A 43,256-nucleotide genomic window follows, 5' to 3' on the forward strand; every position below is an offset into this window, starting at 1 on the left:
CCAGGCCCAGGCCGCCCACCAGGCTCACGAAACACCCACCGCGCTGTCGTATGCCACGTCGGAAAGAACCCCAAAACGGACACAAGAGCCACAAACGCAACGAACCAAACAGGTTAAACAACAAGCTAAGGCGGGACCCGCTGTTCGTTTCCGGCTGACCACCGGTGGCCCTTGACAACCTCCCCCTTGGCGCGTTCTGCTTACTCCTGCGCGATTAACGGCAGTAATGATCAGATTCTCGCACTTTCGGAGGCTCATGTGCACTTCCGGCCAGCCCGACTCCCTCGCCCGCTGTTGTGCGCGGCCGCGGGGCTGATGCTCACCGGCACCTTCGCGGCGCCCGCGTCCGCCACCCCATCGGGGTTGATCCAGACGTCCACCGCCGCGTCGCTCTCGGTCCCCCGCAGCGGCGACGCCCCCGGCTACCAGCTGCGCATCGACACCACGAAGCTCGGCGTGAGTGCTTCGCGCGGCGGTGAACCGCTGCTGCGCACCGCGCCCGACGCGTTCACCTTCGGCGGTGGCGTGGCCACCCGGGTCCGGTCCGTTTCGCTGCGGAACGGCACGCTGGTCGCCGAGGCGGACAGCACCACGGGCAAGCCGGTGACCCTGCGGCTGACCCCGCGGGCGGACCGGTTCGAGCTGAACTGGTCGGTCGCGGGCGAACCGGCGGGCGAGCGCGCGACCCACTTCGAACTGGCCGCGTCCGGGCACTGGTACGGCGGCGGCGAGACCAGCGAGGGCAAGGCGCAGCCGTACCCGCTCTCGGCGGGAGCGGTGGACGAGCCGGGGTTCTCCCCGGCCAGCTACATGATGCAGGAGCCGTACTTCTACACCTCGAAGTCGATCGGGGTGTACGTGCGCACCGCGCAGCCGATGAAGGTCGCGCTGGCGAACGGGCGCGCGGACCTCACGGTGACCGGCGCGACCGAGTACGCGAGCACGGTGTTCGTCGAGTCCAGCCGCCGCGGGGTGTACGACGACTACCTCGGCGAGGTCGGCAAGGTGGAGAAGAGCGACGCCACCGACGCCGAGTACGCCAGTCCACTGTGGAATTCGTGGGCGCAGTACTACCGGAACATCGACCAGGACAAGGTCCTGCAGTGGGCGCGGGAGCTGAAGACCGCGAACGTCGCGGGTCACACCGTGCAGCTCGACGACAAGTGGGAGTCGAACTACGGGAACATGACCTTCGACGCGAAGACGTTCCCGGACCCGAAGAAGATGGTCGACACCATCCACGGGATGGGCCAGCGGTTCGGGCTGTGGACGACGTTCTGGGTGAACCTCGACTCCGCCAACTACGCCTACGCCCGCGACCAGGGATACCTGTTGCGCGCCAAGGGAAACACCGCGCAGCCCTGCACGGTGAAGTGGTGGAACGGCACCGCGGGCATCATCGACCTCGGCAACGCCAAGGCCCGTGACTGGTACACAGCGAACCTGCGCGCGCTGATGGCGAAGTACGGCGTCGACGGGTTCAAGTTCGACACCCGGTTCTTCGACGACAGCTGCGCCACCTCGAACGGCCTCACCCCGCGCGACTACCAGAAACTCGGCGCCGACATGGTCGACGCGTTCGACCAGCAGGGCGTGGGCATCCGCACGCACTGGGGGAACCAGCGCTACGGCTTCGTCACCAGGGCGGTCGACGCGGACACGAGCTGGGACGGGCTGCGCACCTCCCTGCGCCGCTCGACGGCCATCTCCGCCAACGGCTACCCGTTCGTCGAGACCGACATGATCGGCGGCTCGAACAGCGAACCGCCGCCTTCGCGCGAGCTGCTGGTGCGCTGGGCGCAGGCGGCCTCGCTGATGCCGCTGATGTACTCGTCGACCTCGCCGGTGCGGACGATCGACACCACCAGCGGCAAGACGGTGACCTACCCGGCGGACACGGCGAAGCTGTACTCCGGCGCGGTGGCGACCCACGCGAAACTGGCCGGGTACCTCAAAACCCAGGTGCGCCAAGCGGTCGCGGACGGTTCGCCGATCATGCGCCCGGTGTTCTTCGACTTCCCCCGCGACCACCGGTTCGACACGATCGACGACGAGTGGTTGCTCGGCCCCGCTCTGCTGGCCGCCCCGGTGATCACCGAGGGCACCGCCCGCGACGTCGTCCTGCCCGAGGGCCTCTGGTTCGACGCGCACACCAAGCGTGTCCTGCCCGGCGGCCGCACACTGCACGACTACCCGGCGCCGCTCGACACGACGCCGATGTTCGTCCGGCTCGGCGCGCCGGGCTCGGCCGGGCTGATCGCCGACCTGACCAGGTGAGCCGAACGGGCTGGTGGACGCTCCCGGCGTCCACCAGCCCGGGTTTCAGTCGGGTTTTCAGTCGGGCAGGGTCGCCAGTTCCAGCTCGCCGAGCCGAGCGGGATCGGTGATGACGGTGATCCCGGTGACCTTTCCTCGTTCGGTCTTGAACAACAGCGCCCCGAACAGCCGTCCACGCGGGGCCGTGATGAGCCCGGCCTCGCCGTCGATGAGCGCAACCCTGGTGAACCGGGACCGCGCGGAGAAAGCCCGAGCCTGACCGGCGACGGCCTTCGCCCCGCGCACCACCCGCGGCCCGCTCCCCGGCTCGGCCCCGCTGTCCGCCCGGAGCACCACGTCCGGATCGAGCACGGCGACCAGCGCGTCGAAGTCACCACCGCGCGACGCGGCGAGAAACGCCTCGACCACCTCACGCTGCCTGGTCAGATCGGCATTCGGAACGGCCGACCCCCGCACCCGCCGCCGCGCCCGGCTCGCGAGCTGCCGCGACGCGTCGGCCGAGCGCCGCGATCTCGCCGTAGGGCACGGCGAACATGTCGTGCAGCACGAACGCGAGCCGCTCGGCGGGATCCAGCGTGTCGAGCACCACGAGCAACGCCAGCCCGACGGAGTCGGCCAGCAGCGCCTCATGTTCGGGATCGACCCCGTCCGCCCGCCCCGTGAGCGGCTCCGGCAGCTGCGCGCCCACCGGCTCCTCCCGCCGCGAAACTCGTGCCCCTGAAGGCCACCATCACGGCGTCTAACGCCGTGATGGTGGCCTTCAGGGGCAGTTGTCCGATTCGGGTCAGAACCGCTCGGAACCCTTCTGTTTCAGCGAAGAGCCTCCTTATCCTGCAAGATCCAGGACTGTAAGGAGCCCTCGTGAGGACGTCGCTCATCCTGATCCTCCTGACCGCACTCCTCCTCCCCGCGGCTCCGCCGGTCGCGTCGGCCGCTGAGGCTGTGTGCTCGCTGTCCTGCGATCGCCTCGATCCGTCCCGTGCCGCGGGGGAGACGTTCCCGGTGGCGGACCAGCTGATCAACGGCAGGCGGATGCGGCTGCACGTCTCGGATCCGGACGGGATGGGCTGGGCGAGCATCGACGCGGGGGCCGCCGGGGACGCCGTGTGGCTCGACCGGTCCTGGGATGGCGGGAAGACCTGGGAACCCTTGCTGGGTAAGGCAAGCATCCCCGCGACCTGGACCGGAACCCGGACGCTGATGTACAACCTGACCGACCCCGCGCACCACCGGCGCGGTCTGCTGCGGGCTTGCGGGGACGCGCAAGCGGTGGCCTGCACCAACTGGGTTTACCCGTCGGTGTGTGACGTGAACTGTGACGGTGCTGACCCGGGACGGGCGGTCGGTGAGGTGCAGCCGGTCGCGCCGACGACGCTGTTCGGCCGGACGATCCGGCTGCACGTGGAGGGGAACTCCATGGCCTGGGCCAGTGTCGACGGGGCCGGGCCCGGGGACGAGGTGTGGCTGGACCGTTCGTGGGACGCGGGGGTGAGCTGGCCCGATGGCTCCTCGCTCGGGCGGACCGCTCAGGCCACCCGGACGGCGATGTTCGCCACCCGGGATCCCCGCGGGAAGCTTTATGGCGGGGCGGTGCGGGCGTGCGGGCGGGAAGCCACCCACGCGCAGGGGAGCTGCACGGCTTGGGCGCGGCCGGTGCCGTCGAGGGCGAAAGCGGCGGCGGACACACTGATGTGGTCCTACGATCCGGCGCCGGGCTGGTGGCCGAGCAGCTGGTGGAACTCGGCGGCGACGCTCACCGCCGTGATCGACTTCGCTGATCGGACCGGCACCCGGGACTACGACTGGGTGATCGCCCGCACCTTCGACGCCAACCGCGGCGTGTTCCCGGCGGGTGGCCGTTCGGGTGATCCGATCGAGGGGCACTTCATCAGCCGGGCGATCGATGACACCGCTTGGTGGGGGCTCGCCTGGCTGGCGGCCTACGACCACACCCGCGATCCGCGTTACCTCGCCGAAGCCACCACCATCGCGGACTACGTCGGCGGGTTCTGGGACACCGGGACCTGTGGTGGCGGGGTCTGGTGGGACCGCGAGCGGACTTACAAGAACGCCGTCACCAGTGGTCTCTACCTGAGGCTGGCGGCCGGGCTGCACTTGCGCACCACCGGCGACACCGCCTGGGGGCAGCGGGCGCGCGCGGCGGGCGACTGGTACCTCGGCAGCGGGCTGGTCAACGCCTCCGGGCTGGTCAACGACGGGCTCACCGGCGACTGCCGGAACAACGGCCAGACCGTGTGGACGTACAACCAGGGCCTCGCCGTCGGCGGGCTGGTCGAGCTGTGGCGCGGCACCTCGGACCCGCGGTACCTGGACTCGGCGCGCCGCCTGGCCGACGCCGCCATCGCGAGTCCGGTGCTCACCGGCGCCGGGGTGCTGACCGAATCCTGCGACACCGGCACGCGCAGCTGCGACGACAACCAGAAACAGTTCAAGGGTGTGTTCCTGCGCTATCTGGGTGACCTCGCCCAGGTGACGGGAGCCGCTTCGTACCAGCAGTTCGCGCACAAGCAGGCCGACACGCTGTGGGTGGCCGACCGTGATCCGCTCAACCGGATCGGCGAGCGCTGGGCGGGCACGAGCCCCGGCCAGGTCGACTGGCGGACCCAGGGGAGCGCTCTCGGCGCGCTCACCGCGGCGAGCTGAGAAGGCCGGTGAACCCGTTTGCCGTAAGGAACTTCCTGCCGGGAAAAGATCTCCGCCGCCAGGCTGCGCGCCGCTGGTCCCTGCCCGTAGGGTCGTGCCATGAAGGTCGGCCTGCTCACCCGGGAGTACCCGCCGGACGTCTACGGCGGCGCCGGGGTCCACGTCGAGTTCCTCGCCCGAGAACTCCGCCCACTCGTCGAACTCGACGTCCACTGCTGGGGCCCGGACCGTGAAGACGCGCGCGGGCACACCGACGCGCACGGCTACGACCAGCCCGCTTTCGCCACGATGGACATCGCCGTGTCCATGGCGGCGGCGCTCGAAGGGCACGACCTCGCGCACAGCCACACCTGGTACGCGAACCTGGCCGGGCACCTCGCGAAGCTGCACCACGCCGTCCCGCACGTGGTCACCGCGCATTCGCTCGAACCGCTGCGGCCCTGGAAGGCCGAGCAGCTCGGCGGCGGCTACCGGATCTCGTCGTGGATCGAGCGCGAGGCCTACGAAACCGCCGACGCGATCATCGCGGTCAGCGGCGGGATGCGGCGTGACGTCCTCGAGGCCTACCCGGCGGTGTCGCCCGATCGCGTCCACGTGGTGCACAACGGCATCGACACCGAGCTCTACCGGCCCGATCCCGGCAAGGACGTGCTCGCGCGCCACGGCATCGACCCGGACCGGCCGTACGTGCTGTTCGTCGGCCGCATCACCCGGCAGAAGGGCGTGCCGCACCTCGTGCGCGCCGCCGCCGCGCTCGACGAGGGCACCCAGCTGATCCTGTGCGCGGGCGGCGCGGACACCCCCGAGCTCGACGCCGAGTTCCGCGGCCTGGTCGCCCAGCTCGAGAAGACCCGCACCGGCGTCCACTGGATCCCGGAGATGCTGCCCCGGCCCGAGGTCGTCCAGCTGCTGACCCACGCGGCGGTCTTCGCCTGCCCCTCGGTGTACGAGCCGCTCGGCATCGTCAACCTGGAAGCGATGGCCTGCGGCACGGCCGTCGTCGCGAGCGACGTCGGGGGCATCCCGGAGGTCGTCGAAGACGGCAAGACCGGACTGCTCGTCCACTACGACGAGAAGGACACCGCCGCCTTCGAGGCGGATCTCGCGGCGCGGATCAACGAACTGGTCGGCGACCCGGACCGGGCCGCCGCGCTGGGACTCGCCGGGCGGGAACGCGCCGTCGGTGAGTTCGGCTGGGCGGCGATCGCCGAGCGGACGGTCGCGATCTACGAAGCTTGCGGGAGGACCCAGTGACCGACGGATCCGATGTGCTGGGCATCGTCCTGGCCGGTGGCGAGGGCAAACGGCTGATGCCGCTGACCGCCGACCGCGCGAAACCGGCGGTCCCGTTCGGCGGGGTGCACCGGCTGCTCGACTTCGTGCTGTCGAACCTGGTGCACGGCGGCGTCCGGCGGATCTGCGTGCTCACGCAGTACAAGTCGCACTCGCTCGACAGGCACATCAGCACGACCTGGCGGCTGTCCTCGCTCACCGGCGAGTACGTGACGCCGGTGCCCGCGCAGCAGCGGCTGGGCCCGCGGTGGTTCCAGGGCAGCGCCGACGCGATCCACCAGAGCCTCAACCTGGTCTACGACGAGTCGCCCGCGTACATCGCGGTGTTCGGCGCGGACAACATCTACCGGATGGACCCCCGGCAGATGATCGACGCGCACATCGCGTCCGGCGCGGGCGTGACCGTGGCCGGGATCCGCGTCAAGCGTGACGAAGCGAGCTCGTTCGGGGTCATCCAGACGAGCGACGGCGTGAAGATCGACGCCTTCCTGGAAAAACCCGCCGACCCGCCCGGCCTGCCCGACTCGCCGGAAGAGTCCTACGTGTCCATGGGCAACTACGTGTTCACCACCCAGGTGATGCTGGACGCGCTGCACGCGGACTCCACCAACCCCGGCTCGCACCACGACATGGGCCGCGACATCATCCCGGCGCTGGTCAACTCCGGCGAGGCCGCGGTGTACGACTTCACCACCAACGTCGTGCCGGGCGAGACCGAGCGCGACCACGGGTACTGGCGCGACGTCGGCACCATCGACAGTTACTACGACGCGCACACCGACCTGATCTCGACGTATCCGATCTTCAACCTGTACAACCGGAAATGGCCGATCCTCGCCCATCCCGGCCAGCGCGCGGCGGCGAAGTTCGTCGAGGGCGGCACGGCGACGCAGTCGATCATCAGCCCCGGCTGCATCATCTCGGGCGCGCAGGTCGTGGACACGGTGCTGTCGCCGGACGTCATCGTCGAGAACGGCGCCGTGGTGCAGGGTTCCGTCCTGCTCGACGGCGCGAGGGTCGGCGCGGGAGCCGTCGTGCGCCGCGCGATCCTGGACAAGAACGTCGTGGTGCCCCCTGGCGCGCACATCGGCGTCGACCTCGCGCGCGACCGGCAGCACTACCACGTGAGCGACGCCGGGATCGTCGTGCTCGGCAAGGGCGAACGCGCGATCTGACTGCCCCTGAAGGCCACCTTCAGGGACCTGGACGCCCCGAATGTTCCCTTCGCGGCGCAGTCGCCCAAAGCCCGCTCGTCCCTCGTGCGGGGGACGAGCCCGGAGATCCGGGGACAGGGCTTTTCCTGGATGGCAAGACGACCGCGGGCCGACAGGCTCTCGGCATGAGAAAAACAGCCATCGCCTTCCTCGCCGCCGCAGCACTGACGCTCGCCGCGGTCCCGGCCACCGCCTCCGCCGCTTGCCCGCCACTGGACCCCGCCACCTGCCCGGTCGCCCCGCCGTCGGGCGCCACCGAATGCCCCAAGCTCCCGCCGCCGAACGTCGCGGCGCTGACCGAGGCGATCTCCGAACTGCCCGACAAGGACACGACCGGCGCGCTGGTCCGCGTCACCGGTTCGGCGGGTGACTGGAGCGGGACCGCCGGGTACTCCGACATCACCACCCACGCGCCGGTCGACCCCGACAGCTACGTCCGGATCGGCAGCACGACCAAGGCGTTCACCGCCGTGGTCGTGCTCCAGCTCGCGCAGGAACACCGGCTCGACCTCGACCAGCCCGTGCAGCGGTACCTGCCGGGCGTCCTGCCCGCGAGCTACCCGCCGATCCCCGTCCGCACCCTGCTCGACCACACCTCAGGCCTGCCGAGTGTCGACCTCCCCTGGCTCGCCGATCCGGACCAGGTGATCGAACACCGCTACGAGCACTGGAGCCCGGCCCAGGTGCTGGCCACGGCGACCGCCCACCCGATGGACTACCCGCCGGGCACCGCCCAGAAGTACACCAACACCAGCTACGTCCTCGCCGGGTTGCTCATCGAGAAGGTCACCGGCGACTCGTACGGCCACGCCGTGCGCGACCGGATCGCCCGGCCGCTCGGGATGTCGCGGACCTACGAGCCGGGCGACGACACGCACCTGCCGAACCCCCACTCGAACGGGTACATCACCAAAACGAACGGCGTACTGGCCGATGTCACCGAGATGAACCAGTCGATCCCGTGGTCCGCGGGCAGTCTCGTCTCGACCGCGGCCGACCTCGACCGGTTCATCACCGGCCTGTTCCGCGGCAGGCTGCTCGGCCCGGCGATGATGAAGCGGCTGTTCACCATCCCGGAGGTCTCGATGTTCGGCGGCAGCGGCAAGGCCTACTACAGCCAGGGCCTGATGCGGATCGAGGTCGGCGGCGTCACGGTCTGGGGCAAGACCGGCAGCCGCTACGGCTACTCCAGCGGCGTCTTCGCGACCCGCGACCTGCAGCGCAAACTCGCCTACTCCGTCAACGCCACCACCAAGAGCAGCGAAGGCCAGCCGGTGATCGTCCAGCGGATCGCCGCGGCCGCCGCGGCTGCTCCGAAGAACCCGCCCGTCGGCTGACGTAGGCTGGTTTCCGTGCGGACACGACCGACGCTCACCTGGACGTCGACCGGGGAGCCCGCCCCGAGGACGACCAGCCTCGCCGACGTCGTCCGCGTCGTCGGCGAGCGCCGGGTCGTGGTGCTGAGCGGGGCCGGGCTGTCGACCGAGTCCGGCATCCCCGACTACCGCGGCGAGGCGGGCAGCCTGCGGCGGCACACGCCGATGACGTACGCCGAGTTCACCGGCAGCGAGGACGGCCGCCGCCGGTACTGGGCCCGCAGCCATCTCGGCTGGCGGACGATCGCCCGCGCCACCCCGAACGACGGCCACCGGGCGGTGGCCGAGCTGCACGCCAGGGGCTACCTCTCCGGGGTCATCACCCAGAACGTCGACGGGCTGCACCAGGCCGCGGGCACCTCCGACGCCGTCGAACTGCACGGCAGCCTCGACCGGGTCGTCTGCCTTGACTGCCGCCGGACCAGCGCTCGGGAGGAGCTGGACCGGCGGCTGCGGTCGGCGAACCCCGATTTCGGGGGTGAGGCCACCCGGATCAACCCCGACGGCGACGTCGAGCTCGCCGAGGAGGTCGTGCGCGGCTTCCACCTCGTGGCGTGCGCCGACTGCGCCGGTGTGCTGAAACCGGACGTCGTGTTCTTCGGCGAGAACGTGCCCCGGGCGCGGGTCGACCAGTGTTACGGGCTGGTCGACGCCGCCGCCGCGCTGCTGGTCCTCGGCTCCTCGCTGACGGTCATGTCCGGCCTTCGCTTCGTGCGGCACGCCGCGAAAGCCGGGCAGCCGGTCCTCATCGTCAACCACGGTGAGACCCGCGGCGATCAGTACGCGGCCACGTGCGTGGACCTCCCGCTCGGCCAAGCCCTCACGGACCTCATCGCGCTGCTGCCGGGCGAGTTATGATCCACAAATGTCCGAGACGAGCGAACTGCTCGCCGAAGAGTCGCTGGTAGCGGCACGAAGGCGGAGCAGAGCCCCGGTTCTGACTGCCGCCGTCTGCGCCGCGGGATTCCTCGCCGTCTACTTGCTGTTCGTCCGGACACGCGGCGGTCAGGCGTTCGAATTCGACGTCCTCCAGGGCGCTCCCGCCGTGCTCGACACCCCGCCCGTGCTCCGCGCCAGGTCCTGGCTGGCCTACGTCACCGAGTACGCCATGGCCGCCGTGGTCGTCCTCATCCTGGCCGTCGGCCTGCTACGCCGACGTCCGGCGCTCGCGGTCGTCGGCGCGGGGACGCTCGTGGTGACGGCGTTGCTCGACCGCCTGCTGGTGAACTGGGTGTTCACCCGGCCGACGCTCGTCGACGACCCGGCGAACCCGGACAATAGCTTCCCGAGCGGCCACGTCGCGATGGTGATGGCGGCGCTGCTCGGGCTGCTGATCGTCGTCCCGCACGCGTGGCGCGGCGGCGTCGCGCTCGCCGGTTCCGTGCTCGTCGTCGGTGTCGCCGAGATGACCATGACCGTCGGCTGGCACCGGCTCAGCGACACCCTCGGCGGGAACCTGCTCGCTCTGGGCGTCGCCAGTTCGGGGCTGATGCTCGTCCGGCGCGCTGATCCCGGGGCCGCTCCTCGGTGGCTGCTTTCCGTCTGGCTCGCGCTCGCCCCACTGCTCGGCTACGGGCTCTGGACGGTGGCGAACGCCGTGGGCCCGGCCGTCGCCTCGATGACGCACGACGCGGGCCGGACGCGGCACGAGTACGAGTTCGCGCTGTTCCAGGCCGCGGGCGCGATCGCGACCACGGTCAGCACGCTGGCCGTGGTCGCGTTCGTCACCCTGCTCGCCCCGGCGACTTGTCGACAGGTTGTGCGCCCGGCCGCGTGATAGCGTCGCGACGACGTGGCAGGAGCGAAGTCCGGTGCGAATCCGGCGCTGTGCCGCAACTGTGAGGCCCGGCTCCGGCTGTGCCGAGCCAGATCGTCTTTGCCGCGTCGACGCCATCCGCCTCCGGTGCAGGGGTAGCGCGTCCCGGGAGCCTCACGGCGCGATGGGCGTCGTCCTCCCTGCGCCGGGTGAGAAGACCAGAGGTCCACGATGTCCCGCGCTCGCGTCCGGTTCGCCCTGCCGGTGCTGTTGCTCTCGCTCTCCGTCCTCACCGGCTGTGCCGGCCGGGCGCCGGAGCAGGCCCCGTCGTCCAGCGCCACCAGCGGGTTTCCCGTGCGGGTGGACGTGCCGGGCGGCGCGCCGCTGACGCTGGACCACCAGCCGGGCCGGATCATCTCGCTGAGCCCGACCAGCACCGAGACGCTGTTCGCGATCGGCGCGGGCAAGCAGGTGGTCGCGGTCGACGACCAGTCCACCTATCCGCAGGCCGCGCCGCACACGACCCTGTCGGGCCTGACGCCGAACGTGGAGGCGATCGCGGCGTACAAACCCGATCTGGTGGTGGCGTCGGCCGACACCGGAAACCTCGTCGCCGGACTCGGGAAGCTGCGGATCCAGACCTTGGTGCTGCCCTCGGCGAAGACGCTGGACGACGCCTACGGGCAGATGACCGCGCTGGGCAAGGCGACCGGGCAGGCCGATTCCTCCACGAAACTGGTCACCGGACTCAAGGACGAGCTGGGCAAACTGGCCGCGGGCACACCCAAGCCCGCCACCCCGCTGACCTACTACCACGAGCTCAGCCAGGACTACTACTCCGCGAACTCGAAGACGTTCGTCGGCCAGGTGTACGGCCTGTTCGGGCTGGCCAACGTCGCCGACAGTGCGCCCTCGCCCAGCGGTTACCCGCAGCTGTCCGCCGAAGCGGTGGTCAAGGCGGACCCCAAGCTCGTCTTCCTGGCCGACACCAAGTGCTGCGCGCAGGACCCGGCCGTCGCGGCCAAGCGGCCCGGGTGGGTGGCGATCAGCGCGGTCAAGACGGGCAACGTCGTGGCGCTGGACGACGACGTCGCGTCGCGGTGGGGCCCGCGCCTGCTCGACTTCGCCAAGGTGGTCGCCGCAGCGGTGACCAAGGCGGCCGCACCCAGTGGCAGCTGACAAGCACGCGCGAACCGGTACCACCCGGCTCACGCCGGGAAGGCTCGCCGTTGCCACGGGGGTGCTGGCGGTCGTGCTCGTCGCGGCCGTCTGCGTCGGCGCGGCCGACCTCGGCTGGACCAACGTGCTCGGCGAACTCTGGGCACAGCTGAGCGGCGCCACCTCCCCGCTCGACCAGCGAGACGCCGACATCCTGTGGCAGCTGCGGGTCCCGCGGGTGGTGCTCGCCTGCCTCGTCGGCGCGGCGCTCGCCTCCTCGGGCGCCGCCTACCAGGGCGTTTTCCGCAACCCGCTCGCCGACCCGTACCTACTGGGCGCGGCGGCGGGCGCGGGGCTCGGCGCGACGCTCGCCGTCGTGTTCGCACCGGACACCCGGGACTGGCTCATCGGCCCGATCCCGCTCGCCGCCTTCGCCGGCGCCCTGTTGGGCGTGAGCCTGACCTGGGCGCTCGGCCGCTCCGCGAGCGGCGCCGGAACCGCGATCCTGCTGCTGGCAGGGGTCGCCGTCGCGGCGTTCCTCACCTCGGTGCAGACCTTCGTGCAGCAGCTCGACACCGAGAGCATCAAACAGGTCTACACCTGGATGCTGGGCGGCCTGAACACGTCGGGCTGGCAGGACGTGCTGATCACGCTGCCCTACATCGTGCCCGCGTCGATCGTGCTCTGCCTGTGTTCCCGGCTGCTGGACGTGCTCGCGCTGGGCGATGACGAGGCGGGCTCGCTGGGCATCCGGCCGGGCCGGGTACGGCTGCTGGTGCTGGGCGCGGCCTCGCTGGCGACGGCCGCCGCGGTGTCGGTCAGCGGGCTGATCGGGTTCGTCGGGATCGTCGTCCCGCACGTCGTGCGGCTGCTGGCGGGGGCGAGCTATCGGGTGGTGGTGCCGCTTTCGCTGATCGGCGGCGCGGTCTTCCTGGTGATCGCCGACCAGATCGCGCGGACCGTGATCGCACCGGCTGAGTTGCCGCTGGGCGTGATCACCGCGTTCACCGGCGCGCCGTTCTTCGTGCTGGTGCTGCGCCGCAACCGCGGCAAGCTGCGATGACCGGGCTGGTGCTGCGCGGGGTCGGCGCGGGTTATCCGGGCGCGTTCGCCGTTCGCGGGGTGGACGTCGCCGCGCCGGAAGGCGGCTGGCTGAGCATCATCGGCCCCAACGGCGCGGGCAAGTCGACGTTGCTGAAGGCGATGGCCGGGATCCTGCCGCACGAGGGCGAGATCCTGCTCGGCGGCCGCGCGACCCGGAGCCTGCCCGCTCGCGAGCGGGCACGGTTGATCGGCTACGCCCCCCAGGTCCCGCAGGTGCCCGAAGGGCTTTCGGTCACCGACTACGTACTGCTGGGCCGGACGCCGCACCTTGGCCTGCTGGCCAGGGAAGGCCGCCGTGACCTGCGGATCGTCGCGCGGGTGCTCGACCGGCTGGATCTCGGCGCGCTGGCAGGGAGGCGGCTGTACACGCTTTCGGGCGGCGAGCGTCAGCGCGCGGTGCTCGCGCGGGTGCTGGCCCAGGAGTCGGGACTGCTGCTGCTCGACGAACCGACCACCGGGCTCGACATTGGGCACGCGCAGGTGCTGCTGGAGCTGGTGGACCGCCTGCGCAAGGAGGACGGCACCACGGTGGTCGCCACCCTGCACGACCTGACGTTCGCCGCGCAGTACGCGGACCGGTTGCTGCTGCTGGACGGCGGCAGGGTGGCGGCGTCCGGGACCCCCGCGCAGGTGCTCACCCGCGAACTCGTGCACCAGCACTACGCCGCCGAGGTGGACGTGGTGTCCACCTCGCGCGGCGAGATCGTGGTCGCGCCGACGAGGCCGGACCCCGCTCATTGAGCCGGGTGCGGGCCTACTCGACGTTGCGGGCCACGATGCCGAGGGTCGCGCGCAGACCGGCCTCGGGGATGACCGGGAAGATGCCCGACTCGCGGTAGCGCTGCTCGATCTGGCTCCAGTCGTAGTAACTGGTGAGCAGCGTGCCCGTTTCGCTCGGCTCGAGCCGGTAGCCGTAGAGGTGCTTGATCGGCGGCTGGACCGTGCCGGAGATCGTCCATTCGAGCAGGGCGTCCTGCTCGAATCGGCTGATGATCACCGTGACGTCGTACTTGCCCATCGGGATGTCGTTGAGCGACTCCCGGTCCATGTGCACGACGAACTCGTCGCCCACCTTGGTCACCGGTGCGCCCTCGGCGGACTGCAGCATGCCGGAGCTGTCGATCGTCACGTGTCCCTGAGGATCGCACAGCAGCGCGAAAACCTTGGCGGGCGGCGCCGCGATCTCGCGCTGTACCTCGAAACGTTCAGTCGTCATGATGGCCAGCCTGCCACGACCGGGTGACGGGCACCCCGGCGCGGTCAGGGATAGGTGATCTGCGGAAAGTCGCGCCTGGCCTGCTGGAACTGAGTGTCCCAAGTGGACGGCCAGCCGAAGGCAGTGGTCGCCAATCCCCGCAGGTTCACGCCCGCGGCGCCGCTCATGAAGTGAACGAACTCGCCCCAGTTCATCGACCGGGCGAAATCCTGGCCGCTGGCCGGGAAGTACTGGCCCAGCAGGGCGAAGAACCGCACCATCACCTGGGCGTGGCCGTGATCGCGCCACAGCGGGTAGAACCAGTCCCGGAACCAGTGGGTGCCGGCCCGCGGGAAGCTGTCGACGTGGTCGGCGGCCATCATGCGGTCGTAGAAGGACTCGGCCTCGGTGGTCATGCCCAGCGAGGTGTAGACGTCGTAGATGTAGAACTCCATCCACTTGCTGTCACCCCACAGGCCGAACGCGGGGGAGCCGTGCTTGCCCGCCGCGATGGACTCGACGATGTGCCCGGTCTCGTGGGTGGCGACCTCGTACTGCGGCGTGTTCCAGCCCTGGCCGCCGACGTCGCTGACGTTGCGGTAATCGTGCGAAGCGTCGTAGACCGTCGACGGGTGGCCGCCGAAGTACTTGCCCTCGTGGTGGATCGAGTAGAGCCGGTCCGAGGTCATCCGGTTGCCGGAATTGCCGTAGGTGCGCTGCGCGTACTGCCACATGCTGGTCAGGTACGGCAGCGCCCAGCTCTGCGCGTTCGGGTCGACATCGTTGTCGAAGTACAGCGCGACGGTGTCGTTGTAGGCGATCCGCCGGAGGTTCTGGTTGTGCTCGAACCAGTGCTCCTGCCAGTTCGCCGGTGGGGGAGTGAGTGCCGTGCCGCTCGCCGACGCCGTGTCCGCGGCGCCGGGGACCGTCATCGTGAGCAGTATCGCGGCGGCAAGAGACAGCAGTTTCCGCATGATCGCCCCACCTTTGTCCCGGCTCGTGGTGCCGACCGGAACGACGTTAACGCGCGGTGCCCGGACAGTCACTGACAGAACAGGACAAGCCGGGCACCGGCGTCAGCGGCGGCGCTTCAGGGTGCGTTCGTAGTCCTGGAAACGCGCCTTCGCGATCGTCGCGCGATCAGGCGTGCGCAGGACGATGCCCTCGGCCCGCCCGCCCGCCGCGCCGTCGAGCGCGCTGAGCGTGCGGGGCAGCCGTTCGGTGAGGAACTCGCTCATCTCCTGGATGGCACTCGGCAGGACGCCGGGCTCGAGCGTGAACAGCTTCGGGGTCAGCTCCAAGCCGTCCCGTTCGGCGGTTTCCCGCAGTTCCGGCTCGGTGAGGTAGCGCTGGCCGCCGTCCTCCCGCCAGGTCGAAACCTTGACCGGCGGCCAGGTCAGCTTCTCGGCGTAGTCGGACAGCACCGCGACGTCGAACAACCGCAGGCCCACGGCGCGCTCGCCGGTGTACTGCTTCGCCGCGGCGGTGATCTTGCCGCCGTAGACCTCGAAGTAGTGCACCCGGACGACGTCGTGGCCGACCGGGGCAAGCGCTTCCGCCACCGGGCGCAGCGCCGAGACGATGCCCTGCGCCGGATTGCCGATGAGATCGCCCTTGGCGTACAGCAGTTCTTCGCGGCTGCCGAGCAGGAAGGTGCCGTCCGGCAGGGAGATGATCCGCGCGTTGGTGCCGTCGACCTTCTCGGTGCCGATGACCGGGCCGTCGAACCCGGCGCATTCCTCCAGCAGCCCGCCGTTCGTGGCGTCGAGGGCGTGGTAGGTCGGGATCGACGGATACTTGGTCAGGGAGTTCAGCACACCCAGATCCACGGTGCGCACGTCGAAGGTCATCTCAGCCATCCTCGGTTCGGGCGGTGGGCCGATTCTCGAAGATCGGCCGGGCCGGGTCAACGGGGTTTCGCCGCGAACACGATTCGGCAAGGCATGTCACCGATATACGAACATTCGCGTTGAATCTGGCGGCCGGATGAGCGTCCGCCGGCTTTCGGGGGTGACTCGCTGACGTGTGAACGTTCCGGGTGAGTGCTTGCCCACTGCTCGATTTCACACTGTTTCGGCAGTTCACGGCCTCGCCGGTGGCCAGGTGGCCGTCGTGAACGATCACGGAAACGTTCGTGAACCTACTATCGGCCGTGGTCGGGTAATAACTCTCTGCGGCACGGTTTGCGGGTCGGGAATGGCGGATCTGCAGGTCCGGGCAATTCCGGGACACCCCTGTCTTGCACGTACGAAGGAGCCATCCGTGAATCGTCAAACCAGCAGGACCGCGCTTCGCGCCGGCATCATCTGTGGTGCCGCGCTGTTCGCGTCCGCCGTCGCGGCCCCGATGGCCGGCGCGCAGACCACGCAAGACCCGGGCGCCACGCCCGGCGGCCTGGTGGTGACGCATCAGGTGCGGGACAACTCCGGCCAGCGGGTCGGCGCCGTCTCGGCGGGGATCGGCGGCGCGAAGGAGCTGAACTACACCCAGCAGGTGCAGCAGAACGATGAGTGGTGCTGGGCGGCAGACGGTTCCAGCATCGAGCAGTTTCACGGCGCGGGGACCACACAGGACGAGTTCTGCGGCGCGGGCAAGGGCGTCCAGGCAGGTGACTGCCCGAACCAGCCGGCGGAGATCGACGAGATCGTCCGTGGCTTCCAGGGCACGGGGTTCAACGCCACCAGTGCGAACGGTTCCATTTCCTGGCAGGCCGTGCAGAGTCAGATCGACAACGGCAACCCGGCGCTGACCGGCATCTACTGGACCTCCGGCGGCGGTCACGCCGAGGTCATCTACGGCTACGACAGCTCGAACTCGACGCTGAAGCTGGGCGACCCGTGGCCGACCTACCAGCGCTACCAGACGTCGACGTACAACAACTACCTGCGTAACAGCAGGTTCACTTGGGCGGACACCGTCGTCGACATCAGCCAGGGATGAGTATTTTCTGATGATCAAGTCCGGAAGTCGAACGGTCTTCACCGTCCTGGCGGCGGCGTTTCTCTCCATGTTTTTCTCCATGTTCCTCTCCACACCCGCCATGGCGACGGCTGACACCCCCGCGCAGGTTCAGCCGCTGCCACCCGCCGAGCTGACGAAAGCCGTGGCCGCCGCACACGCCCCCGGTGCTCTCAGCTACGCGAAGACCAACTTCCGGCAGAACGGACAGCCTGACCCGGCGACGCTCGCCGTCGCCGGGTCGGGTGTTGTCGCCTACGTCCTCAACCCCGACTTCGTTCGCGGCGTCCCCGGCGTCCCGGCTGGGATCGTCGACTACGTCGCCGTGCCGGTCACCGCTCCGGACGGCCGCGTCGCCACGATGCAGGCCACTCTCGACCCGGCCGATCCCACGCGGACGTGGACCGTCAGCAGCGTGCTTTCCGACAACTACGAACAGACCCTCGCCGGAAAGCTTTCGCCCGGCGCCGTGCTGCTGGGCGAACCGCAGATCAACGGCTGGTACGAGCTCACCGGCCAGGGTGTGCGCCTGCTGCAGGCCAGCCTCCCGCAGACCCCCGTCGGCCAGTTCCTCCCGCTCGCGGACTACCAGCGTGAGGTCCACGACCGGTACGCCGACAAGCTGCCGGGCTCGGCCTACCAGAAGAACGGCTCGCTCGGCTTCGCCCAGAAACCGCCCCCGGTGGCCGCTGCTGCCGACCACACCGGCGCCTACCTCGGGATCGGCGCCGCGACGCTGGCGGTACTGGCCGGGATCGTTATCCTGGTGGCGCGCAACAGAAGGCGGCTCCGTCCGGCAGTGGGCGATCCCGCTGTTTGACGGCCTGTTCGACCGGCTGTGTGACGGGCCGTGTGACCGGCTCAGTCCCACTCGATGTCGACACCGGCGATGCCCGGGCCGACACTCGAGAAGTACGCGTTGATCACTCCGCCCGCTCCACAGTGGAGGGTCTCGCTTTCCAGTGTCTCCCCGTTCTCGCGTTTGCGCAGGCGCCGGGTGCAGCGCACCGGCAGCCGGGCGGGATCGAAGACCAGCTGTAGCAGGTACACGTGCACCGGTTCGCGGAGTGTCCGCAGGTAGCCGGGGCTGTTCCCCGACGCCCCGCCGCTCGAATTGAACGTCATCACGTGTGTCTCGCCCTCGGCGAGCCGGTGGTCGAACAGCAACTCGAAGACGACCCCGGCGGACGACTGCTGCCTGCGCACCCGGCCGATGCGGCAGCCGTCCAGCGCTGTCACCGCCACCGCGTCCATGTCGCTGCCCGGGTCGGCCTGGTGCACGGCGATGAACCGCTCCGCCCCGAACGCCCTCGCCCGCACCACCGTCCGCGCGGTGATGCTCGCCAGCTCGCCGTCCAGTCCGATGTGGACTGTGTCGAGCACCGACAGCATTTCGAGGTCGCGATTGCAGCGGCTCTCGGGATACGCGTCGAACTCGGACAGCAGGGCCGTCGTCGCCAGCCAGGTGTCCGTGAGCTCGGCGAACGTGACGCGGCCAGGGGGCTGCTCGGCCGAGCTCCGCCGGGGCCCGATCAGGACCACGAGCGAATCCTTCGGCAGGCGGAGCACCTGTTCCAGGGCGTGCACGGTGGCCACCGCCCGCGGCAGCTCCGGATGACGCAGCCCACGCTGCCAGTAGCTCAGGGTCGACTGCCCGATCGCGATGCCCTGCGAGGCGAGATGCGCCCGCAGCCGGGACAACGACAGGCCACGGCACTTGATCGCCTCGGACAACGCGTAGTGGAAGGGACCGAAGCGGACCGCGTGTGCCAGCTCGCTGGACAGGTCGTTCCCGGACACGCTGACCACCTCCTGCCGCCTCGACGCCGGCGCGGAGCCGGGTCCGGCAGCGCGCGCTGATCCTGAGAATAGAGCGAGCGCCAGAAATCAGCAGGCCTGCTGTCCAGCTTGATCCGGCGCTGTTCATCGCCGAGGCAGGAGAAACCGGGAAATCCGGTGACCGGAATGGACAGTGCCGCATCACTTTCGCTTCGGTGCTCACGATCATGCCGACTCCTTCGACGATGGACGGGCCGCGCGGGCCGGGCGGTGGGTTACCGTTGACCCTGAAACTCGGATAATACGAGGAGCATATCATATGGATTCCGTACCAGTCGGCGAGCCGGGCGACGGGCGGCTCCGGGCACGGTCGGCCGCGGCCGTGAAGGAGGGGCTGCGCGAGTTGCGCATCTCGTTTTCACTGCTCAATCGCCAGGTGGGCGCGCATCTTCAGGTGAAGGACATCGACCTGGACTGCCTCGAGCTGATCTCCCGGCACGGTCCGCTCAGCCCGAGTGGGCTGGCCCGGCTGGCCGACCTGCATCCCGCCACCGTGACCGGCATCCTCGACCGGCTCCAGCAGGGTGGCTGGGTGGTCCGGGAGCGCCATCCGGAGGCGACGGACCGGCGGGCGATCACCGTCCGGGCCGTGAGCGACCGCAATGCCGAGCTGTTCCGGATCTACTCCGGCATGAACTCCGCGATGGACCGGATCTGCGACGGCTACACCAGGGAGGAGCTGAATCTCATCGCCGCTTTCCTGCGCCTGACGGCCGACGCGGGCCAGCACGCCACCGACGAGCTGGCGGGCGACTAGCCGGGGTCGGCATCGCCAACGTAAAGCGGGAAGGGCTCCCGGATGCCCGAGATCGCTGTCCCGTGCGGCCGGGCCGCGGGCGTGCTGGTTGAGTGACCACGCGGACGTGAACGATTCGACAGGAGACCCCGGACATGGCAGGTTCGCCTGATCCTCACCATCGAGGCCGACAGCATCAGCGCCACGGGCTAGCTCGTGTTGCCAGGTCCCTGAAGGCCACCTTCACGGCGTAAAACGCTGTGAAGGTGGCCTTCAGGGGCAGTCGAGCACGAGGTGCGGGTGCGGTGTGAGGCGCGTCAGCCGAGGAGGCCCAGCGCGATGATCGCGAGCAGGGTGACGGCGGTGGCCAGTGCGGTGACCATGGCGCGCTGGGTGGCGGTGAGGCTGGCGACGGGCATGTTGTTCATGAGGGGTTCCCAAGGGGCCGAAGCGATACTTCCGCAAGAAACAGCGCCCGCGACCACCTCGTCGTTAGCATGGTCGCGCCAGTGTGAGTGAACTCACACTGATACTAGTCTGACCAGGTGAAACGCGTTAGTCAACTCGAGTGACGGCGCCCGCGCACGGTGAACCACAGCACCGCGCCCCCGGCCGTGATCATCCCTGCGAAAGCCGTGCCGCCGACCACGATGGCCTGAGTCATTTTGTGCCTCTTCCGATTGTCTTCCTGATCGGAAGACGTCCGGTGAGCGCGTTGGTGTGGCCAGGGTTGTGGCCGTCACAACCCTGACCACCTGCGGTGATCGGTCAGCGCGCCGCGCTGAGCACCTCGTCGATCCGCGCGGCCAGCTGGAAGTCCTTCGGGGTGAGGCCGCCTGCCGAGTGGGTGCTCAGCCGGAAGGTCAAGGTCCGCCAGCGGATGTCGATGTCCGGATGGTGGTCGGCCGCCTCGGCCAGTTCCGCGACCTTGCCGACCACCTCGATCGCTTTCGGGAAGCTCGGCAGCTCCGCTGTCCGTTCGATCTCCTTGCCGCCCCGGGTCCATCCGGACAGCTTCGCCACTGCTTCGTCCGCCTGTGAGTCACTCAAGAGTTCCGCCATCACTCCATGGTGATCCTTCGTCGGCTACGCTGCACGGTTGCCACGGGAGTCCGGTGCGCTGGGCTGAGAGGCGGGGTAGGTCCCGCGACCGTTCGCACCTGATCCCGGATCATGCCGGCGCAGGGAGGCTTCATCCCCTCCCTGTTCCGTGAGAGCAGGAGGGTAAATGAAACGCAGCGCTCTGCGTGACGTACGCACGGCGGCGGCGTTGGGCCTGGCAGGCGTCCTGGCCGCGAGTTGCTCGCTCGGTGGCGCCTCGGGTGGTGACACGCAGGCAGGCAAGGCCGTCACGCTGGTGACGCACGACTCGTGGGCCGCGCCGCAAGAGGTGCTCGACGCGTTCGAGAAGCAGTCCGGGATCAAGATCACCGTGCTCAAGCAGGGTGACGCCGGTGCGCTGACCAACAAGCTGGTGCTCACCAAGGCCAACCCGATCGGGGACGTCGCTTACGGCGTCGACTCGACGTTCGCCTCCCGTGCGCTCACCGAAGGCGTGTTCGAGTCCTACACCAGCCCGGAGGCCGATCGCGGGCCCCAGCGTTACTCCATCGATCCCGAGCACCGGCTGTCCGCGGTCGACCTCGGCGACGTGTGTGTCAACGTCGACACCGGCTACTTCGCCACGAAGGGGCTCGCCGCTCCGGCGTCCTACGACGACCTGGCCGACCCGAAGTACAAGGACCTGACGGTCGTGGAGAGCCCGGCGACGTCCTCGCCGGGGCTCGCGTTCCTGCTCGGGACGGTCGCGAAGTACGGCGAACAGGGCTGGCAGGGCTACTGGACCAAGCTCAAGGCCAACGGCGTCAAGACGGTCAGCGGCTGGGAAGAGGCCTACACCAAGGACTTCTCCGGTTCCTCCGGCAAGGGGACGAAGCCGATCGTCGTTTCGTACGCGTCTTCGCCCGCCGCCGAGATCGGTGACGACGGCAAGCCGCGGACGAAGGCGATCGCGAGCACCTGCTACCGCCAGGTCGAGTACGCCGGGGTGCTGGCGGGCGGCAAGCAGGCCGAGAACGCCCGCAAGGTGGTGGACTTCCTGCTCTCGCAGCAGTTCCAGGTCACCGTGCCGTCGAACATGTACGTGTACCCGGCTCGCCAGGGTGTCGAGCTGCCCGCGGGCTGGGCCGCCGCGGCGCCCCTGCCCCCGCAGCCCGCGTCGCTGGCGGCGGACAAGGTGCAGGCAGGCCGTGAACAGTGGATCGGCCAGTGGCGTTCACTGCTGGAAGGCTGAACACCCGGGGAACCGGCTTGGCGCTGCTCGCGCTGCTCCCGGTCGGTTTCCTGGCCGTGTTCTTCGCCTGGCCCGTGGTCGCGATCGTCGGCCGCGGGTTTTCGGCGGGCGGCGTCGGCACGGCCGTGGCCGACCCGGAGACCTGGCGGCTGGCCTGGTTCACCGTCGCGACCGCGGCTGGCTCGACGCTGATCGCTGTGCTCGCCGGGATCCCGGTGGCGTTCCTGCTGGCCAGGGTGCGCCTGCCCGGCGTCGGCCTGGTCCGCACGCTGGTGCTGGTGCCGTTCGTGCTGCCCACGGTGGTGGTCGGGCTGGCGTTCCGGGCGCTCTGGCCGGACGGCGGGATCTTCCCGCTGATCCTCGCCAACGCTTTCTTCAACGTCGCCGTCGTCGCGCGGACCGTGTCCGGGCTGTGGTCGCACCTCGACCCCCGGGCAGCGGAGGCCGCGCGGGCGCTGGGTGCTTCGCCGTGGCGGGCGTTCCGTTCGGTGACGCTGCCCGCTCTGGCGCCCGCGATCGCTTCGGCCGCCGCGGTGGTCTTTCTGTTCTGCGCCACGAGTTTCGGGGTGGTGCTGATCCTCGGCGGCTCGCGGTTCCGGACGTTGGAGACCGAGATCTACCTGCGTACGGTCGATCTGCTCGACCTGTCCGGGGCGGCCGCGCTCTCACTGGTCCAGTTCGCGGCGGTGCTGGGCGCGCTCGCGGTCGGGGCGCTGGCCAGGCGACGCCGGGAGAACGCTGTGCGGCTACGTTCGCACCACGAGACCGCGCGGCGCCCGAAGGGTGGCGAGTGGTGGGTCGCCTCCGCCGGATATGCCGTGCTGGCGCTGCTGATGACGCCAATCGTCGCGCTGCTGCTCGAGTCAGTGTCCACTGAGGACGGTTGGAGTTTCGCGGGCTACCGGGCGCTCGCCGGGCATGGCACGCGCGGTGCGCTGCAGGTTTCCGGCTGGGACGCGGCGATGATCTCGCTGCGCACCGCGACCGACGCCACGTTGCTCGCGATGGTCGTCGGCGTGCTCGCTTCCGTGGTGCTGGTCGCGTTGCGGCGCACGCCGGGGCGGCTCGCGCGGGGGATGGGCGAGACGATGGACGTCGCGCTGATGCTGCCGCTCGGGGTCTCCGCGGTGACCGTCGGCTTCGGTTACCTGGTGACGCTCGACGCGCTGCCCGGCGACCTGCGGACGTCGCCGCTGCTGGTGCCGCTGGCGCAGGCGCTGGTGATCATCCCGCTGGTGGTGCGGATGGTGCTGCCGGTGCTGCGCTCGGTCGACGTCCGGCTGCGGCAGGCCGCGTCGACGCTCGGGGCCGGTCCCGCGCGGGTGTGGCGGGAGATCGACCTGCCGCTCACAGCGCGTTCGCTGGTGGCCGCCGCCGGGTTCGGGTACGTGGTCGCGCTCGGCGAGTTCGGCGCGACGAGTTTCCTGGCCAGGCCGGACACGCCGACGTTGCCGGTGGCCGTCGCGACGCTGATTTCCCGGCCGGGTGCGCTCAACAACCAGATGGCCTACGCGGCCTGCGCGATGCTGATGATCGTCACCGTGGTGGCCGTCGCGCTGATCGACCGGTTCGGGTCCGTGCGCGGGCACAGCTCGGTAGGGGAGTTCTAGTGTCGTTGTCGGTGCGGGATCTGTCCGTCCACTATGGATCGTTCGCGGCGGTGCGCGACGCGAGCCTGGACATCGCCGACGGCGAGGTGCTGGCGCTGCTCGGCCCGTCCGGCTCGGGTAAGTCGACGCTGTTGCGCGCGATCACCGGCCTGGAGCCGACGACCGGTGGCACGGTCCGCTGGGACGGCGAGGACCTCGCCGGGACGGCGGTGCACCGCCGCGGGTTCGGGCTCGTGTTCCAGGACGGGCAGCTGTTCCCGCATCGCGACGTCGCCGCGAACATCGCTTTCGGGCTCCGGATGCACGGGGTGCCCCGCGCCGAGCACGCCGAGCGGGTCGAGCGGCTGCTCGACCTGGTCGGGCTGGCGGGCTACGAGCGTCGCCGGGTGACCGAGCTGTCCGGCGGGCAGGCGCAGCGGGTCGCGCTGGCTCGCGCGCTGGCTCCGGAGCCGCGCCTGCTGCTACTCGACGAGCCACTGTCCGGTTTGGACGCCGGGCTGCGCGAACAGCTCGCCATCGACCTCGCGGAGTTGTTGCGGCGCAGCAAGATCACCGCACTGCTGGTGACGCACGATCAGGAGGAGGCGTTCACCCTCGCCGACCGGGTCGCGGTGCTGGACGCCGGGGAGATCCGGCAGGAGGGCGCCGTGCGGCGGGTGTGGCGGCATCCGGCGGACGAGGACGTCGCCCGGTTCCTCGGTGTGACGACGCTCGTCGACGGCGTCGCTTCCGGCGGGGTGGTGTCGACCGCGCTGGGGGAGGTCCGGCTGGCGGAGGTCGGCGACGGGCCGGTGCGGCTCGGGCTGCGGCCGCACGCCGTGTGCGTGGCGGCGTCCGGGATCGCGGGCGAGGTCACCGCCGTGGTGCACCGGCGCGACCACCTGCGGCTCGTGGTCTCCCTGGACGGCGCCGTATCCACAGTGTCCGCTATGTCCATTGTGGATGCTGTGGCGCCGGTCGCGGCCGACGTCCGGCCCGGCGACGTGGTCCGCCTCACGCTGGACCCCGACGGCGTCGCCGTGGTCGGCTGACGCCGTCGAGGCCGCGTTTGTGGCGTCTAACGCCGTCATGGTGGCCTTCAGAGGCGCTTAGCCGTCTCGGGTGGTGAGGCGGGCGTAGGCGAGGGAGAGCGCGACCACGATGTAGCAGAGCGCGCGCAGTGCGCCCTGGTTGAGCTCCGTGAGGTCCAGCGGGTCCATCAGGACGCCGACCGGTGCGGAGGTCCAGTTCTTGTTGAGCAGGAACGGGTGCAGCCAGTCCACAGCGGACAGGAAGCCGAGGATGGTGAACACGATCGTCCCGGCCAGCACCGACGAGACCACCAGCATCGGGTGCTCGGTCCACGCCGAGATCGCCAGCGCCACCGCCCCGACCGCCCACAGCTGCAGGGTGACCCAGCAGGCCACAAGCAGGATCCGGCCCAGCGCGTCGGTCAGTGACAGCGTCGTGCCCGACAGCGTGAACAGCGAGTCGCTGCCGTTGATGATCAGCCCGGTCAGCACAGCCGTCAGCGTCATGGCGAACGTCGCCACCAGCGAAACCACCCCGACGCCGAACGCCTTGACCGCCAGCAGTCGTCCCCGGCTGACCGGCGCGACCAGCCAGCCGCGCAGGGTCCCGTGCGCGGCCTCGCCCGCGATCGCGTCCGCCCCGGCCATCGCCGAAGCGAGCGGGAGCAGCAGCGTGATGGTCAGGGTCAGTGCCGCGATCGGCAGCACGAAGGCGTTGCTCACCGCCGTCCCCAGCAGTGCGCCGCCGCCGCTGTCGTTACTCGGGCCGGTGTCGGCGTTCGAGTCCACCAGGGTCAGCCCGATCCCGATGACCACCGGGATCAGCGCCAGCATGGCGAGCACGATCAGCGTGCGCGGACGGCGGAAGATCCACCGCAGCTCGGCGGCGAACAGCCGGGGCAGGCCCACGGTGTCGTGCCCGGTCCTGGCGGCGGGTGCCGCGATCGCCTGTGTCATCACGCCACCTCTCCGTCCGTCGGGTTGGGACTGTCCGTTGTGGACGCGTCCGGTTGGGTCAGCCTGGCGAAGAGGTCTTCGAGGCCGGTGCGGGACCTGGTCGCCTCGTGCACGGCGACGCCGCCACGGACGAGGAGCTCCAGTACCGCGGGTGCGGTGGTCGTGGTGAGGTCCACGCGGATGCCGTTCGGAGTGAGCCGGGCGCCGATCCTGTTCTCCCGCAACGTCTCCACCGCGAGGTCGGCGTCCGGTGTGGACACCAGGAACCCGGCGTTGCCCGACTCCAGCAGCTCGGCCAGCTCGCCCTGCGCGACGACGTTGCCCGCCTGCAGCACGGCGACGTGCGTACAGGTCGCCTCGACCTCGGCCAGCAGGTGCGAGGACACGATCACCGTCGCGCCCTCGGCGTGCAGCTCGGCGATGATCCGGCGGATCTCACGGGTGCCCGCCGGGTCGAGGCCGTTGGTCGGCTCGTCCAGGATGACCATCTTGCGCGGCACCAGCAACGCGCTCGCCAGGCCAAGCCGCTGTTTCATCCCCAGCGAATAGCCCTTGTACCGCCGGTGCGCGGCGTCGGTCAGGCCGACGCGCGTCAGCGCCTTCTCGACCGCCACGGGAATGCCCGCGGAGGTCAGCCTCGGCTCGGCGGCGGCGACGCGCAGCAGGTTGTCCCTGCCGGAAAGGAAAGGGTGGAACCCCGGGCCCTCGACCAGCGCGCCGACGTCCGGCAGCGAGTGCCCCGCGCCCTCGGGCATCGGCCTGCCGAGCAGCTCGACCTCGCCCTCGGTCGGCCGGACCAGGCCGAGCAGCATCCGGATCGTGGTGGTCTTGCCGGAGCCGTTCGGCCCGAGCATGCCCAGCACCGCGCCCTCCGGCACGTCGAGGTCGACGTGGTCCACCGCGACCGTGCCGCGGTACACCTTGCGCAGCCCCCTGGTGCGCGCGGCGAGGGGGACGGACGGGGCGGCCACCTCCGAAGAGGTGGCCGCCCCAGCGACGGTGGTGGTCACTTCGTGCCCAGTGCCTCGAACAGCACCTGCTCGGGGACGGCGCCGGCGGCGAACCGGCCGTCGTCGGCGAGCACCGCGGTGCCGACCTTGGTGGTGATCAGGTAGCCGCTGCCCCAGGTGCCGCTGACCGGCTTGCCGATCTTGGCCAGGATGGCCTTCGGGTCGACGCCTCGACCGGGCTGGCCCTGCTCGCCCGAGGGCGCCTTGCCCGCCAGCAGATCCGCCGGGACCTTGCCGGTGAGCACGGTGTCCCAGCCGTCGCCGACGATCTTGACGTCCTTTTCGGCCGTCTGCTGGGCCTGGTCAAGGGTGCCCTGATCGAGCTGCGGCTGCTTCTCGGTCACCTTCGCGCCCTTCGGCGGGGTGAACTCGAAGAGACTCGCGGACTGCTGGGCGAACTGGATGTCGGTGAAGGTGACCTGCAGCGCGGGCTCGCTCGAGCCGTTGTTCATCACCGAAAGCCGCAGCGGGACCCGCTTCTCGGCGTCCACCGCGACGCGGATCTCACGCAGCAGCGTCCGCTCCGTCGGCTTCGGGGTGAAGACGACTTCGTACGCGGAGCGCCCGGCGACCTTCGCCGTGCCGTCGACGCTGACAGTGCTGCTCTCGCGGACCTTCGCCAGCAGCTCCTTGGCCGCGGCTGTCGGGTCGGTGACCTTGTCGCTGCCCGCGTCGGCCTTCTTGGCGACGTCGGCGGGGATGGTCGTCTTGGTCGCGGCGTTCGTCTGGGAGTTGTAGTCCCAGACCGTCGCGCCGTTGTGGACGACCGTCTCCTGGCTGCTGCCCTTGGACACGGTGAGCTTGCTCTTGCCGGCGCCGTCGCTGTAGATGTGCGCCGAATCCATGCTCAGCGGGTTGGCCCCGGGAACGATCTGGCCGATGCCCGGCAGGCCGAGGTTGTTGGTGACCTTGACGGTGCCGTCGAACGCGGGCTGCTGCGCCGTCACGGCCGACTGCGCCAGTTCCTCGGCGCTGATCTGCGGCAGCACCGGCGGCGCGTCCCCGGCCGACGCGGGCATCGCGATGACGGCGAGGCCGCCGATGCCGAGCGCGGTGCCCACCGCGGCGGCGGTGAGTGCCCTCTTCTTCGGATCCATGCTCATCTCCCTGCTTTCCCGGACTCGAGTGTGCCCGGTTCCCAGCGACGACGCTTCCCTCCCGAGGCTGAGATACCGCTGAGCTTCTGCCATGGCGGCTGAGATGGTGCTGAGAGCGCGCGCGTGAGTAGCGGAAACCGTGAATGATGAGACAGGTGAAACCTCGGGTGCTGGTGGTCGACGACGAGCTGGGTGTGCGTAAGGCGCTGCATCGCGGACTGCGCGCGGAGGGCATGGACGTGGTCACCGCCGGTGACGGGCCCAGCGGGCTGAAACTCGCCCGGACGGGTTCCTTCGATGTGGTGCTGCTCGACATCATGCTTCCGGGGCTGTCCGGTTACCGCGTGTTGCAGCACCTGCGGGCCGAGGGCGTGACGACGCCGGTGTTGCTGGTGTCGGCGAAGGACGGCGAGGTCGACCAAGCGGACGGCCTCGATCTGGGCGCCGACGGCTACCTGGTGAAGCCGTTTTCGTTCGTGGTGCTGGTCGCGCAGGTACGCGCGGTGCTGCGCCGGGCGGCTCCGGACAGCGCCCGCGGGCCGCTGCGGCTCGGCGCGCTCGAGGTCGACCGCGCGCTGCGACAGGTCCGCTGGGACGCCGCTGAAGTCGCGCTGAGTCCCCGCGAGTTCGCGCTGCTCGAGGTCCTCGTCGGCCGCGCGGGCACGGTCGTCACCAAGGACGAGCTGCTGCGCGCGGTGTGGGGCGACGAGCAAGCCGCGACGCGCAACGTCGTCGAGGTGTACGTCGGCTACGTGCGCCGCAAGCTCGAAGCCGTCGGCGCGGGCGCACTGCTGCGGACCGTGCGCGGGCACGGCTACCTGGCGTCCGACGCGCAGCTGGACGAGGTCATCACCCCGGCGGGCCGGGGGTGATCGGGTCGCCTTCGTGGTGGCGCCGCCGGTCCCTCCAGGTCCGGATCACCCTGCTGGGCGCGGCGGTAACCCTGGCCTGCCTGCTGGGGCTCGCCGCGCTCGCCGCGGGCAAGCTCGAGCCCCTGCTCATCGACTCCGTGGACGGCGACCTGACCACGGCCCTGCACTCGGCGAGCGCGGACGTGGCCACCGGACGGCCGCTCGCGGCGTCCGGCGTGACCGTGCGTGTGCTCGACACCGCGGGTAGTCCGCTCGACGGCAGCCCGCCTGCCCCGCTCGGGTCCGGTGACATCCGCGCGCTCAAGGCCGGTGAACCGGTGACCACCGGGCCGGAGCCGCGGTGGCGCTGGCTGGGGACGGTCGTCAGCACTCCGGACGGGCGGCAACGTCTGATCGTCGCCGGGACCGGGCTCGTCGGATTCACCGCCGCGGTGCACTTCGGCGGGGTCTGGCTGATCGTCGTCTCGCTGCTGGGCGCGTTCCTCGCGGGCCTCGCGACCTGGCTTGTCGTGCGATCGTCGCTACGCCCTGTAGCCAAGATGCGAGGCTTGGTGCGGGCGCTCCCGCCGGGGCAACGCTTGCCGCTGCCGGGCTCGCACGACGAGCTCCGCGCGCTCGCGGAGGAGTTCAACGCCCTGCTCGCGCGCCAGGAACAGGCCAGCGAACGCCTGCGCCGGTTCACCGGCGACGCCGCGCATGAGCTGCGGTCGCCGGTGGCGTCGATCCGGGTCCAGGCCGAGGTCGCCGTCACGAACCCGGACGCCGACCTCGCCCACGAAACGCTGGAGGACGTCCTCATCGAGGCCGTGCGGCTTTCGGCGTTGCTCGACGGCCTGCTCGCGCTCGCCAGGTCCGACGCGGGCGAGTTGCCGCCGCCCGAGCCCGTCGAGCTGGTGAGCGAGGTCCGTGACGCGGTCGCCAGAATGCCCGCGGGCTCGCCGGAGACCAGGGTGAGCGGGACGGTCGGCGAGGCATGGGCGCTCGCCACGCACGCCGAGGTCGAGCTGGTCCTCAGCAACCTGCTGCGCAACGCCTCCCGTTACGCGCGCGGCCAGATCGTGGTGTCGGTGCTCGGCTCGAAGTCGACCGTCCGGGTGGTGGTCGACGACGACGGCCCCGGTATCGCCCCGGAACACCGCGAGCGCGTTTTCGACCGTTTCTACCGGGTCGCCGACGACCGGGCCCGCTCGTCCGGCGGCACCGGCCTCGGGCTGGCGATGGTCGCGGAGGCCCTGCGGCGGCGCGGCGGGCGGGTTCAGGTCGGCGAGTCACCGGACGGTGGGGCGCGCTTCCAGGTGACCTGGCGGGCCGCGGGGTAGTTTCCTGTTTCGTGAACACCGTGATCGTCGGCGCCGCCATCGTGCGCGGCGGGGAACTGCTGGCCCAGCAACGCGATTGGCCCGCCGCCCACGCCGGGCAGTGGGAGCTGCCGGGCGGGCGCGTGGAGCCGGGGGAGTCCGAGCCGGAAGCGCTGCGCCGCGAGTGCCAGGAGGAGCTCGACGCGGACATCGAGGTGACTGACCGCGTCGGCGAGGATGTCGCTTTGCCAGGCGGGAAGGTGCTTCGCATCTACGCCGCTTCGCTTACTTCGGGCTCGGGAGAGCCTCGCGCGGTCGAGCACCGGGCGTTGCGGTGGCTTTCCGCCGAGGACCTCGACGAGGTCGACTGGCTGCCCGCGGACCGGATCCTGATCCCGGCCATGCGCGCCTGCATGAGGGGGAATCCGTTGCGGTGAACCCGGGCTGGTCTCGCTGCCCCGGCCGTCATGCGGTCCTAGCGTGCACCGCATGACGGAGGAATCCACGGCGCGACGGCGCGTGCTGGGCAGCGAACTGAGGGCGAGCCGGAAGGCGAGACGCTTCACCGGCAGCGAGCTGGCGCGGCGCGCCGACGTCCCGCAGAGCCAGGTTTCCCGCTGGGAGAACGGTTTCCGCGAGATGAGCACGATCGAGGCGGCCATCTACCTCGCCAGTTGCGGAACGATCGGCCCGGAACGCGACCGCTTGCTGGCGCTGACCAGGCCACCGAGCGACCTGTACTGGGTGCAACCGTACTTCGACCGGTTGGTCGACCCGATGAAGTCCCTGATCATCCAGGAGAACCTGGCCTCGTCGATCATCAAGTTCGAACCCGTCGTCATTCCCGGTCTCATCCAGATCGAACCGTATGCGCGGGCACTGTTCGAAGACGACGGGCGACACGCGTCGAATCGCATCGACTTCCTGGTCGCCGCCCGGCTGAATAGGCAGAAACTCCTGCATCGCAAGGAGCCGCCGCACTGCACTTTCTTCGTCCACGAACGCGCGCTGCGCTCGGTGGTGAACGGGCCGGAAACCATGCACGGGCAGGTGTTGCACCTGCTGCTGTGCGACAACCTGCCGCACTGCGCGGTCCGGGTCGTTCCCGAGTCCAGCCGGGTCCATCGCACCCTCGGCACCGCGTTCGCCATCATGGATTTCGCCGATCAGCCTGCGGTGGTGATGGCGGACTCCTACGCCGCGATGCTGTTCATCGATGATCGGGTCGCGGTTGATGCGTACAGCCTGCTCGCCGAGAGACTGGGAAGGGCAGCCTTGGGTGAGGCACAATCGCGGGAGATGCTCTCCCGGTTGGCGGGTGAGTACCAGCGCATGGAGGACTAGTGCCGTGACGGCCTTCGAGCGGACCTGGGTCAAGAGCAGCTACAGCAAGGGTGGCGAACACGACGACTGCGTCGAGATCGCCCTCGCCCCGCGGATCACGGCCATCCGCGACTCGAAGGCCCCGGCCGCCGGGCACCTCACCCTCGCCCACCCGGCCTGGTCTGCCCTCGTCACCACCCTCCGCGCGTAGTTCGACTGTCCCTGAAGGCCACCATGACGGCGTCTAACGCTGTGAAGGTGGCCTTCAGGGACCTTCCTCCTTGCAGGACCCGCGCGCCTCAGTTGCCGCCGATGAGGCGGAGCGCGGACGAGAGGCGGTGCTCGCCGCGCTCGGCCGCGCGGGCCGCGCCCGCCTTGCGGACGCGGTCCAGCTCGGCCGGGTCGGCGAGCAGGGCCACCGTGCCTTCGCGCACCGGGCGTAGTTCCTCGATCACCGCTTCGGCGACGGCCTCCTTCAAGGCGCCATAGGACGGGAAGTGCTCCGCCAGTACCTCCGGTTTGCCGCCGGTGCAGGCGGCGAGGATCTCCAGCAGGTTCGCCATCCCCGGCCTGGTCTCCGGCGAGAACACCGGCCTCGTGCCGCCGTCGGTGACCGCGCGGCGGATCTTGCGGCGGATCTGGTCGGGCTCGTCGAGCACGAACACCACCCCCACCTCGTCCCGCGCGGACTTCGACATCTTCCGCGTCGGGTCGGCCAGGTCCTTCACCCGCGCGCCGGACGGCGGCAGCACCGCCTTCGGCATGGTGAACACGTCGCCGTAAGTGCCGTTGAAGCGCTTCGCCAGCGCTCGCGCCAGCTCCACGTGCTGACGCTGGTCCTCGCCGACCGGCACTTCGCCCGCGCCCTGCAGCAGGATGTCGGCCGCCATCAGCACCGGATAGGTCAGCAGCGACAGTCGCACCCCGGCCTGGCCCTTGGATTTCTCCTTGAACTGGATCATCCTGGCGGCCTCGCCGTAGCTGCAGGTGCACTCCAGGATCCAGGTGAGCGCGCCCAGCTCCCTGGCGATGTCGGACTGCACGAACACCCGCTCCGGCGCGATCCCGGACGCGATCAGCATCGCGAGTTGCTCGGCCGCCAGCGATCGGAGTCTCGCCGGGTTGTGCGTGGTCGTCATGCCGTGCATGTCGGAGACGAAGTAGAGGTCCTCCGGCCCGCCCTCCGCGGCCCACCGCCGGATCGCGCCGAGGTGGTTTCCGAGCTGGATGTGACCCGACGGCGTGATACCGGACAGCCTGATCATGAAATATGCCTGCCTTCCTGGGGGTGGTCGCCCCGCGGGTGGTCCCGGCACACGAAAAAGGCCGCCCGTCGGGGCGGCCTCGGTGGGGTCTGCTGCGGCAGATCTTCGTCAGCGCAGGACCGGATGGGCCGCCGTGGACGGCCACCACTGGGTGCTCTGCGTGAACATGCGCCGAGCATACGTCACCCATTCCGGGCACTCAAGCCCAACACGGGCGACGTCGCGGGCGCAAAGACGGGTCAACGGCGCGACGCGGGTCTAGGTTCGAAGGATGTACGTCGTGCTGCTGAACTACACCGCACCCATCGAGGAAATCGACTACGTGCTGCCCGACCATGCCGAGTGGCTGGCCAAACAGTACGAAAACGGGCACTTCCTCGCCTCCGGTAAGCGCGAGGCCCGCATCGGCGGGGTGATCCTCACCCGCCCGATGCTGCGCGGGAAACTGGACGCGATCCTTGCCACCGACCCGTTCTCCGTGCGGCATCTCGCGCGGTACGAGGTGATCGAGTTCTCGCCGACCAAGACCGCGCCGGAGCTCCGGCTTGTCAACGAGGCCGTTACCACTCATTTCGGCGCGAGCTGAGTACAGGCGAATCAGGGAACCATTCTCCGGCGCTTTGTTCAGGCGGCGTCGGCCAATTTTGTCTTGGCTTTTTTCAGTGCCAGGACGGGGCATTTCTTGCACCGCGGCTTGGACCGGCAGCATTTCTTTTTGAGCTTGCCGGCCTTCATCAGCTTGCGGACGACCTCGGTGGGGTCGCGCGGCTGTTTCTTGCCCACTGAAGTGCTCCTCGGATACGGCTGCGCTGTCGCCCTACAGATTAGGTGAGCCTAACCGATGTGGGGCGTGGCGCTGCTCACAATCCGGCTACAGGTATCCTGGAAGGGACCGCGTGTGGCCAGAGTGGGCCGCGTGGTGCCTGGCGACTGTGTTCCCCACACTGCAGCGCGAGCACTGCGGTCAGCCAACTTGATCCTAGTCCCAGGAGTCTTCGCGTGCCCGCAGCAAGCGCCACCAGTGTCGAAACCGGCCGGTCGACGTCCGGTAAGACCCGGCCCGACCTGCGCAACGTCGCCATCGTCGCCCACGTCGACCACGGCAAGACCACCCTGGTCGACGCCATGCTCCGCCAGTCCGGCGCCTTCGCCGAGCGGGCCGAGCTGGTCGACCGCGTCATGGACTCCGGCGAGCTCGAGCGTGAAAAAGGCATCACGATCCTTGCCAAGAACACCTCGATCCACCGTCAGTTCCCCGACGGCCCGGTGACCATCAACGTTATCGACACCCCCGGCCACGCCGACTTCGGCGGTGAGGTCGAGCGCGGCCTCGCGATGGTCGACGGTGTCGTCCTGCTGGTCGACGCGAGTGAGGGTCCGCTGCCGCAGACCCGCTTCGTGCTGCGCAAGACCCTCGAGGCCGGCCTACCGGTCATCCTCGTGGTCAACAAGACCGACCGTCCCGACGCCCGGATCTCCGAGGTCGTCGAAGAGACCCACGACCTGCTGCTCGACCTGGCGGGTGACATCGAGAACGCTGACCTCGACGCCATCCTCGACCTGCCGGTCGTCTACGCCTCCGCGCGCGCCGGCAAGGCGAGCCTCGAGCAGCCCGCCGACGGGACGATCCCCGAGAGCGAAAACCTCGACCCGCTGTTCGACACCCTGATGCGCCACGTGCCGCCGCCCTTCGCGGACAAGGAAGGCCCGCTGCGCGCGCTGGTCACCAACCTCGACGCGTCGAACTTCCTCGGCCGCATCGCGCTGATCCGCATCCACTCCGGCAACCTGCGCAAGGGCCAGACGGTCGCGTGGATGCGCGAAGACGGCACGATCCAGAACGTCCGCATCTCCGAGCTGCTGGTCACCGAGGCGCTCACCCGCGTCCCGGCGACCGAGGCCAGTGCGGGCGAGCTCGTCGCCATCGCCGGTATCCCCGAAATCACCATCGGTGACACCCTCGCCGACGTCGAGAACCCCGAGGCCCTGCCCCGGATCCACGTCGACGAGCCCGCCATCTCGATGACCATCGGCGTCAACACCGGCCCGCTGGCCGGCCGTTCCGGCGGTGACAAGGTCACCGCGCGCCTGGTCAAGACCCGCCTGGACCAGGAGCTCATCGGTAACGTCAGCATCAAGGTGCTGCCGACCGAGCGCCCCGACACCTGGGAGGTCCAGGGCCGTGGCGAGCTGGCGCTGGCCATCCTCGTCGAGCAAATGCGCCGTGAAGGCTTCGAGCTGACCGTCGGCAAGCCGCAGGTGGTCACCAAGACCATCGACGGCAAGCTGCACGAGCCGTTCGAGCGCCTGTCGATCGACTCGCCGGAGGAGCACCTCGGCGGCATCACCCAGCTGCTCGCGGCGCGCAAGGGCCGCATGGAGCACATGGCGGGCCACGGCTCGGGCCGCATCAAGCTCGACTACGTCCTCCCGGCGCGTGGCCTCATCGGCTTCCGCACCGACTTCCTGACCGACACCCGCGGCACCGGCATCGCGAACCACGTGTTCGAGGGCTACTTCCCGTGGGCGGGCGAGATCCGCACCCGCCACTCGGGTTCCTTGGTCGCCGACCGGTCCGGCCCGATCACCGCGTACGCGATGATCCAGCTGGCCGACCGCGGCACGTTCTTCGTCGAGCCCGGCGCCGAGGTGTACGAGGGCATGGTCGTGGGCGAGAACCCGCGCGCCGAGGACCTCGACATCAACATCACCAAGGAGAAGAAGCTGACGAACATGCGTCAGTCCTCCGCCGACGTGATGGAGACGCTGGCCCGCCCGCGCAAGATGGGCCTGGAAGAGGCCCTCGAGTTCTGCTCGGTCGACGAGTGCGTCGAGGTCGCCCCGGACGTCGTCCGCATCCGCAAGGTGACGCTCGACATCGCCTCGCGCGCCAAGGAGCGCAACCGCAACAAGAACCGCAACGACGGCGCGAAGAGCTGACCCAGCTCTAACTCCCGAGTGTCATGAAAGGGTCTTTCCAGGCAATTTTTGCCCGGAAAGACCCTTTCATGACATCGAGGGGTGTCGGTTCCCGGCGCCGGTCACCGCGACCGAACCCGCGACCAGTGTCACCCGTGGCAGCCGCTTGGCCAGCGCCGCGCCCACTGTCGGCAGGAGCACCGTCGGCGCGGTCAGCATGAGCAGCCACAGCCCGGTGGTTTCGCGCGTGCCCGGCAGCAGGGGCGTGAGCAGCGGGACGACCGCCGTGATCGCCGCGGGCACGCCGAACACCGCGCGCCAGCCGAGCGTGTCCACCAGCAGTCCGCCGAGTGTCGGCCCGAACGCCAGGCCGACCCCGAGCACCGTGCCGAGCAGGCCGAACGCACGTGCCCTGGCCGTGCCGGAGAAGGTCACGGTGAGGATCGACCCGCCGGTGGCCGCGCCGATCCCGGCGAGCGCGCGCACGAGGTTGAGCACCACGACGTCGTCGATCAGCATGCTCGTGACGCCGCCCGCGCAGTACAGCGCGACTCCGGCCGCGAAGATCCGTCGCCTGCCGAGGACGTCGGCCAGCGAGCCGGTGACCACCAGGAAACTCGCGAAGCAGGCGTTGTAGCCGTTGACCACCAGTTGCGTCGCGGCGAGTCCGGCGTGCAGGTCCTTACCGATGTCCGGCAGGGCGATCGAGGCCCCGGTGATCGTCAGTGGGAAGGTGAAGACCGCCAGCAACTCGGTCATGAGGATCAAGGCACGCCGGGTCACCACCGCAACGCAGCGACGCCCGCCGGTCAGGGCGAAGGGTTTTGTCATCGGGGGAAGCGGGCCCACCGGGAACCCGGACGCCCTGCCGGACGTCCTCCTCTTGGCGGTACCTCAGCCGGTCGAGTTGGTTCCCCGCCGATGTGGGAATCTCGGAGACGCGGCCGGGAGGGACGTGGCAGCATGGCGACTCCGCTCGTCGGGGGCGAAGTCGGGGAACGTGGGAGGAACTGCGCGTGCGGGACAAACGCAAGGCGACGCTGATACTGGCGCTCGCGGCCGTCGTCCTCACTGCCTGCTCGAACACGCCGCCACCACCCGTGGTCGCCTCGCCCGTGGCCTCGACGTCGGCGACGCCGGTCAAGACGCCGTCCCAGATCGTCGTGGGCGTGGACGACGTGCTCGGCGGCTACAACCCGCACAACCTCGCGGACTCCTCGCAGGTCACCTCCGCGCTCTCCCAGCTGCTGCTGCCGTCCGTGTTCCGCCAGAAGGACGACGGGACGACCGAGCTCGACAAGAGCCTGATGAAGTCGGCCTCGGTGCTGTCGCAGCAGCCGTTCACGGTGGCCTACGACATCCGCCAGGAGGCCGCCTGGTCCGACGGCGCCCCGGTGGCCGCCGAGGACTTCGCGTATCTGCGCGAGGCGATGCGTGACCAGCCCGGCGTGATCGCGCCCGCCGGGTACCGGCTCATCTCCGACATCCAGTCCCGTGAGGGCGGCAAGCGTGTCGAGGTGACCTTCTCCACGCCGTACCCGGGCTGGCAGACGTTGTTCTCCGACCTGCTGCCCGCCCATCTGCTCAAGGACGCGCCCGACGGCTGGAAGGGCGCGCTCGCGACGGCCTTCCCGGCGGTGGCGGGGCCGTTCTCCATCAAGTCGCTCGACCAGGCCCGCGGCGAGATCGTCCTGGAGCGCAACGAGCGCTACTGGGACAAGGTCGCCGCGGTCGACAGGGTGATCCTGCGCCGGGCCGACCAGCAGAGCCTGGTGACGGCGTTGCGCAGCGGGAACGACCAGTTCGCGCTGACCAGGACCGACGCCAACGGGCTCGGGCAGCTCGCCGCGCTCGGCACCGCCGTCCAGCTGCACACCGTCGCCCGGCCGATGGTCGCCGACGTACTGCTCCGGCCGGTCAGCCCGGCGCTGGCCGACCCGCAGGTCCGCGCCGGGATCGTCGCCCTGCTCGACCGGCCAAAGCTGATCACCGGCGGCGTGGCTGGCGGCCCGTCGGCCACGCTGCACGCGGACTCCCAGGTGCGTGCGCCCTCAGTGACCGGCTACGCGCCGACGATCCCGTCCGCGGGGCCACCGTCGGCGCCGGACCCGGCGAAGGCCGAGCAGCTGCTCAAGGCCGCCGGGTACAGCAAGGACGCGGGTACCTGGCGCAAGAACGGCAAGACCCTTTCGCTCGTGGTCGCCTCGCCGGGCAAGCAGGAGCCGTACGCGACCATCGCCAAGGAGCTCACCCGTCAGCTCATCGCGGCCGGGATCGAGGTCAACGCGATCACGCCGCAGCCGCGGGACCTGTTCGGCACTCAGCTGGCGATGCCGGTGCTCGACGGCCAGGCGCAGAGCACCCCCGACACCGCGGGCACCGTGGGTGTCGACATCGCGGTCGTGCCGCAGGCGACCGGGGGCGACCTGCCGTCGGTACTCGCGTCCACTTTCGGCTGCCGGCCGGGCCAGCCGACCACGGACAAGACCAAACCGGTGATTCCCGCGAACGCCGCCGGGTTCTGTGACGCGAGCCTTCAGTCCACGATCGACTCGACGCTGACCGGGGCCACGCCGATTGCCGAGGCGCTCTCCACCCTGGAACCGGAATTGTGGCGGCAGAACGTGGTCATTCCGTTGTTCCAGCTCGCGGATACCCTCGCGATCGGCTCGGGCATTTCCGGGGTAACCGCAGGTCCCCCCATGGTGGGCCCGTTCGGGTCGGCCGTGAACTGGACCCGCGGCCCCAAGTAGCCGTATTGAAACCATCTCAGCGTTCCGGGTCGATCCGGAACGCGCGAACGGGTGGTTTGATTCCAGCTGGTAATCGATTGATTTCTTAATGTCATCCACTAGAAGTCTGCTTGAAGTCACCCTTTGGTCACGATCGACCTCGAAGTGGTGACTGTTCGTACTTTTCCTTTCTAGCGTCTGCCCCCAGTGCGCCAATTGAGTGTCGCTTGGCGTGTCATAGGCTCCGGACCATCTACCGGAGCGGTGTGGGCCCCTGTTCGGATGTCAGGGGACCAGTGCTAGGAGGGCACAGTTCATGAGGAGATCCAAAGCAGTCTCCGCCTGGTCGCTGGCCGCAGCCGCGGCGCTTCTGCTGAGTGCTTGCAGCGGTGGCGGTAGCGACAGCGGAAGCACCGACCAGAACGGCTCATCGACCGACGTCAAGAGCATGGCGGTCGGCAAAGCGGAGAACGGCGACAACTTCAAGCTCGCGGACACCCCGGGGTTTGACAAGACCATCACCGTCGGCATCGATGACGGCTACTCGGCGTACAACAACCAGACCGCCGACAGCAACACGATCTACAACAACTTCATCTTGACCTCGGTGCTCTCCGGCACGTTGAAGCTCGACGGCAACAACAAGGTGCTGCTCAACAACGACGTGTTCGACTCCTGGACGGTCACCTCCAAGGAGCCGCAGGTCGTCGAGTACAAGATCAAGCCGAACGTCAAGTGGTCGGACGGCGCCGCCTACGACTGCAAGGACCTGTACCTGGCCTGGCTGTCGCAGAGTGCCAAGGCGAAGGACGCGGACGGCAAGGACCCGTTCAACCCCGCGTCGTCCACCGGGTACTCGCTGATCGACAAGGCCGAGTGCAAGGACAACCTGACCTTCACCACCACCTACAGCGCCCCGTACCTCGACTACAAGGGCCTGTTCAACGCCCCGGCGATCATGCCGGCGCACATCCTCGAGGCCAAGACGGGCATCGCGGACATCACCAAGGTCGCCCCGACCGGCGACCCGGCCGTCGTCAAGAAGGCCGGTGACTTCTGGCAGACCGCTTGGAAGGGCTTCAAGGCGGACATCATGCCGTCGTCGGGCCCCTACAAGATCACGGCCTTCGACGCCAACCAGAAGGCCGTCACCCTGGAGAAGAACCCGCTGTGGATCGGCGGCAAGGGTGGCCCCTCGAAGCTGATCGTCAAGGCCATGGAAGACACCAAGGCGATGGCGACCGCGCTGCAGAACGGCGAGATCGACGTGGCCGGGTCGACCCAGCCGGACGCCACCGCGGCGGGCACGCTGAAGAGCCTCGCGGCTCAGGGCGTCACCTACGGTTCGGCTCCCGAGCTGAGCTACGAGCACATCGACCTCAACTACGCGCGCATGTTCAAGGACAAGGACCTGCGCAAGGCCGTGTTCGAGGGCATCAACCGCACGGAGATCACGGACAAGCTGCTGAAGGACGTCCAGTCGGACGTCCAGCCGGACAACAGCATCGTTTTCTTCCAGGGCGAGCAGGGCTACCAGGACCTGTACAGCAACAAGGCCGGTCTCGGCGCCGAGGCCGCGGGCAAGACGCTGTCCGGCGCCGGCTGGGTCAAGGGTGGCGACGGCATCTACGCGAAGAACGGTCAGCGTGCGTCCTTCAAGATCACGCACAACCAGAACGCGCGTCGCAGCCAGACCGTCGAGATCGTGATCTCGCAGCTCAAGCTCGCGGGCATCGAGGCCAAGGACGAGACCGACGCGAACTTCCTCAAGGGTGGCCGCGTCAGCACTGGTGACTGGGACGCCTGCCTCTTCGGCTGGAGTGCTCAGCCGTTCAAGGCGGAGTCGCGTGCCATCTACATCAGCAAGTCGGCCGGCGGCAGCCAGAACTACCAGGGCCTGGCCGACCCGGCGATCGACGCGGCCTACAACAAGGCCGTGACGACCACTGACGAGGCCGTGCAGCGGCAGTCGTACCAGGACGCCGACAAGGCGATCTCGGAGCAGTACGCGACGCTGCCGATTTTCCAGACCCCGTCCATGTGGGCGTTCAAGGGCATCGACAAGGTCTACCAGACCTCGTACGACGGTGTGCTGTGGAACGTCGGCGAGTGGGAGCAGAAGAAGTAGGCTCTCGAGCCGATCTCTTCCGTTCTCCGAAAGACAATCCTGGTGAAGTCGGGGGCGGGGCCACAAGCCCCGCTCCCGGCTTCAGCCGGAAGTAGCTGTTGACCGTAGGGTCACCCCCGTTACGGTAGACAACCGGGCGAGGGTCAGAGCAGTTGGCCGGACCAGGCCCGGATGAGGAGCAGTTCGTTGTGAACCTGGTGATCTACGTCCTTCGCCGTCTGGCGATTTCCATTCCCGTCCTGCTGGTCGGGACCTTTTTGTGTTTCGTGATGGTGGCAGGCACCGGTGATCCACTCGGTGAGCTGCGCAGCAACCCGAACATCAGCGCGGCCGCGCTCGCGCAGACCGCGCACCAGCTCGGCCTCGACCAGAACATCGTCACGCGCTACTTCACCTGGCTCGGGCACTTCCTGAGCGGTGACTGGGGCATTTCCATCGCACAGGGCAACGCGCTCGCGCCGGTGGCGCCGAAGGTCATCGCCGCGTTCGGCGTGACCTTCAAGCTCGTCGTCGGCGCCGAGATCCTCGCGCTGGTCATCGGCGTCCTGGTCGGCGTGCTCGCCGCGGTGCGGCAGTACAGCGTGATCGACTACCTCGCGACCACCCTCGCCTTCCTGCTGTTCTCGATGCCGATCTTCTGCGTCGCGATCGTGCTGAAGAACTACGCGATCGAGGTCAACGGCTGGGTGCGAGATCTGGGCCTCACCGACATCCTCGGCAATCCCTGGCTGAGAACGACAAGTCCCGAGTCGTTGAAATACGACGGTGGTATAGGCGGCTTCCTGGCCACCTATGTCGGCGCTTATCTGCTGCCGACCCTGTCGATCATGGCGATCAGCTTCGCGGCTTACAGCCGGTTCCAGCGCGCTTCGATGCTGGAGACGCTGGGCTCCGACTACGTCCGCACCGCCCGCGCCAAGGGCCTGTCCGGCTCGCGGGTGGTCTTCCGCCACGCGTTCCGCAACGCCCTCATCCCGGTCAGCACCCTGTTCTCGGTCAACTTCGGCTCCGTCCTCGGCGGCGCGATCATCACCGAGACGGTGTTCAACTGGCACGGCATGGGCACGCTGCTCGTCGAAGCGGTGACCAAGAACGACACCCAGGTGATGATGGGCTGGCTCGTGGTCATCGCCAGCACTGTGATCGTTGCCAACCTGATCGCCGACCTGATTTACGGCATCCTGGACCCGAGGATTCGCGTTGGCTGACTTGAACTCCCTGCTCGCCGCCGGTGACTCCGCCGTCGCGGCCGAAGGAACCCTGCCCCCGGAGGCACTGCCCGAACCCCGCAGCCAGGGCAAGCTGGTACTGCGGAAGTTCCTGCGGCACAAGCTGGCGATGGCCTCCACCGCCGTGCTCGTCCTCCTCGTCCTCCTCGTGCTGATCATGCCGCTGTTCTGGCCGCACAACTACGAGGACAGCTCGTTCAAATCGTTCGCCGCACCGAGCGGCAGTTTCCCGCTCGGGACCACCCAGGTCGGCAAGGACATGGTGTCGCAGATCCTGCGCGGCACGCAGTTCTCGCTGCTGATCGCGCTCACGGTGTCGATCCTCGCCACCGCGGTCGGCGTGATCTTCGGCGCGATCGCCGGCTACCTGCGCGGGATCTCCGACTCGGTGATCTCGCGGGTGACGGACCTGTTCCTGATCGTCCCGCAGGTCGCCGCGGCGGCCATCCTCGCCAAGGTGTTCGGCGGTGGTAGCTGGTACATCGTCGCGCTCGTGCTCGCCGCGTTCGCGTGGATGCAGATCGCCCGTATCACCAGGGCCGAGGCCATGTCGTTGTCCCAGCGCGAATTCGTGGACGCGGCGAGGGCCTCGGGTGCCGGCACCTTCCGGATCATCTTCAAGCACCTGATCCCGAACATGGTCGGCAGCATCACGGTCAACGCGACCCTCGCGGTCGCGCAGGCCGTGCTCGCCGAGGCCGCGCTGTCCTTCATCGGACTGGGCGTCCAGCTCCCGGACACCTCGCTCGGCCGGGTCATCCTGGAGAACTTCGCCCAGCTGCAGATCCGGCCGGCGCTGTTCTTCGGCCCGTTCATCGTGCTCGTGCTGATTTCGCTGACGATCAACTTCATCGGTGACGGTCTTCGCGATGCCTTCGACCCGCGTCAGCGGAGAATGAAGGCTTGAGTTTCCCCCGGCGGGTGATCGGCACAGTGCCGATCATCCGCCGGTCTTCGCGAGGCTGCCTCCCTGGGACTGAGGGGCCTCACATGAACGTGCTCATTTATGTGCTCAGACGGTTGGCGATCTCGATTCCCGTCCTGCTGGTGGGCACTTTTTTGTGTTTCCTGATGGTCTCCGCGACCGGCGACCCGCTCACCGAGCTCCGTGGCCGCCCCGGGGTCAACCAGGCTTCGATCGACGCCACCGCGCATCAGCTGGGTCTCGACCAGGGCCTCGTGCCGCGGTACTTCACCTGGCTCGGGCACTTCCTCACCGGCGACTGGGGCATCTCGATCGCCCAGGGCAACGCATTCGCGCCGGTGGCGCCGAAGGTGCTCTCAGCGTTCAGCGTCACCTTCAACCTCGTCATCGGGGCGTCCGTGCTGGCGTTCGTGCTCGGCGTCCTGGTGGGCGTGGTGGCGGCCGTGCGGCAGTACTCAGTGCTCGACTACGTGGCGACAGCGCTGGCTTTCCTGCTGTTCTCGATGCCGATCTTCTGCGTCGCGATCGTGCTGAAGCAGTACGCCATCGAGGTCAACGGCTTGGTGCGCGACCTCGGCCTCGCCGACGTGCTCGGCGACCCGTGGCTGCGCACGACGAGCCCCGAGAACCTCAAGTCAACCGGTCTCGGTGACCTGCTGGCCCGCTACGTCGGCGCGTATCTGCTGCCGACGTTGTCCATCATGGCCATCAGTTTCGCGGCGTACAGCCGTTTTCAGCGCGCTTCGATGCTCGAGGTGCTGGGCTCCGACTACGTCCGCACCGCCCGCGCCAAGGGCCTGTCCGGCTCGCGGGTGATCTGGCGGCACGCGTTCCGCAACGCCCTGATCCCGGTGAGCACCCTGTTCTCGGTGAACTTCGGCGCGGTGCTCGGCGGCGCGATCATCACCGAGACGGTGTTCAACTGGCACGGCATGGGCACGCTGCTCGTCGAGGCCGTGAACAAGAACGACCCGCAGGTCCTGATGGGCTGGCTGGTCGTGATCGCGCTGACGGTGAT

At 69.3% G+C, this 43,256-nt stretch carries 41 protein-coding genes and 1 riboswitch; of the genes, 28 read left to right on the plus strand and 13 right to left on the minus strand.

The genetic code is table 11. From position 1 onward, the window contains the following. The first annotated feature begins 258 nt into the window (after window positions 1-258). The gene (locus tag QMK34_RS33065; RefSeq protein WP_326418592.1) at window positions 259-2,277 is read left to right on the plus strand and encodes a glycoside hydrolase family 31 protein; all 2,019 of its coding nucleotides are present in this window, start codon (window positions 259-261) and stop codon (window positions 2,275-2,277) included. 57 nt (window positions 2,278-2,334) lie between these two features. Here QMK34_RS33065 and QMK34_RS33070 read toward each other — a convergent pair whose 3' ends face one another. Beyond that, window positions 2,335-2,685, minus strand: a complete 351-nt coding sequence (locus QMK34_RS33070) for a nuclear transport factor 2 family protein (protein WP_326418594.1) — start codon at window positions 2,683-2,685, stop codon at window positions 2,335-2,337. A gap of 1 nt (window position 2,686) precedes the next feature. Beyond that, on the minus strand, window positions 2,687-2,965 hold the full coding sequence (locus tag QMK34_RS33075) for a hypothetical protein (RefSeq protein ID WP_326418595.1): 279 nt from the start codon (window positions 2,963-2,965) through the stop codon (window positions 2,687-2,689). 173 nt (window positions 2,966-3,138) lie between these two features. Between QMK34_RS33075 and QMK34_RS33080 the strand changes: the two genes are divergently transcribed. The 9 genes from QMK34_RS33080 to QMK34_RS33120 all read left to right on the plus strand — a co-directional run bounded on the left by QMK34_RS33080 (window position 3,139) and on the right by QMK34_RS33120 (window position 13,583). Beyond that, window positions 3,139-4,941, plus strand: a complete 1,803-nt coding sequence (locus QMK34_RS33080) for a glycoside hydrolase family 76 protein (RefSeq protein WP_326418596.1) — start codon at window positions 3,139-3,141, stop codon at window positions 4,939-4,941. A gap of 99 nt (window positions 4,942-5,040) precedes the next feature. Continuing rightward, window positions 5,041-6,195, plus strand: coding sequence for a glycogen synthase (glgA, locus tag QMK34_RS33085; RefSeq protein WP_326418597.1), 1,155 nt, complete (start codon window positions 5,041-5,043; stop codon window positions 6,193-6,195). Next, the gene (gene glgC, locus QMK34_RS33090) at window positions 6,192-7,409 is read left to right on the plus strand and encodes a glucose-1-phosphate adenylyltransferase (RefSeq protein ID WP_326418598.1); all 1,218 of its coding nucleotides are present in this window, start codon (window positions 6,192-6,194) and stop codon (window positions 7,407-7,409) included. Before glgA ends, glgC begins: the two co-directional genes overlap by 4 nt. 164 nt (window positions 7,410-7,573) lie before the next feature. Then, the gene (locus QMK34_RS33095) at window positions 7,574-8,785 is read left to right on the plus strand and encodes a serine hydrolase domain-containing protein (RefSeq protein WP_326418599.1); all 1,212 of its coding nucleotides are present in this window, start codon (window positions 7,574-7,576) and stop codon (window positions 8,783-8,785) included. 15 nt (window positions 8,786-8,800) lie between these two features. Beyond that, the gene (locus QMK34_RS33100; protein WP_326418600.1) at window positions 8,801-9,682 is read left to right on the plus strand and encodes an NAD-dependent protein deacetylase; all 882 of its coding nucleotides are present in this window, start codon (window positions 8,801-8,803) and stop codon (window positions 9,680-9,682) included. Between the two features lie 7 nt (window positions 9,683-9,689). Continuing rightward, window positions 9,690-10,601: a phosphatase PAP2 family protein gene (locus QMK34_RS33105; protein WP_326418601.1), complete on the plus strand. Its 912-nt coding sequence runs from the start codon at window positions 9,690-9,692 to the stop codon at window positions 10,599-10,601. 210 nt (window positions 10,602-10,811) lie between these two features. Next, complete coding sequence (locus tag QMK34_RS33110) at window positions 10,812-11,759, plus strand: ABC transporter substrate-binding protein (protein WP_326418602.1); 948 nt, start codon at window positions 10,812-10,814, stop codon at window positions 11,757-11,759. Then, window positions 11,749-12,801, plus strand: a complete 1,053-nt coding sequence (locus QMK34_RS33115; RefSeq protein ID WP_442785263.1) for a FecCD family ABC transporter permease — start codon at window positions 11,749-11,751, stop codon at window positions 12,799-12,801. The genes QMK34_RS33110 and QMK34_RS33115 overlap by 11 nt, the downstream gene beginning before the upstream one ends. Further along, window positions 12,798-13,583 (plus strand): ABC transporter ATP-binding protein, encoded by a 786-nt coding sequence (locus QMK34_RS33120; RefSeq protein WP_326418603.1) that lies wholly within the window; start codon window positions 12,798-12,800, stop codon window positions 13,581-13,583. The genes QMK34_RS33115 and QMK34_RS33120 overlap by 4 nt, the downstream gene beginning before the upstream one ends. A 13-nt stretch (window positions 13,584-13,596) precedes the next feature. Here QMK34_RS33120 and QMK34_RS33125 read toward each other — a convergent pair whose 3' ends face one another. The 3 genes from QMK34_RS33125 to QMK34_RS33135 form a co-directional block, all read right to left on the minus strand. Further along, a complete protein-coding gene (locus tag QMK34_RS33125) occupies window positions 13,597-14,058 on the minus strand; it encodes an SRPBCC family protein (RefSeq protein WP_326418604.1) in 462 nt (153 codons plus the stop codon). A 44-nt stretch (window positions 14,059-14,102) separates the two neighbouring features. Further along, window positions 14,103-15,011, minus strand: coding sequence for a hypothetical protein (locus QMK34_RS33130; protein ID WP_326418605.1), 909 nt, complete (start codon window positions 15,009-15,011; stop codon window positions 14,103-14,105). A gap of 102 nt (window positions 15,012-15,113) precedes the next feature. Continuing rightward, a complete protein-coding gene (locus tag QMK34_RS33135) occupies window positions 15,114-15,887 on the minus strand; it encodes an RNA ligase family protein (protein ID WP_326418606.1) in 774 nt (257 codons plus the stop codon). A gap of 412 nt (window positions 15,888-16,299) precedes the next feature. Here QMK34_RS33135 and QMK34_RS33140 point away from each other — a divergent pair, with 412 nt between their 5' ends. After that, window positions 16,300-16,977: a papain-like cysteine protease family protein gene (locus QMK34_RS33140; protein WP_326418607.1), complete on the plus strand. Its 678-nt coding sequence runs from the start codon at window positions 16,300-16,302 to the stop codon at window positions 16,975-16,977. A gap of 10 nt (window positions 16,978-16,987) precedes the next feature. Then, window positions 16,988-17,815: a hypothetical protein gene (locus tag QMK34_RS33145; protein WP_326418608.1), complete on the plus strand. Its 828-nt coding sequence runs from the start codon at window positions 16,988-16,990 to the stop codon at window positions 17,813-17,815. Between the two features lie 41 nt (window positions 17,816-17,856). Here QMK34_RS33145 and QMK34_RS33150 read toward each other — a convergent pair whose 3' ends face one another. After that, entirely contained in the window at window positions 17,857-18,795 is a 939-nt protein-coding gene (locus QMK34_RS33150; RefSeq protein WP_326418609.1) for a hypothetical protein, read from the minus strand. Window positions 18,796-19,093: 298 nt separating this feature from the next. On the opposite strand from QMK34_RS33150, the gene QMK34_RS33155 reads away from it, so the two are divergent. Further along, entirely contained in the window at window positions 19,094-19,591 is a 498-nt protein-coding gene (locus QMK34_RS33155; RefSeq protein ID WP_326418610.1) for a MarR family transcriptional regulator, read from the plus strand. A gap of 747 nt (window positions 19,592-20,338) precedes the next feature. On the opposite strand, the gene QMK34_RS33160 is transcribed toward QMK34_RS33155, so the two are convergent. Then, a complete protein-coding gene (locus tag QMK34_RS33160) occupies window positions 20,339-20,632 on the minus strand; it encodes a 4a-hydroxytetrahydrobiopterin dehydratase (RefSeq protein WP_326418611.1) in 294 nt (97 codons plus the stop codon). Between the two features lie 32 nt (window positions 20,633-20,664). After that, window positions 20,665-20,775, plus strand: a riboswitch (TPP riboswitch). A gap of 23 nt (window positions 20,776-20,798) precedes the next feature. On the opposite strand from QMK34_RS33160, the gene QMK34_RS33165 reads away from it, so the two are divergent. From QMK34_RS33165 to QMK34_RS33175, 3 genes are read left to right on the plus strand one after another with little or no spacing between them, the layout of a single operon-like run. Next, window positions 20,799-21,863, plus strand: coding sequence for a thiamine ABC transporter substrate-binding protein (locus tag QMK34_RS33165; protein ID WP_326418612.1), 1,065 nt, complete (start codon window positions 20,799-20,801; stop codon window positions 21,861-21,863). Next, window positions 21,839-23,473 (plus strand): ABC transporter permease, encoded by a 1,635-nt coding sequence (locus QMK34_RS33170; protein ID WP_442785264.1) that lies wholly within the window; start codon window positions 21,839-21,841, stop codon window positions 23,471-23,473. Before QMK34_RS33165 ends, QMK34_RS33170 begins: the two co-directional genes overlap by 25 nt. After that, window positions 23,473-24,504 carry an ABC transporter ATP-binding protein gene (locus QMK34_RS33175; RefSeq protein ID WP_326418613.1) on the plus strand — a complete coding sequence of 344 codons (1,032 nt, stop codon included), beginning with the start codon at window positions 23,473-23,475 and terminating at the stop codon, window positions 24,502-24,504. Before QMK34_RS33170 ends, QMK34_RS33175 begins: the two co-directional genes overlap by 1 nt. Before the next feature lie 57 nt (window positions 24,505-24,561). On the opposite strand, the gene QMK34_RS33180 is transcribed toward QMK34_RS33175, so the two are convergent. Genes QMK34_RS33180 through QMK34_RS33190 form a run of 3 tightly spaced genes read right to left on the minus strand, consistent with a single transcriptional unit; the run spans window position 24,562 to window position 27,547 of the window. Continuing rightward, window positions 24,562-25,440, minus strand: a complete 879-nt coding sequence (locus QMK34_RS33180; protein ID WP_326418615.1) for an ABC transporter permease — start codon at window positions 25,438-25,440, stop codon at window positions 24,562-24,564. Beyond that, window positions 25,440-26,450: an ABC transporter ATP-binding protein gene (locus QMK34_RS33185; protein ID WP_326418616.1), complete on the minus strand. Its 1,011-nt coding sequence runs from the start codon at window positions 26,448-26,450 to the stop codon at window positions 25,440-25,442. Before QMK34_RS33185 ends, QMK34_RS33180 begins: the two co-directional genes overlap by 1 nt. Then, the gene (locus QMK34_RS33190) at window positions 26,447-27,547 is read right to left on the minus strand and encodes a LolA family protein (RefSeq protein WP_326418617.1); all 1,101 of its coding nucleotides are present in this window, start codon (window positions 27,545-27,547) and stop codon (window positions 26,447-26,449) included. Before QMK34_RS33190 ends, QMK34_RS33185 begins: the two co-directional genes overlap by 4 nt. A 143-nt stretch (window positions 27,548-27,690) precedes the next feature. Between QMK34_RS33190 and QMK34_RS33195 the strand changes: the two genes are divergently transcribed. From QMK34_RS33195 to QMK34_RS33215, 5 genes are read left to right on the plus strand one after another with little or no spacing between them, the layout of a single operon-like run. Then, window positions 27,691-28,419, plus strand: coding sequence for a response regulator transcription factor (locus tag QMK34_RS33195; RefSeq protein ID WP_326418618.1), 729 nt, complete (start codon window positions 27,691-27,693; stop codon window positions 28,417-28,419). After that, window positions 28,416-29,738, plus strand: a complete 1,323-nt coding sequence (locus QMK34_RS33200) for an ATP-binding protein (protein ID WP_326418619.1) — start codon at window positions 28,416-28,418, stop codon at window positions 29,736-29,738. Before QMK34_RS33195 ends, QMK34_RS33200 begins: the two co-directional genes overlap by 4 nt. Window positions 29,739-29,749: 11 nt before the next feature. Further along, the gene (locus QMK34_RS33205; RefSeq protein ID WP_326418620.1) at window positions 29,750-30,154 is read left to right on the plus strand and encodes a (deoxy)nucleoside triphosphate pyrophosphohydrolase; all 405 of its coding nucleotides are present in this window, start codon (window positions 29,750-29,752) and stop codon (window positions 30,152-30,154) included. Window positions 30,155-30,206: 52 nt separating this feature from the next. Next, complete coding sequence (locus QMK34_RS33210; RefSeq protein ID WP_326418621.1) at window positions 30,207-31,061, plus strand: helix-turn-helix domain-containing protein; 855 nt, start codon at window positions 30,207-30,209, stop codon at window positions 31,059-31,061. 4 nt (window positions 31,062-31,065) lie between these two features. After that, window positions 31,066-31,251 (plus strand): DUF397 domain-containing protein, encoded by a 186-nt coding sequence (locus QMK34_RS33215; RefSeq protein WP_326418622.1) that lies wholly within the window; start codon window positions 31,066-31,068, stop codon window positions 31,249-31,251. Between the two features lie 88 nt (window positions 31,252-31,339). Here QMK34_RS33215 and trpS read toward each other — a convergent pair whose 3' ends face one another. Continuing rightward, the gene (gene trpS / locus QMK34_RS33220; RefSeq protein WP_326418624.1) at window positions 31,340-32,305 is read right to left on the minus strand and encodes a tryptophan--tRNA ligase; all 966 of its coding nucleotides are present in this window, start codon (window positions 32,303-32,305) and stop codon (window positions 31,340-31,342) included. Window positions 32,306-32,576: 271 nt separating this feature from the next. Between trpS and QMK34_RS33225 the strand changes: the two genes are divergently transcribed. After that, entirely contained in the window at window positions 32,577-32,891 is a 315-nt protein-coding gene (locus tag QMK34_RS33225; RefSeq protein ID WP_326418625.1) for a YciI family protein, read from the plus strand. Window positions 32,892-32,929: 38 nt separating this feature from the next. On the opposite strand, the gene QMK34_RS33230 is transcribed toward QMK34_RS33225, so the two are convergent. Beyond that, the gene (locus tag QMK34_RS33230) at window positions 32,930-33,088 is read right to left on the minus strand and encodes a hypothetical protein (protein WP_326418627.1); all 159 of its coding nucleotides are present in this window, start codon (window positions 33,086-33,088) and stop codon (window positions 32,930-32,932) included. A 216-nt stretch (window positions 33,089-33,304) separates the two neighbouring features. Between QMK34_RS33230 and typA the strand changes: the two genes are divergently transcribed. Beyond that, on the plus strand, window positions 33,305-35,245 hold the full coding sequence (gene typA / locus QMK34_RS33235) for a translational GTPase TypA (protein ID WP_326418628.1): 1,941 nt from the start codon (window positions 33,305-33,307) through the stop codon (window positions 35,243-35,245). 66 nt (window positions 35,246-35,311) lie between these two features. Here the strand turns inward: typA and QMK34_RS33240 are convergent, their stop codons facing one another. Then, window positions 35,312-35,983: an MFS transporter gene (locus tag QMK34_RS33240; protein ID WP_326418629.1), complete on the minus strand. Its 672-nt coding sequence runs from the start codon at window positions 35,981-35,983 to the stop codon at window positions 35,312-35,314. Between the two features lie 257 nt (window positions 35,984-36,240). Here QMK34_RS33240 and QMK34_RS33245 point away from each other — a divergent pair, with 257 nt between their 5' ends. The 5 genes from QMK34_RS33245 to QMK34_RS33265 all read left to right on the plus strand — a co-directional run. Further along, complete coding sequence (locus QMK34_RS33245) at window positions 36,241-37,977, plus strand: ABC transporter family substrate-binding protein (RefSeq protein ID WP_326418631.1); 1,737 nt, start codon at window positions 36,241-36,243, stop codon at window positions 37,975-37,977. Between the two features lie 295 nt (window positions 37,978-38,272). After that, the gene (locus tag QMK34_RS33250; protein ID WP_326418632.1) at window positions 38,273-40,084 is read left to right on the plus strand and encodes an ABC transporter family substrate-binding protein; all 1,812 of its coding nucleotides are present in this window, start codon (window positions 38,273-38,275) and stop codon (window positions 40,082-40,084) included. A gap of 188 nt (window positions 40,085-40,272) precedes the next feature. Beyond that, complete coding sequence (locus QMK34_RS33255; protein ID WP_326418634.1) at window positions 40,273-41,292, plus strand: ABC transporter permease; 1,020 nt, start codon at window positions 40,273-40,275, stop codon at window positions 41,290-41,292. Continuing rightward, window positions 41,285-42,220, plus strand: a complete 936-nt coding sequence (locus tag QMK34_RS33260; protein ID WP_442785265.1) for an ABC transporter permease — start codon at window positions 41,285-41,287, stop codon at window positions 42,218-42,220. Before QMK34_RS33255 ends, QMK34_RS33260 begins: the two co-directional genes overlap by 8 nt. Before the next feature lie 83 nt (window positions 42,221-42,303). After that, on the plus strand, window positions 42,304-43,256 hold a 953-nt coding region (locus QMK34_RS33265), incomplete at its 3' end, for an ABC transporter permease (protein ID WP_326418635.1).

Source organism: Amycolatopsis sp. H20-H5, from assembly GCF_035828755.1.
Lineage (GTDB): Bacteria > Actinomycetota > Actinomycetes > Mycobacteriales > Pseudonocardiaceae > Amycolatopsis.

Excerpts from the sequence above, each read along its gene's own strand:
- QMK34_RS33190 (WP_326418617.1), bottom strand. The coding sequence starts at position 27,547 with ATGGATCCGAAGAAGAGGGCACTCACCGCCGCCGCGGTGGGCACCGCG.
- glgA (WP_326418597.1), top strand. The coding sequence starts at position 5,041 with ATGAAGGTCGGCCTGCTCACCCGGGAGTACCCGCCGGACGTCTACGGC.
- QMK34_RS33165 (WP_326418612.1), top strand. The coding sequence starts at position 20,799 with ATGAAACGCAGCGCTCTGCGTGACGTACGCACGGCGGCGGCGTTGGGC.
- QMK34_RS33180 (WP_326418615.1), bottom strand. The coding sequence starts at position 25,440 with ATGACACAGGCGATCGCGGCACCCGCCGCCAGGACCGGGCACGACACC.
- QMK34_RS33095 (WP_326418599.1), top strand. The coding sequence starts at position 7,574 with ATGAGAAAAACAGCCATCGCCTTCCTCGCCGCCGCAGCACTGACGCTC.
- QMK34_RS33120 (WP_326418603.1), top strand. The coding sequence starts at position 12,798 with ATGACCGGGCTGGTGCTGCGCGGGGTCGGCGCGGGTTATCCGGGCGCG.
- QMK34_RS33250 (WP_326418632.1), top strand. The coding sequence starts at position 38,273 with ATGAGGAGATCCAAAGCAGTCTCCGCCTGGTCGCTGGCCGCAGCCGCG.
- QMK34_RS33125 (WP_326418604.1), bottom strand. The coding sequence starts at position 14,058 with ATGACGACTGAACGTTTCGAGGTACAGCGCGAGATCGCGGCGCCGCCC.
- QMK34_RS33135 (WP_326418606.1), bottom strand. The coding sequence starts at position 15,887 with ATGACCTTCGACGTGCGCACCGTGGATCTGGGTGTGCTGAACTCCCTG.
- QMK34_RS33105 (WP_326418601.1), top strand. The coding sequence starts at position 9,690 with ATGTCCGAGACGAGCGAACTGCTCGCCGAAGAGTCGCTGGTAGCGGCA.
- QMK34_RS33160 (WP_326418611.1), bottom strand. The coding sequence starts at position 20,632 with ATGGCGGAACTCTTGAGTGACTCACAGGCGGACGAAGCAGTGGCGAAG.
- QMK34_RS33240 (WP_326418629.1), bottom strand. The coding sequence starts at position 35,983 with ATGACCGAGTTGCTGGCGGTCTTCACCTTCCCACTGACGATCACCGGG.
- QMK34_RS33145 (WP_326418608.1), top strand. The coding sequence starts at position 16,988 with ATGATCAAGTCCGGAAGTCGAACGGTCTTCACCGTCCTGGCGGCGGCG.
- QMK34_RS33110 (WP_326418602.1), top strand. The coding sequence starts at position 10,812 with ATGTCCCGCGCTCGCGTCCGGTTCGCCCTGCCGGTGCTGTTGCTCTCG.
- QMK34_RS33130 (WP_326418605.1), bottom strand. The coding sequence starts at position 15,011 with ATGCGGAAACTGCTGTCTCTTGCCGCCGCGATACTGCTCACGATGACG.
- trpS (WP_326418624.1), bottom strand. The coding sequence starts at position 32,305 with ATGATCAGGCTGTCCGGTATCACGCCGTCGGGTCACATCCAGCTCGGA.
- QMK34_RS33225 (WP_326418625.1), top strand. The coding sequence starts at position 32,577 with ATGTACGTCGTGCTGCTGAACTACACCGCACCCATCGAGGAAATCGAC.
- QMK34_RS33155 (WP_326418610.1), top strand. The coding sequence starts at position 19,094 with ATGGATTCCGTACCAGTCGGCGAGCCGGGCGACGGGCGGCTCCGGGCA.
- QMK34_RS33195 (WP_326418618.1), top strand. The coding sequence starts at position 27,691 with ATGATGAGACAGGTGAAACCTCGGGTGCTGGTGGTCGACGACGAGCTG.
- QMK34_RS33210 (WP_326418621.1), top strand. The coding sequence starts at position 30,207 with ATGACGGAGGAATCCACGGCGCGACGGCGCGTGCTGGGCAGCGAACTG.